The organism is Arthrobacter sp. B2a2-09 (assembly GCF_027587375.1).
Lineage (GTDB): Bacteria > Actinomycetota > Actinomycetes > Actinomycetales > Micrococcaceae > Arthrobacter.
This window is the reverse complement of the sequence record NZ_JAMXIC010000031.1, coordinates 1-48,673: the sequence shown is the minus strand read 5'-3', so window position 1 is coordinate 48,673 and position 48,673 is coordinate 1. Positions and strand designations below refer to the sequence as shown.

Sequence of the window (48,673 nt, the reverse complement as noted above, 5' to 3'; positions counted from 1 at the left end):
AGCCACCACCACCACGTCATCCACAAAGAACAATGGACCATCACCACGGACTCCGGCGTGCCATGGTTCAAACCCCCACCCCACGTCGACCCCCGCCAAACACCCCGACGCAACCACCACTTCAGACCCACCCGGACATAAATCCGCCCAGACATGAGCCCGTCCAGGGATAAAGTCCGCCCAAATCCGTTGACATGTGACCAAATGGTCACCTATTCTGTATCCATGGACGCCGTCTTCAAGGCACTCTCCGACCCCACCCGCAGGGATCTGCTCGATGAGCTCTTCCGCGAGGATGGGCAGACGCTCAGCGCGCTTGAAGCACGGTTCGACATGACCCGTTTCGGGATCATGAAGCACCTCAAGATTCTTGAGGTGGCCGGGCTGGTTGTGACCCGCCGTCGTGGTCGCGAAAAGCTCCATTACCTGAATCCGGTACCCATCAGGCTCGTCCATGACCGCTGGGTGAGCAAATATGCAGAACCATGGGCCGCTGCGTTGAGCGACCTCAAAACCAGATTGGAAAGTCCCGTGGAAAAGATCTTCGAAATCTACATCAAGACCACTCCTGAGCGGCTTTGGGAAGCCATCACGGACAGCGATACCCGCAGCAAGTACCAGTTCGGCAACACCCACTCTGCGGACTGGACACCGGGCGGGCACTACGAGATGCACAACCCCAAGGCCAACGGAGCGGTCCTCGGCGAAGGCGAAAACGTGGAGGTCGATCCCCCGCGCCGGCTCGTCCAGACCATGCGCGCGCTCTGGGGCGAGGACGTCAAAGCCGAGGGCACATCGCGCGTCACCTGGGAGATCGAACCGGTGGGCGACTCCTGCCACCTGACCGTCACCCACAGCGACCTTCGCGAAGGCGGCAACGACCAGATCTACGGCGGTTGGCCGATGATCCTCTCTGGCCTCAAGACCTGGCTGGAAACCGGCGAGGTCCTCACGACTCCGGGTTCGCTGATGTATTTGTGAGGGTCGACGGCGGCGCGCCCGCCGCTTTTAAGACCTGCCCGCCGCTTTTAGGCGCTGGCGGCCGGAACAAGGGCCGCGTTGAGATACTCCAAGTGCGCCAGTGTCGGGGCAGTCGCGTTCGCCGCGTATTCCGGGTGCTTGGTGAGGAACTTCTTGATGAAAGGGCACACCGGCACGACCCCGAGTCCCTCGCTCACTGTCTCCTTCAGCGCCACTGCGGCGAGCCTGCCCGCCAGCCCCTGTCCGCCGAACTCCTCGTTGATCACGGTGTGGTAGAAGATCCGCTGCGGGGACCCGCCGTCGTCGTACGCTTTGTACGCGGCCTTCCCGATCACGTGGCCATCAGCGAGCACTTCAAATCGCTCGCGGTCAACGTTGTGGCGGAAGGTGGCATCGGTCATCGCTAGCTCCTTGGTTGGGTCCTCTTGACCTGCCTAACCTCGGAGCCTGGGCTCTTTGTTCCCAAGTCTTCTCCAAGTCCACATTTGGACTTGGAGAAAACTTGGAGAATGGCTAAGCCGTGACGATGTCGCGCGTGGCGTGGTCGTACGTGAAGGTGACCTTGCCGCCGTCGTGCTTTAGCTCGTGGTTGGCACCATCACGCGCGCCGAACGCGCCGTAGTTCTCGTCCCACGAGCGGTTCAGCGCGATCTTGTAGGTGTAGAAACCGGCAGGCAGCGTGGCGGCGAGGGTCCAAACCTTACGACGGGAGTTGAACTTCATCTGTACCTCGTCGTACTGCGGCGCCCAATCCTCCGGGGCTCCGAGAATCGTGTTGAAGTCACCAGCGATCGCGACGGCGGACGGCTGCTCGAGCTTCTCGACGGCGGCAGCCGCCTTGGGTGCGGCAGCTTTCTTGGACGCTGTCTTGGCGGCCGACGCCTTCGTTGCGACGGCTTTGGCGGCCGGCGCCTTCTCTACGGCAGGCGCCTTTTCAGCGGCGGGTGCCTTTTCCACGGCCGGCGCCTTCTTGGCCGCGGGCTTCCTGGCAGCGGCCTTCTTGACGGGGGCCGTCGGAAGCGGCGTGTCTGCCGGGACGGGGGTGCCATCAGTCAGCGCTGTGACGAACTCGTCGGGCTTGGCGAAAGCGACGGTGGCGCGAAGGCCGTCGTCGGTGATGGTCCAGCCCGAACGGCCCTTGACCAGCCAGCCGGCCTTGACCAGCTTCGCGGTCTCCGTCGTCAGGTTCTTGTGGCCGCGCGGAATTCCTCCGCTGAGCAGCTCGCTCTCTCGCGCGTCCAGTGGGACGCGGACAATCGCCTCAGCCAGGATCTCGCCGGCATTCAACGACTGCTCGGACCATGTTCCCTCAGCCAAGACGTCCAGGACGGTCTTGAGACGGACACTGCTTTTTTCGACGGTGGACATAGCCACTGGGTCTCCTTCAACGGCGGACATTCCTTCAGCAGTCTGCCAATGTTCTGTAAATTCTGGCGACTGTTCTAGGTAAACACCGTGTGTCGTGACCCACTATTACGTCCAAACAGCCGCAAGTGATGGAGGGGTCTCGGATACCCGTCGGTAGCTAACGGTTGGAGTACCCTCAATGGTCCCTGGAGCCAGGGAAGCGAGCGGCCCCGCCGGCGGCTCAGCTTCAGTTAGGGACGTCCGGGTCCTCGGGCGGTATGAAAATGGCCTCGATGGGTTGGGCGAATAGCCGGGAGATGCGGAAGGCCAGGGGCAACGCGGGGTCGTAGCGGCCTGTTTCCAGCGCGTTTACTGTCTGTCGTGAAACGCCCAGCTGGTCAGCGAGTGCGCCTTGAGTCCAGCCCCTGCCCTCCCGCAGTGTCTTGAGATTGTTTTTCATCGACGTCCAACAACGGTTCCGGTGATAATCCAACCAAGCATTCCCGCGCCGTAGATGATCCATCCGACTCCAGGGACCCTGAACCCCGCAATCTCCAGGAATGCCATTGTCACTGACGCGATCATCGACACGGCGAATCCGCCCCCGAGGCCCTGCAGCAGGAGGAGTCGCTGATATTCGTCGATCCGCCGCACATGGCGCAGGACGGCCCGCACAATCCAGAGCGCGGGAATAACCGGGAGGACAGCCCAGACGAATCGCCATGGGCTGTTGCCGTCCAGACCTCCCCAGAGCAACACGCCGGTCAGCACCACCGCGTAGGCGGCCATCCCCGGCCAGAATTCCAGTTGATATGCGCGGGAGACAGCACGGTCTCCGTCGCTACGATCCTTGCTGTCAAGCTTCCTTGTCATAGCTCCTATTTTGAGCCGGCTTCCCCGTGGCTGTCAAGGACGCTTGTCATGCCAGTGTCGCGCACTTATAGTGCTTTGTGCCTTTCTGCTGTCGCGCGAGAATCTGAGTTACGCGTTCTGACGACAAGTGCGGCGATCGCCAGGGCGGCACCGACGAAGAGGACGATCGTGAACAAGGTGACGAGCGGACTCGGTCGCACGATCGACTCACCGGACAGCGCTTGGCCGGTGACGACGGCGAGTACTCCGACGTAGAGCGCAATGACCACCCAGATGATCCCGCGGCGGGTGGTCGGCCGCCGGAGGACGCGGGATTTTCTCGCAAGGATTTCCAGTGCGATCTCGACGAGCGGGATGATCTGGAGGGCGTGCATGCCTATGAAGTGGGGAATACGCAGATCTCCGGCGACCGTGCTCCATCCCAGGATAGGGAGGCCAGGTCCGCCATCGGGAATCCCGACCGTGTGGGCGCCGGCGATTCCTTGGAAGTCGCTCAGCTGCTGAGGCGTCGGACTCGTCATCAGGAACGCCAGCGCCATCCCGATGAGCGCGACGACAAAGCCTGCCCGGATTGCGAGGGATCGGGCGATATCGCCGAGGTCTTGGCGGAAGAGCATGACGACTACGGGGAGCGCGGCTGCCCACACAATCACGATCGAGACTGCCATCACGCCCCAGATCGCAGCGTGGAACGGTGTCGAGACGTTGAAGTGGCTTGTCGTTCCGGCGATCACGGCACCAACGATGACCACAATTTCTACGAGGAGGAAGACGGCTGCTACGGTACCGGCCCACCAAGCGAAGCGTTGCCCGCGTTTCAGGAGCCCGATCAACCAGGACAGGGTGAGTGTGTAAACGCAGATCGAGATCGCGAACTTGAGCGGTTTCGCCCAGATCGGAGCGCCGGTCAGGATGCGCGAATCTACGAAAAGGCCGACCACGCTGACGATTGCGAGAGCGGCCATGGCGATTGACAGCCAGAGCAGCGGTCTGTGCCAGCCGACCGCTCGGAGGGGAGGGTTCGTCTCTACTTCCGGTTGGGATTGTGGTTTTGTCATGATCGGTCCTCGACTGTTTCCGCGGAGTTTTCGGGGGTGAGCGGCGTACTGAAGCGAAGTGACGAGACGTGCTCTTGGGCCGCGCGCCGCAGGGCGGCGAAAAGCGCATCGCCTAGGACGGTTCCGATGACCACGGTCTCCGCCTGTGCCTCGCGGCCGTGTCGCGTCTCGAGCTCATCGACGTCGGCTTCCGCGGCCAGGAGTGCCGCTTCGGCATAGCGTTTGAACCAACCGCGCTCGTCATGCTGCCCGACCGCTTCGAACGCCGTCAGAACGCGTGCGGCGGCGAGGCGGCCCGGGTTCGTGGAGTGGTAGTGCCATCCAGAGAGGAGCTCGTCGATGCGGGAGAGAGCAGCGGGATCAAGACTCGATTGGTCCAGTTCATCGGATACGGTCTGCTGCGCGATCTCGAACGTCTCTGCTAGCGGCTTATCGGAGTCAATGGCTTCGATAACGCGCTGGCTCGCTGCAACGGTGAGGCCACCGACCTCAATGAGTCCGCGGATGAGACGCAGCCGTTGTACATGGGCGTCGCCGTAGTCGGCCTGGTTGGGTAGCGAACGTTCGCCGCCCTGCAGTAGTCCAGCGCGAATGTAGAACTTGATCGTTGCAACCGGCACCCCGGTTGCCTCGCTGAGTTTGGCCATCTTCATACGGATAGCCTAACTCTCGGATAGTGTTAATATCCATAATTTGAAGAGAGATTTATGGCCTGTTCTGCGGGGCAGATCCCAAGCAGCCCGGAGCGCCTACTCCCCCGAGGCTTTCTCCCACTCCGAAACCTCGGCCAACAGCTCAGCCTTCCGAGCCTCGTCCGCGAACGATGAACGCACCGAGTTCGCGGCCAGGCGGGCCCGGTCCCCAACAGACAAGCCGTGCACGGCGACAAGTTGCGCGAAGTTGTCCTCCACGTAGCCGCCAAAGTAGGCGGGATCGTCCGAGTTCACGCTGACATTCAGCCCAGCGGCCAACATCGCAGGCAAAGGGTGATCGGCCAGGGTATCAACGGCACGCAGCCGGACGTTGGACAGGGGGCACACGGTCAACGGAACCTGCTCAGCCACCAACCGTTCCACCAGGGCCGCATCTTCCATGCAGCGGATGCCGTGGTCAATCCTCTCGGCACCGAGCAGGTCAAGGGCCTCGTAAATATACGAAGCGGGGCCTTCCTCGCCGGCGTGCGCGATCCGTCGCAGGCCGGCTTCCGCCGCGCGGCGGTAGAGGCGTTCGAACTTCGACGGCGGATTGCCCACCTCTGCCGAATCCAGGCCAATGCCGGCGATCGGCGCCTTCATGGCAATGAGCTCCTCCAGAACCTCCAGCGCAGATTCCTCGGACAAGTCCCTCAGGAAGGCGGCAATCAGGAGCGTCGAGACGCCGAACTCCTCCACCGACGTCGCGAGTGCGGATGCCACACCGTTCACGCACGTCTCCAGGGAGACCCCACGGGAGATGTGCGCCTGCGGATCCATCATGACCTCCACGTGCCGCACGCCACCGGCCGCGGCGCGTGCCAAGTAAGCCCTGGTCATGTCCGCAAAATCCTGCTCGGTGCGCAATACGGCCATGTTCGCGTAGTACAGATCCAGGAACGACTGCAGATCCGTGAACTCGTACCGTGCGCGCAGCTCGTCCAAATCCACGTACGGAAGCTCAATCCCGTTCCGTTCCGCGAGCGCGAAAATCAGCTCGGGCTGAAGCGTCCCCTCGATGTGCAGGTGCAGTTCGGCAACCGGAGGTGCCGCCGTCGTCGTCGATTCGCCAAAAGTTTCCACTCGACAAGAGTAGGACGAATACCCGATGCACCCCATCTGAACGCCCGCCAAGCGGGGTTCAGGGCAGAAAGCGATTGATTCTGCGCAGGAGGGGCCCGAATACCGGATGGCGTTGCCAACGACGGGCCATCACTGCGTTCCGAGTGCGGTCAACCATCCCCAGAACCGCACTGGCGGGCCAGTTTCCGGCACGGGTCTCCCGCCGACGCGCGGCGCTCCGGAGCGAAACTGTGCATGACAGGCATACCCCCGCCTCCGGATGTGCTCCAAGGCGGACGAGTTGCGCCTCAGGGTACTCCGAGCCGCAGCACCAGCACGCAAAACCGCGCTGTCCTTCATCACCGAATTCCGGCGGGGCTTCCATGGGACAAGTATCACTTGCCTGGGTGACACCGGCGCATACTGATCTTATGACCGGCTCCTTTGTCACGGCATGGCTCTTCGCGCTGGTCTTGGTCGTGTGCCTCGGCATCTGGGCATACAGCGTGGTGGACTTTGGCGAGACAGACGAACGGGACATGCGTACCTTTACCAAAGAGGTGTGGGGCGTCATCCTGATTTTCGGATGCGTCTTCGGCGGAATTGCCTGGCTCGTGGGCGGAAGGCCCCACCCGCCGGGCGTCCGACGGCGATCTTCAGGGCACCGATAGCACCGCCGAGGGGAAGACCACACCGCGTCAACTTGGATCTGCGCCCTTCGGCCCCCAAACTGAAAGGATGCAGACCTTCCTCCCGTTCCCCGATTTCAAGCAAAGTGCTGCCGTCTTGGACACCGCAAGGCTAGGCAAGCAGCGTGTCGAAGCACTGCAGATCCTCCGCGCACTGGTGATCCCCGAGTTCGGCCGGCCTTCCCACCCCGCTATCCGCATGTGGATGGGCTACGTTCCCGCGCTCACTCTCTACGGCCTGGCCATGGTGGACGAATGGGTCGCCCGAGGCAATCCGGACAACACCCGCGCCAGCATCACCGAGTTCGCACCCCAGGCAGCCCACCCGGACTATGCCTCCAAAATTCCGATGCCGCCATGGCTGGGCGACGCCGATTTCCACCTGAGCCACCGCTCCAAGTTGCTCCAGAAAGAGCCCCGCTTCTACGCCGATCTCTTCCCGGACACTCCGAACGACCTCGAGTACCTTTGGCCCGAGCCCCGGCACGAGTTCATTCCCGAAGACCCCTACGACGACTTCATCTGGGTGCTTCGTGCCCCGGTGGGCGACGTTGAACCCGAGAAGATCGACAAGGTAGGGATGCCGGCAGCAGGCAAGGCCAAGGCCGCCAACAGCGATGGCGACGGCTACCAGTTCGTCTATGCTTCGGAAACGTCCCGCCGCCCGGGCAAGACCGCCCGCAAGGCCCCGAAGCAACTGGTGAAGAAACCCACCCGCAACCGCCAGCGCCAGGACGAGGCCTTCCGCACGCTCCCCGGCAACACGCCTGTCCTCGTCCCCATCGAGGGCGGCGCCAAGTTTGCCTTGGGCAAGATCCACGGACGCCCGATCACCCTGGAAGACGGCCGTTTCGGTCGCAACTTCGAGGTCGACAAGGTCATCGACCGCACGGACTTCGACTACCCGGCCCTGTTGCAGGATCCGCGGGCGTTCTTCCCGATCCCGGCGCTGTAGCGTCAAGCTAAACGCGAACGACGGCGGCGCTTCGGTTCCTGACAAAAGGAACCGAAGCGCCGCCGTCGTTTAACCGTTCCCGGCTACTTGTCCTGCCGGCGGACAAGCGCCCGGATAACCAAGATCTCGTAGGCCACCAAGGCGACGACCCAAATGTAGTCAAACCAGCGGGCGTCGAATCGAACGAGCAGGGCCAGCAGCCCAAGTGCTGCACCCAGCTGGGTCGTGATGATGGCCAACCACGGCGTGGTTTTCACCTTATCCATTTCTCTCCCCTTTGAGTTGTGGCAAGTGAGTGACCATCGTAAGTGCATTTGTTAGAGGAAAGTTGCGACTAGGTGCTAATTGTGCAGAATTGAGTGTTGTTCTGCGGCAAAATGAGTGCCGGCGCAGGCCGTCCCTAACGCAACTAACTCGCAGTAGGTGTCGTTCTCAGGCCTCAAAACGACACCTACTGCGAGTCAGTTGGGCACCTCGCCCCACAGCGCCCAATCCTCCGGCCGCACCGAAGGCCGCCCCAGCAGGTAGCCCTGGCCGGCCGTCATCCCGAGCCTGGCGACGGCGGTCAACTCAGCTTCAGTTTCTATCCCCTCTGCGATCAAGACTGCGCCGATCTCCTTGGCGAAGCCGACCATGGCAGCTCCCAAGGCGCGCTGGCCTGGATCCGTGTCGATGCCGGCGATGATGTCCCTGTCGAGCTTGATCACATCGGGCTTGAGCAAAAGAACGTGGCGCATGGAGGCGAAGCCGGCGCCCGCGTCATCAACGGCGACCCTCAGGCCGCCGCGACGCAACGGCGCAAGCGCGGCTGCGAGGGGACCGTAATCGACGACGGGGTGGCGTTCTGTCACTTCAAGCACGATCCGGCCGAACGAAATGCCGGAGTCCGTGAGGATATCGGGCAGCCTCGCGTCAAGGCATACCCTCGGTGAGAGATTTACCGAAATAGACAATGTGGGTGGCAGCCGGACCGCGGCCGCGAGTGCGGTCTCGAGTGCAAGGATCTCAAGCTCACCATCCAGCCCGACCGCGGCGGACTCAACGAACCACGCCTCCGGCGAAATGCCGGGGAAGCTCGGGAAGCGGGTCAAGGCTTCGGCTCCAATGACCGAGCCTGATTCCAAGAAACGGACCGGCTGGAACGCAGTCAGCAAGGAACGGGCAGCCAGCATCGCCTCGATACGGCGCTTGATCTCCCCGGCAGCGAGCCTGTCCGCCGTCCCGGGTTCAAGGGGCCTGCTGGTTCCCTCGAAACCGCAGGGTCGCCCGGCGGCATCGCGGAGCGACCTTCCCGACACGTCAACCACGAACCTGCTGCCGTCCTTGTGGCGGCACACAGCGCGGAGCCCGGCCCAGCCGGCGGCTGCGTCCTGGCTGGGCGTCATTGCTTGCAGGGCGTCCGCCAGATCGTCAGGATCGATGATCAAGCTGAAATGCCTGCCCAGCAGTTCGGAAGGCTCGTACCCGGTGAGTTCCACTCCTGCCGGGCTGGAGAAGGTGAATCGCCCGTCAGGTCCTAGGGCCCACAACCACTCTCGGCTGGTGGTCAGCACCGTATCCATCAAGCGGGTGGTCCGGGACGCGTCAGCCCGCTCCCGGAGCTGCTGACGCACCAAAGAGAACGACGCATAGACCACAACGGGAATCACCAGCAAGGAAAGAACATCCGGAATCCAGACCGGCCAGCCCCATGCTTCCCAAGGTTCATCGCGAAGAACGAAGGGAAGGCCGACCGCCAAGGCAACGCTGGCCTCCATGACGATGATGACAAACAGCCACCATCTGGTCTTGGACGCCCGAATGCTCTCCCTCGGCCCGCGCGTTCGAAACATGGCCCCCCCTGGCACAAGCTAACGCTGCTGATCTCCTACATGATGCCACTCATGCTTGGAGAACTGGCAGCATTATTTCGAAATCATCAACCGTCGAGTGCTCGCGCCAGGCTCGCTGGGGCTTTGATTATTTCCCTAGCCCGGCCCGGCGGAGCGCTTCCGCCATGGCCGTGTTGACCGGCGCCTGAGGAGCCGCCTTCGCAGGAACCGCCTTGCGACCAGGCACCGCTTTCGCGCCCTGTCCAGCCTGCGGCGCCGGGCGCCGCTCGCCTCGCTCGCCGCCACGCCCCTCGCCGCCACGCCCCTCGCCGCGCTCGCCCCCACGCGAGCCGCGGTCACGCCCGCCGCCCCGCGAACCGGACCCGCCCGTGGTGCCGGGTTCGTCGTCGAGCCTTAGGGTGAGCGAAATCCGCTTCCGCTCCGGATCCGCCTCCAGGACCTTCACGCGCACCACTTGCCCGGATTTCACGATCTCCCGGGGATCGGACACGAACTTGTTGGACAGCGCGGACACGTGGACCAGGCCGTCCTGGTGCACTCCGACATCCACGAACGCCCCGAACGCCGCCACATTGGTGACGGTGCCTTCCAAGATCATGCCGGGCTTGAGGTCGGAAATCTTCTCGATACCCTCGGAGAACGTCGCTGCGGCGAATGCCGGGCGGGGGTCGCGGCCGGGCTTTTCGAGCTCGGACATGATGTCGCGCACGGTGGGCAGGCCGAACGTCCCATCCACGAAAGCCTGCGGGTCGAGCGAAGACACAGCAGCTCCATGCGCAGCAGCCACGATCTTCCTCGCCACGGAATACGCTTCCGGGTGGACGCTGGACGCGTCGAGCGGTTCCGCTCCCCCGGTGATCCGCAGGAAGCCAGCGCACTGCTCAAACGCCTTCGCGCCCAGCCGCGGCACCTTCTTGAGGTCGGCTCGCCTGGCGAACGGCCCGTTCTCGTTGCGGTACGCCACAATGTTCTCGCTCAGGAGCGGCCCAACGCCGGCCACCCGGGCCAGCAGCGCGGGCGACGCCGTGTTCACGTCCACGCCCACCGCATTCACGCAGTCTTCGACGACGGCGTCCAGCGAACGGTCCAGCTTCGCCGCCGTGACATCGTGCTGGTACTGCCCCACGCCGATCGACTTCGGTTCGATCTTCACCAATTCTGCCAACGGATCCTGCAAGCGTCGGGCGATCGAAACGGCTCCGCGCAAGGAAACGTCCATACCGGGCAGTTCCGCGGACGCAAGCGCAGACGCCGAATACACGGAGGCACCGGCCTCGGACACCACGAGTTTCTGCAACGTCGGACCACCGGATGCTGCCAGCGACTTGATGAGCTGAACGGCGAGCTTGTCCGTTTCGCGCGACGCCGTGCCGTTGCCGATCGCGACGAGCTCGACGCCGTGCTTCCGCGCCAAACGCTCCAACGTCACCAACGCCTCGTCCCACTTCTTTGCTGGGGCGTGGGGATAGACGGTATCGGTGGCGACGACTTTGCCAGTGCCATCGACGACGGCCACTTTCACGCCCGTGCGCAGTCCCGGGTCCAGGCCCAGCGTGGCGCGGTTTCCGGCAGGGGCTGAAAGAAGGACATCGCGCAGGTTGGCGGCGAAAACGCGAACGGCCTCGTCCTCGGCCTGCGCGAACATCCGGCCACGGAGGTCGTTGCTCAGGCGGTCCAGGATGCGCGAGCGCCAAGCGATCTGTGCGGTCTGGACGAGCCACGAATCGGCGGGCCGGCCGCGCTCGGCGACCCCGAGGCACTTGGCCACAGCATTCTCGTACCGGCCGCGCGCGGCGGCCAGCGCGTCGTCGTCGGCTGGTTCTGCCTCGGCGAGATCAAGCTCAAGGACGCCGTCGTTCTCGCCGCGCAAGAGCGCGAGCACGCGGTGGCCGGGCATGCCGGAAGGCACTTGGGTGAACTCGAAATAGTCCTTGAACTTCTGCCCCTCGACTTCCTGGCCCTTCTTCACGCGTGAAACCATCCGCCCTTGCGTCCACAACCGCTCGCGCAGCGTTTCGGCGAGATCGGGGTCCTGGGAGACCCGCTCCACGAGGATCGAGCGGGCGCCGGCGAGCGCAGCGGAAGCATCGTCAATGGAGTGCTCGGCGTTGAGGTATTTGGCGGCCTCACGCTCAGGATCGAGCTGCGGGTTCGCGAGAAGCGCCTCGGCGAGCGGCTCAAGGCCGGCTTCGCGGGCGATCTGCGCTTTGGTGCGGCGCTTGGACTTGAAGGGCAGGTAAATGTCTTCGAGCCGGGACTTGGTATCGGCGCCGACGACGGCGGCCTCCAGTTCCGGAGTCAGCTTGCCTTGCGCGGCAATCGCCTCAAGGACCGTTCGACGGCGGTCCTCCAGGTCCCGCAGGTACCGGAGCCGTTCCTCGAGCTCGCGCAACTGGGTGTCATCGAGCGTCCCGGTGACTTCCTTGCGGTACCGGGCGATGAACGGGACGGTGGATCCGGCGTCGAGCAATTCAACCGCGGCCTTGACCTGCCAGGCCTTCACACCGAGCTCTTCGGCGATCAGGGCGTGGATGGCGGCGTCTGCTGACTGGTGCCGTGCTGACTGGTGCTGGGGAAGTTGGGTCACCATGACATTTTGCCTTACGGGTTTGCCCTACCTAAAGACGGCGCCTCGTGCTGTAGTGGAAAGAGTGCTGTAGTGGAAAGAGCCGCCGTTGATCCGGTCAGGAATGCTACTCAAGGAAGAGGCGCATCATGCAAGAACTGCTCATCATCCTGCAGGACGGCTTTGACGCTGATGACGTTGAAGTCACCGTCAACCACAAAGAGGCCCACCACGAGCGCGACGTATCCACCAGGGAGATGCTGGGAATGGCTGCGGAGATCTCCGTGGAGTTGCCTGCGAAGGGATCCACTGTGGGCGTCGAGGTCACCAGCCGTCAGCTCAGCGCAAGCAAGAAGCTCCACGGAAAAGCAAAGAGCCTGCTGGTTTCCATCGAGGATGGGGAACTGGTGATGCGTGAAGGCACCGGGCGGGAAGCGTTTCTCTAGCTGTGTTCTAGGTGACTGACCGCAAGGCTGGGCCGCAAGGCTGGGCCACATGTCTTGGCCCGCGCACGGAAGCGCCACGGCCGGCGGGCCGTGACGCTTATGGGTGCGAAAGTTGCGGTTAGCCCAGTTGCGCCATGGGAGTCTTGGCGGAGATGTGCTCCACCAATTCGCCTACGCGGTCCTCGGCGTAGTTGCGGGCGATGTCGCCCTGGCTGATGATGCCCACCAACTTGTGGTCGGTGATGACCGGAAGGCGCCGGACCTGGTGCTTCTCCATCAGGTCGATGGCGGCGTCAATGCTGGCATCGGCATCGATCCAGATCGGCGTGCCCTGGGCGAGATCCGCCGCGGTCAGCCGGTCAACATCCAATCCCTCGGAAACGCACTTGACCACAATGTCGCGGTCAGTGATGAATCCTTTGAGTTTTCCATCGCTGCCGCAGATCGGCAGGGAACCGACGTCCAGGTCGCGCATCAGGACAGCCGCGTCACGCAGCGACTGGTCTTCCTTGACGCACTGGGCATTGGTGGTCATGAATTCGCGCACAACACTCATGAGTCCTCCTTGATCGATTGGGTATCGACGCGGACCCCCCGGCACCGACGCCGATGCTGTCAGCCTACGCTTGGGGTTTGGCTGTGGCCAGATGCTGTTTGCTCCCGCTGGATTACTCGGCGATGTCCTCGGCCCACAGTTCCGGATTCTCTTCCTGGAAGGTGCGCATCATGTCCACGCACCGCTGGTCATCGAGGACCACCACCTCCACGCCCCGGGACCGCAGCAGCTCGAATTCGCCGCCGAACGTGCGGGCCTCACCCACCACCACGCGCGGGATCTTGAACTGGATGATGGTGCCCGTGCACATGGCACACGGCGCGAGGGTCGTATAGAGGGTTGTGTCCCGGTAGCTCTTCTGCCGGCCGGCTGCGCGGAGGGCCGACATTTCCCCGTGCGCGATGGGATCGCCGTTCTGGACGCGTTCGTTGTGCCCACTCGCGATCACCACCCCACCACGGGCGAGCGATGCGCCGATGGGAATTCCGCCTTCGCTGAGGCTCTTCCGGGCTGCCTGGTACGCGGCTTCGAAGGCGGGATCTAGTGAGGCTTGGACGTCAGACTGGGTCATTCGGAGCCTGCTTTCCGGGAGGTGGGGATCTTCCGCTACTTGTTCTATAACTTATATAATAAAGACGGAGGTGGAAGAGATGATCCTCAACGTAGACCTGGCCAGCGACGTGCCGATCTACCAGCAGCTTCGGGACCAGATCGTGGAGGCGATCGCCGACGGCGTGCTGGCCGAAGGCAGCTCGTTGCCGGCCACCAGGACCCTCGCTGCGGACTTCGGGATCAATTTCCACACCGTGAACAAAGCCTACGACCTGTTGCGCCAGCAGGGCCTGATCCAGCTCAACCGCAAGACCGGCGCGGTGGTGACCCCGACGGTCGCGGACCCGCCGTTCGGCGCGGAGTGGGCCGCGAGGGCACGCACCCTGCTGGCCGAGGCCGTCGCCAGGGGACTACCGGCCGACGAGGTTCTCAAGTCCTGCCGGTCGATACTCGATTCATTTGGAACCACGCAACCAGAGGACATGCCATGATCGTTGCCATCGTCGTGAGCTCCGCGTTGTCAGCACTGGTGCTCGCCATCGCCCTGGTGCTGCCCTCGATCAACAGCCCGACCGTGCCTTTCGGGGTCCGGGTACCGGCCGAGCGTGCCGACGACCCGGCTGTGGTCAGGCAGACCCGCATCTACCGATGGAGGGTTCTCCTCAGCGGGATCGTAGCCGCCGTGCTCGGCAGCGTCACCTATGGCGTGACCGGGGAAACGTTGCTATTGCCGCTCGCGGTGGTGGTGCTCGTCGGCGTCTGGTACGGCTGCTTCTTCCTCGCCAATCACGAGATCCGGACCGCCAAGGCCGCCGGGGGCTGGTACAAGGGCGTGCACCAAGGCATCGCGGTGGATACCGAACTGCGGACCGACCCACCGCGGTTTCCCTGGCTCTGGCTGGCGCCGGCGTTGATCATCACGCTCGCCACGGTGGTGATCGGCGTGATCATCTACCCGTCGATGCCCGAGGTGCTCAACGTGCACTACACCGCGAAGGGCATGCCCAACCGCTTGGCCGCCAAATCGGTCGGAACCGCCTTCTCACTGGTGTTCGTGCAGATCGGAGTGACCGCCCTGCTCGTGGGTATCGCGGCCGCCATTGTCTTCCGCAGCCGGCCCGACATCGACCCCGCGCACCCCGTAGGTTCCGCGCGCTGGCACCGCCGGTATATGTCATTGGGCGCCAAGGCATTGCTCGGACTGGTCGCGATGATCGACCTGGGGATGCTGGGATCCTCGCTGCTGATGTGGACCGGCACGGTCACACCGTGGGCGCCGATGGTGGTGGTGCTCCCGATCCTGGCCGCCGTCGCGGTAGCCGTCGTTGTCTTGGCCAGGAACAACCGCGAGCGGGACCTGGGCGAGGAGGACACCGGTCTGACCCATCGGGAGGACGACAAATACTGGCGGGGCGGCTTGTTCTACATCAACCGCGAAGACCACGCGCTGATGGTTCCGCGCCGCTTCGGTCTGGGATGGGCCCTCAACTTCGGCAATCCCCGGGCAGCGATGCTCCTGGCCGGCATAGTCGCGCTGATCGGCCTGCTGATCACCCTCCGTTTCGGCGGCTGACTCCCCATCGCGCTGACCCCACTGCCAGGCTGCCTTACTGTCGGACCGCACTGATAGCTTGGCATCATCAGCTCAACGGTCTGGGGGCACGGTGTTTTTTCTCGATTCAGTCGATCTCGATTCAATAGATACAGGGCAAGCGCAGGACTTGGTGTTTTCCGCCAGCGACCTCGTGACGGCCTCCACCTGCGAGTACCAGTTGCTGCGCAAGTTGGACGAGAAGCTGGGCCGCTCACAGAAGCCGGCCTTCGACGTCGACGAAATGCTGGAACGGACCGCCGCTCTGGGCGACGTTCACGAGCATAGGGTGCTGGACCGATTCGTGGCCGAGTTCGGGTGGTGGAACCCCTCCGCGGGCACGGGAGTGTACGACGTCGTTCCCGCCCAAGCGATGGACCGCACCACCCTGCAAGCCAAGCATGCGGAATCCATCGAGGCGTTGCGATCCGGCGCGGATGTGGTCTTCCAGGCAGCATTCTTCGACGGTCAGTTCCACGGACGGTCCGATTTCCTGGTCAAGCAGCCGGACGGCAGCTACGCGGTTTACGACACCAAGCTCGCCCGCCACGCCAAGGTCACGGCGCTACTGCAACTGGCGGCCTATGGCGAGCAGCTACTCAAGGCGGGAATTACCCCGGCCCCGGATCTGACACTTGTCCTTGGGGCTACCATTCAGCGGGACGCTGGCGGTTTCGACTACGTGCATAGCGACCACCGGCTCGCCGATGTCCTGCCGGTGTTCCGTGAACGCCGGGACCGCTTCCTCGCCTTGACGGAAGTGCACCAATCGCGGACGGAGCCTATCCAATGGGGCGCGCCCGGAGTCACCGCATGCGGTCGCTGCGACTACTGCAAAGAACAAGTACGCCTCCACCGGGATCTGCTGATGGTGGCGGGGATGAGAATCACCCGGCGCAAGAAGCTCAGGGAAAACGGCATTCTCACCATCGACGCCCTCGCCGAGATGCCCGACGCCGCGGATTCCGCCACACGGCGCCTGCAGGAACAAGCCCGACTGCAAACTGGAACAGCCACACCCGATGGCAGCGTCGACTACACCGACAAGACCGGCACGGCGAAGAGCATCAGCTACTCCGTTCTGGAGTTCAACTCCTTGGCCTGGCTCCCCCGTCCCGACGCTGGAGACATCTTCTTTGACTTCGAGGGAGACCCCCTGTGGCAGGACCCGGTAACCGGCCGCTGGGGATTGGAGTACTTGTTCGGGGTTGTCGAAAATCCGACGGAGCCAGGCGGATCTCCCGTGTTCAAGCCGTTCTGGGCACACTCCCGGGCTGAGGAACGGCAGGCGTTCATCGATTTCCTCGACTACGTGGAAGAACGCCGGATGAAGTATCCGGACATGCGGATCTACCACTACGCCGCCTACGAGAAAACCGCGCTGCGCAATCTGTCGGTCATCCACACCGTGGGCGAAGCCGCCGTGGACAACCTCCTGCGCGAAGGCGTGCTGGTGGACCTCTACGACACCGTGCGGCACAGCATCCGCATCTCGGAAGACTCCTACAGCATCAAGAAACTCGAACCCCTGTATATGGGAAAGCACTTGCGTTCGGGCGAGGTGACCGACGCCGGAGCCTCCGTAGTTGCCTACGCCAACTACTGCACTGCCCGGGACGCAGACCGCGAGGATGAAGCGGCAGCAATCCTGGCTGGAATCTCCGACTACAACGAATACGACTGCCTCTCCACCCTGGAACTGCGGAATTGGCTGCTGGGTCTGGCAGCGGAGCGCTCCATTGACCCCGGTCTTCCGGCTGCTTCGGGACCCGAGCTACCCGCGGAGACCGAGCCGGACAAGTACCAGGCCGCGCCCGAGGAAACAGCCCTCCTCGACTACCTTGAGGAATTGCCGGACGATTCCCTCCGATCCGATGACAACCGGGCTGTGGCCTTGGTGGCGGCCGCTGTCGGCTTTCACCGGCGCGAGGATAAGCAATTCTGGTGGGGACACTTCGACCGCCTGGACCGGCCAGTCTCCGAGTGGGAGGACACCAGGGACTGCTTCATCGTGGAAGGCGGCGAAGTGCTGGAGGACTGGGCCAAGCCGACTCCCCGCAGCAACCCGGCACGGAAGGTCCGGCTGTTTGGCCACGCTGCCGACGGCTCCGGATTCGCGCCCGGTAAAAAGTACTTCCGGATGTACGAGCCTCCGCTCCCTGATGCTTTCCTTGGCAAGAACGAAAGCACTCTCGGCAGATCGGGAATGTCCGGCACGGAGGTGATCGAGGTTGGTGATCCCGACGACCTTGATGATGGAAGCACGCTTTCGGGACCCGACCACGCCGTCTCAGACGTCGTGACCATTTCGGAGCGATTGCCCAGAGGTGCCGACGAATACCCGCAGCTTCCCATGGCCTTGACGCCCGATGCTCCAGTCAACACGGACGGGCAAAGGAAGGCCTTGAGCGAACTGGCCATCAAGGTGCATTCCAGTCTGCCGTCGTGGCCCAAGGATCCGGCGTTGGACCTGTTGCGCCGCGTCCCTCCGAGGCTGGCCACGCTTCCGGAACTGCCCGCCGTCGGGTCCGGCGACGATGCATATGTGGACGCCATCACCGCCGCCGTGTCGGATCTGGACCAGTCATACCTAGCTGTCCAAGGTCCGCCGGGAACGGGCAAGACTTATGTTGGCTCGCACGTTGTCGCGCGGCTGGTGCGTGCGGGCTGGAAGGTAGGGGTTGTTGCGCAGTCCCATGCCGTCGTGGAGAACATGCTCCACGCCGCGGTGAAGGCCGGCGTGGACACGGATGTCATTGCCAAGGAAATGAAGCACGATGACCCCGTCCCGTGGAACCAGCAGACGAAGGACGACATTGCCCTCCTCTTGGGATCCCCCGGCGGCTGCTTGATCGGCGGGACGGCGTGGACCATGACGGGCCGGACCGTTCCTTCGGGATCCCTGGACTTGCTGGTTATTGACGAAGCCGGTCAGTTCTCGCTCGCCAACACCCTCGCCGTGAGCCGGGCAACGAGGAGGCTGCTGCTCCTCGGCGATCCGCAGCAACTTCCCCAAGTCACCCAGGGCAAGCACCCGGAACCGGTCGACGAGTCTGCACTCGGCTGGCTGGCCCACGGCCTGCATACGCTGCCCGCGGAGCTCGGCTACTTCCTGGCGACCTCGTGGCGCATGCACCCGGATTTGTGCGCCGCGGTGTCGGAATTGTCCTACGATGGTCGGCTGCATTCAGCACCAGCTGCTTCCAGGCGACGGCTCTCCGGAGTTCCGGCCGGCGTCGAATGCGTTTACGTGCCGCACGGCGGTAATTCCACGCAGTCTCCCGAAGAAGCGGTGGAGGTAGTCCGGCAGGTCAGGTCGCACCTTGGCCTGGCTTGGCTGGACCCTCGGGAGTTGCCTGAGTCATCGGCCGAGCGGCCGCTGACCGAAAAGGACATCCTGGTGGTGGCGGCCTATAACGCCCAAGTCCAGCTCATCCAGCACGAACTGAGGGCGGCCGGACTTCGCGGCGTGCGGGTCGGGACCGTGGACAAGTTCCAAGGCCAGGAAGCTCCCGTGGTGATCGTCTCCATGGCCGCGTCCGCTGCCGCCGAGGTACCGCGCGGCATGGAGTTTCTGCTCTCGCGCAACCGGATCAATGTGGCGGTGTCGCGCGGTCAGTGGCGGGCCGTCGTCGTGCGCTCACCGGAGCTGACCAACTACCTGCCTACCCAACCGGAAGGGCTGGCGCAGTTGGGCGGTTTTGTGGGACTGTGCCAGCGCAGCGCCCCCAACTGACTCGCATTTAATGTCGTTATGAGGGCTGAAAACGACAACTACTGCGAGTCAGTTGGGCAACCCGAGCGCCTCGTCCAGGACTGCCCCGAAGTTCGCGGGGTCGTGGGCGAAGCGGCCTAGGAAAAGTCCGGACACGCCCCGCAGTTCAGGCAGGAGCCCCGGTTTGGCCGAGCCGCCGTAAATGATCGGCAGCTCGGCGAGGCCATGTTCGGCGAGGGAGGCCCGCAGCTGGGATACGACGTCGGACACGTAAGCTGCGCCGGCCGGCTCGGCCGCGCCGATGGCCCACACCGGTTCGTAGGCAATAACCATGCGGGCCGCCGTCGCCCAGTCGCCTCGGACGGCGGCCGAGATCTGCCGGAACACGAACGACGCCGACACCGTCGGATCGGCGACGGCCTCCTCTCCGACGCACAGCAGCGGGGTCAACCCTGCATCCACCGCGGCCCGGACCTTCAATGCGACCACGGCGTCGTCCTCGGCGAAGTGCCGGCGTCGTTCCGCGTGTCCTATCTCCACGAGCCGCACACCAAGCTCCGCCAGCAACGACGGGGACACTTCGCCCGTCCACGGGCCGTCAGCCCAACCGCAGTTCTGCGCGCCAAGGAGCATCGTAGAACCTTCCAGTATCCGGGCCGCTGCGGGCAGCATAGGGAAGGACGGGATCACAAACGGGACCACCCGCCCGGCCACAAGGGCCGGACGGGCGTCCACTTCATTTCGCAGTTGCTCCAGCCAAGACATGCTCTGCTGGTAGCCCAGGTACATCTTGGTGCTGACCCCGATGTACATGGGCTACTTGCCCAGGAGATCGTCGGCCTTGTTCCTGAATGCCCGGGTGCCATACATCATGGCGGCCGCCAGGAAGGGAAGGACGCCCAGCGCATAGACCCCGGCCGATCCGGTGGGGTCTGCCGTGGCGCTGTTGACTGCGGTCCGCAGGATCGGAGCTACGAAACCGCCCAGGTTGCCCAGCGAGTTGATCAGGCCGATGCCCGCCGCGGCTGCGGAACCGGCAAGGAACGCCGTGGGGTAGGCCCAGACAACCGGCCCGACGGCGAGGAAGCTGCATACCGCGAGGGTGATGAAGATGAGCCCGAGCACCGGCTGATGGTTGGTGCCGGCCCACGCCGAACCGAGGATGCACACACCCGTGGACAGGAACAGCACCGTCCCGAACATGCGACGCTTGGCGACAGTGTTGGCCGCCCGGCCGATCAGGTAGCAGGAGAAGATGCCGAAGAACCACGGAACCGCAATCAGCAGGCCGACGGCGAGGCCCACCTTCTGTCCGGTCAGCGACGAAACTTGCTGCGGGAGGAAGAAGGTGACGCCGTAAACGGCGATCTGCAGGCAGAAGTAGATCAGGGTGAAGTACCAGACACGGCCGTTGCGCATCGCTGCGAACACACCCCGCGGACCAGTTTCATCCTTGACTGTGTCTTCCTGCGCCATGATCTCCTGGAGCGCGAACTTCTCGTCGACGTTGAGGAACTTGGCCTTCTCCGGGCCGTTGATCAGGAAGAAGAAGGCAGCAACACCAGCGAGGACGGCCAGGATGCCCTCGGTGAAGAACATGACCTGCCAGCCGCTGACGCCGGGAATCTGGTCGCCGATGTTGATGAGCCAGCCCGAGAGCGGGTTGCCGATCATCTGGGAGAACGGCTGGGCGAGGTAGAAAATCGCGAACATCTGCACGCGCACCTTGTTCGGGAACCACTCGGCCAGGTACATGATGACGCCCGGGAACAGGCCCGCCTCGGTCACGCCGAGCAGGAACCGCAGGATCACGAAGGACGTCTCACCTTGCACGAAGGCAAAGCAAGCGGAGACGATGCCCCAAGTGATCGCGATGCGGGCAAGCCAGATCTTGGCGCCGACCTTCTTGAGCAGCAGGTTGCTGGGGATTTCAAAGATCGCGTAACCGATGAAGAAAATGCCGGCACCGAGCGCGAACGCCCCGGCCGAGACGCCTTTGTCCGCGCCGAGGGCGGCTTCAGCGAAACCGACGTTGGTGCGGTCGAGGAAGGAGACCACATAGAGGATGACCAGCATCGGCATGAGCCGGGTGGCAGCCTTCCGGATCGCCGATTTCAGGACCGGCGAATCCAGCATCTCCTTCGTGGATGAAGTGGCAAGGGACATCGAAACTCCTCGTTGAGTAACCAGGGTTGAGTAATCAGGGTTGAGCAATCAGTGTTGAGTAGTCAGGTTTCAGGTATTCCGGATTAGTGCATGTACAAGCCGCCGTCGACATTCAGCGTCTGGCCCGAGATGTAGCCGGAGTCCTCGCTGATGAGGAAGGCGATGGCGGCGGCGATGTCCCGGGTGGAGCCCACGCGGTTCACCACGAGGTCCTTGGTGAGTTCGTCCTTGCGTTCCTGGCTGAGGGTCCCGCCCATGATGTCTGTGTCGATGGGACCGGGAGAAATGGCGTTGACGGTGATGTCGTATTCCCCCAGTTCGCGGGCGGTGGCGCGGGTCAGCCCGATGACCCCGGCCTTGGCCACCGAGTACGGAGTCTTGGAGAACGTGCCGCCGCCGCGCTGTGCGGAAACCGAGGAGATGTTCACGATGCGTCCGATCCGGTTCTTGACCATGGATTCGGCCACGCGACGGGTGGCGTAGTGGACGCCGTTGAGGTTGATGTTCAGGACGCGGTTCCATTCGGCGGGCTCGAGTTCCAGGTACGGAATCGGTGAGCTGACGCCGGCAACGTTGGCCAGGGCGACGATCTGCGGCAACTCGGATTCAAGTATGTCGATCGCCGAGCGAACGGATGCTTCATCGGCCACGTTTGCGCCGACGCCGTGCGCTTGGACTCCGAACCGCTCGGCGATTTCCTTGGCGGCCGCCTTGCAGAGGGCATCGTCGAGGTCGATGATGCCGATGTTCCAGCCCTGGGCGGCCAGGTAATTGACGGTTGCCCGGCCGATGCCGCGCTCGGAAACGGCGCCGGTGACGATCGCGGTGCGTTCTGCGGGGAAGGTGCTCATGGGGATTCTCCTGTGAAAGATGGGGCTAGTTGATGGGTGCCGGGCCAAGCTCATCAATGAGTTTCTGCATGGCCACGTAGGCCTTGTTTCGGTAGGCGATGAGTTCGGGCGTGCGTTCCGCCGGGACGTTGAGGAAGCCTGCGCCGGTCTTGGTCCCGAGCTTTCCCGCCGCCACGAGGTCGCTCAGGATCTTCGGCGTCGCGAAGCGCTCCGGGAAACCGGTCTGCAGGGACTTGTAGCAGAAGTTGTAGACGTCCAGTCCTGCCATGTCCGCGATCGCGAATGGACCAAAGAACGGCAAGCGGAAGCCGAAGGTCGTACGGACCAGGGTGTCGACGTCGTCGGCTGTTGCGATCCCCTGCTCCACCAGCTGCGCGGCCTCGTGAAAAAGCGCGTACTGCAGCCGGTTGAGCACGAACCCGGTGACGTCCTTGACGACGGCGGTTTGCTTGCCGGCCGCGTGGACCAGTTCGCGGGACGCAGCCACGGTCTCGGCAGTGGTGCCAGCGTGGGGAATGATCTCGACGCCGGGAATGAACGGGGACGGGTTGGAGAAGTGCACGCCGAGGAATCGCTCCGGGCCAACGACCGCCTCGGCGAGATCGCCGATGGAGATGGTTGAGGTGTTGGAGCCGATCAGGGCGTCAGGACGTGCGGCGGCGCTGATGCGGGCCAGGGTCTGGTGCTTGATATCGAGGACCTCGGGGACGGCTTCTTCGATGAAATCGGCGTCAGCCACCGCCTCTTCGATGTCCTTCGCGGCCCACAGATTGGCCTTCAGGATTGCCGTGGACCCTTCCGGGAAGAGCCCCGCGGCCACGAATTCGTCGGACTCGACGAGCAGGCGGTCGTAGTTCTTCTGCGCGATTTCCGCGGATACATCCGCCAACGCCACGCGCGCCCCGCCGAGGGCCAGGACCTGCGCGATCCCGCCGCCCATATAGCCGGAGCCGACGACGGCGATCTTCCGGGCCGCCGTCGTGCCCGCGGGGGTCTTCTGGGTTTCAGTCATGTCACACTGCCTTTGTGTAATCGGGCTCGTAGGAGCAAATGGCGTCCACCTTGGCGGCGGAAGAAGATGTTTCGTCGAAGTGGTGGCCCAGCCATTCGCCCACCAGCTTCTTGGCCAGTTCCAAGCCAATCACCCGCTGGCCCATCGTCAGGACCTGGGCGTTGTTGCTCAGGACCGATCGCTCCACTGAGTAGCTGTCGTGCGCGGTGACGGCCCGGATCCCGGGGACTTTGTTGGCCGCGATGGCCACTCCCAGGCCCGTGCCGCAGATCAACAGGGCACGATCCGCTTCGCCCCCGGCGACTTTCCGCGCCGCCTCCACGGCAACGTGCGGGTAGGCCGTGGAGTCGTTGGTCCCGACGCCAACGTCGGTTACGGACGCCACCCGGGGATCGGCTTCAAGCAGCGCCATAAGCGCCTGCTTGTATTCGACGCCGGCTTCGTCATTGCCGACGACAATCCGCCAGCCCTCTGAGGTAGTCATGCTTGAACTCCGTTTCGTGCCGGGGGCGCCAGCTGTGAACCGCCCAGTTGTGAATCGATATGTTGTGAGATCCTCGCCGTGATCAGCCCGAAGGAGACCGCGCCAGGATCAGGGTGGCCCAGGCTCTTCTCCGCGAGCGGACGGGCCCGGCCCTTGAGCGGACGCAAACGCGCCGTCTCAGCCGCCGCGGACTCGGCCGCCGCAGCAGCTGCCGCCAGCGCCCGATCAACCGGAGCTCCGGCGTCGAACTCTGTGAGGAACGCATCCCGGAACGGCAGCAGCGCGTCCACCATGGTCTTGTCGCCAGGTTCGGCTTTGCCGAGCTCCGTGATCGCGTCCACAAAGCCAGTGACAGCGCCCGCCGCGTCCTCGCCCGAGTAGCCCGCCTTGTTGCCGAGCGCCTGTCCGGCTGCGATGATCGCCGAGCCCCACAGAGCGCCCGAGGTACCGCCGGCGCGTTCGCTCCAGGCCTCCCCCGCCGCGGTCAGGATCCGCCCCACCGAGGCTCCGCTTTCCGTCTCGGCGGCGGCGAAGGCCGCTTCAACGCCGCGTCGCATGCCGATGCCATGGTCGCCGTCGCCGGCAATCGCATCCAGCTTGCCGAGTTCTTCTTCATGCTCGACGACCACGTCCCGCACCTGGGCGAGCACTGCCACGGCCTGCCGGCCAAGTTCGGCAGCAGCCTCGGTGGGCTGCTCGACGTCGGACTCGTCCACTGCAGTGACGCTCGCTTGGTTGCGAGGCGGGCGGGGCGCAAGGTTGCCTTTGCGGTACGCCGGGGTGTCCGCGGGTGCCGCCCAATACTGCTCGAGTTCGTCGTCCAACCACAGCAGCGTGAGCGAAAGACCGGACATGTCCAGGCTTGTCACGAGCTCGCCGCACTCGGGTTCGACGACGGTAAGGCCCGCTCCGCTGAGGAGCTTCTCGATCTTGCCGAAGAGCAGGAAGAGTTCGTCGTACTTGACCGTGCCGAGGCCGTTGACGATGGCCACCACGCGGTTCCCGGCGTCGTCGGGTTTGTCCTTGAGGAGCTTGGAAACGAGCAGTTCGGCGAGCTCGGAAGCGGTGGGCATTTTGTGCTCGGAGATGCCAGGCTCGCCGTGGATGCCCAGGCCGAGGGACATTTGGCCGGCCGGAACGTGGAACAGCGGATCCGAGGCGCCCGGGAGGGTGCAACCGTCGAAGGCCACCCCCAGCGAGCGCGTGCGGTAGTTCGTCTTGATGGCCAAGCGCTCGACGGCGTCAAGGTCCAGTCCCGCTTCGGCCGCGGCGCCGGCGATCTTGAAGACCGTGAGGTCCCCCGCGATTCCGCGCCGCTTCTCGATCTGGTCCAGGGGTGCGCTGGCGATGTCGTCGGTAACGGTCACTGTGCGGGTCTCGATGCCTTCGGCGTTGAGCCGCAACTGGGCCTGGCCGAAGTGCAGCACGTCGCCGGCGTAGTTGCCATAGCTGAGCAAGACTCCGCCGCCGGCGTTGGCTGCCTTGGCCACGCGGTAGACCTGGCCGGCAGCCGGGGAGGCGAACATGTTGCCGCACGCCGAGGCGGTTGCCAGTCCGGGACCGACCAGTCCGGCGAAAGCAGGGTAGTGTCCCGAGCCGCCGCCCACCACGAGGGCGACCTGTCCGGCGGGGACTTCGGTGGACCGGACCACTCCGCCGTCCACGCGGGCTACGTATCCGCGGTTCGCGGCGACGAATCCGTCCAGTGCATCGTCCGCGAAGTCCGCGGGGTTGTCGAAAATCCTTGTCATGGTCCTAGACGCCAGCCAGCTGGGAGGCGTGCTCGGTCCGGCTGGAAGGCTGCTGCCGACCCTGGGCAACCTGGCTCTGTCCCAGGGTGTAGTTCTCGGTCTTTGGAAGGACCTGTCGCCGGAGGTATTCCTGGTTGCTCGCCGTGACGCTGAGCCCGTCTCCGCCGTAGTGCTCGGTGCACAGGATGCCCTGGAAGCCTACCGACAGCGCGAGTTTGAAGGCTTCGCGGTAATTGATGAGGCCGCTCTCCATAGGTGCAGGCATGGTGATGTAGCTGTTGCGAGCCACGTCTTCGTCGCGGATGTAGTTCTTCATGTGCCAGTAGTTCGAGTACGGCAGCGTCTTGGCCACCATCTCGCGCCAGTCCTCGATGGGACGGTGGAGGCGGATCAGGTTACCGATGTCCGGGTTGAGGCCCACGTTGTCCAGCCCAATGTCCTGGACCAGCTGGACCGAGGAATCGGCGGTGCCGAGGTAAGTGTCCTCGTACATTTCGAGGGACAGGAGAATACCGACTTCCGCGGCGTGCTCACCGAGTTCCCGCAAGCGTGCGACGGCGTTGCCCCAGGCTTCCTTGTCCCCCACCGGGTCTTTGTAGCCCTCCACCGTCCAGAACCACAGCTGCTTTTGCTGCTCGGCGGTGATGGCCTGATGGAGTCCGAAGGAGACAACCTCGCAGCCCAATTCGGCTGCGGCGTCGATGGTTCGGTGGCTGTACGCCAGGTTCTCGGCCCAGTCACGGGTGTGAATGATGCTGCGGCGGATGGCCGAGATGACCGGGATGCCAATGCCAACGTGCTCAGCGGTCTGTTTGAACTCGGCGAGGCGTTCCTTGCTGAGGTCACCAGGGCGGACCCAGCTGTCCGTGAGGTCGGCGTTGGCAAAGCCTGCGTCTTTGACTTCCTGCAGTACCTCGGCCCAAGCGGAAGCATCGGCGTCGTTGATGTGCTGTCCCGTGGCGTCTGTGCCGGGGAACTGCAGCAGGGCCGCGGTGATGGGCCAGGTTTCGGCGGTGTAAGCCATAGTTTCACTCCTTCGTGGAATCCTGTTTCCTATAGGATTTACTATCTAAGCAAGGCTGTCAACATATTTATTTGGACTTCCGCAGGCTGGCCCCGACTTTCCCGCGTCATCGAAGATCCTATATGTCATACATATGTTTGTGAAGTGAGTCACGGATCTGGCGCAAGATTGAGTGACGGGGCGACCCTAAACCTCGTGCCTGCCCGGAAGTTCTGTGAACTCATACTTTCCGCCGCGCAGGGCCGAAGCAAAGGCGGCCACCAGACACGCGGCAATGGCAAAGGCGAACGCCACGGCCAACCCTTCGGCGAACGGCCCGGAAATCAGGCTCGGGAAGAAGGAGCGGCCGGTGAGGAAGGCCGCGTCCTTGGCAGGGAGGGCGCCCAGCACCTTGGGCCCGAGCAGGGTCTGCACGGGGTTGTAGCCCAACAGGGAGGAGAACAGCACAGACACCGGGGGCAATTGGGCGACCTTGGCGGCGTCCGCGGCCGCCACTCCGTGCGCCGTCAGGCCTGAAGTCAGTGTCTGCGGCAGCGTCCTGGCCAGCCCGGTGATCATGAGCGAAAAGAAGATACCGATGGAGAGCACCATGGCCGAGTTTTGGAAGGTGGTGCTCATGCCCGCGCCCACGCCGCGGCGGTTGGGCGGCAGCGCGTTCATGATGCCGGCCCGGTTGGGTGCGGCGAACAGCCCCATGCCCAGGCCGTTGACCAACAATGCCAGCGAGAAGGGCAAGTAGGTGAAGTTCACTGGCAGCACCAGCAGCCACAGGAAGCTGGCCGCTGCCACCACCATGCCCAAGGTGGCCAGCAGTCTGGCCCCGTGCCGGTCGGATAGCCAGCCCGAAAGCGGGCCTGCGATCAGGAACCCCGCGGTAAGGGGCAGCATGTAGATCCCGGCCCAGAGCGGCGTGGTTTCAAAGCTGTAACCGTGCTGGGGCAGCCAGATCCCTTGCAGCCAGATGATCAGGAGGAACATCAGGCCGCCCCGGCCGATGCCGGACATCAGGGAGGCTAGGTTTCCGGCGGTGAAGGCACGGATGCGGAACAGTGCCACATGGAACATGGGCTCCTCCACCCGCATCTCCACCCAGCAGAACACCACCAGCACCGCGGCGCCCCCTATCAGCGCGGTAAGCACCCATGGGTTGGTCCAGCCCATGGTGTTGCCGCCATACGGCTGGATGCCATAGGTGATGCCTACCAGCACGGCGACCAGCCCCACCGCGAAGGTTGCGTTGCCCCACCAGTCCAGTTTGGCCGGCTGCCGGATCCCCGTGTCATGCAGGCTCCGGTAAGCCCAGACGGTGCCCGCCAGCCCCACTGGCACGGAGACAAGGAACACCAACCGCCAGTCCAGCGGACCCAGCAGCCCGCCGATGATGAGGCCCAGGAAGGCCCCTGCGATGCTGGCCACCTGGTTCAGGCCCAATGCCAGGCCGCGCTGGTCGACCTCGAAGACGTCGGTGATGATGGCCGTGGAGTTGGCCATCAGCATGGCGCCGCCGACGCCCTGCAGGACGCGCATGATGATCAGCCAAAGGACGCCCGAGGTGCCGGAGAGCCACGTCAGGGACAGCAGCACGGAGATCACGGTGAAGATGGCGAAGCCGGCGTTGTACATTTTCACCCTGCCGTACATGTCGCCCAGCCGGCCAAAGGTAACCACCAGCACCGCCGTGACCACCATGTAGCCCATGACCAGCCACAGCAGCAAGCTGGTGTTGCCGGGAGTCAGCGGGTCGACCTGGATGCCACGGAAAATATCGGGCAGGGCGATCAGCATGATGGAGGAATTGATGGTCGCCATCAGCACACCCAGCGTGGCGTTGATCAGGACTGTCCACTTGTAGTGCGGGCTGGCAATCGCGTGCTCGATGCGGGCCTGGCGATTGCCCCTGACGATCTGGGTCTTCGTTGCCATCACAACCACCCCTTCCCGGCCGGGGCCGCTTCGGGATTGTTACTTCACTAAAAACCTTAAACCCGGAGGCGGCACTGCGAACCTCCCAGGGGCGACTACTTTGCCCTTGGTTTTGTTCCTCCCGAGCCGTCGGGCGCCAGATGGCGGTTAGCTAGTCAGCGGGCGCGTCGGCAATAGCCCGGGCCCGGACCTTGTGCACGTGGTCGGCCATGGCGGCTGCGGCCTGTTCCGGGTCACCGCTCGCCAGCGCCTCGAACACGGCTTGGTGTTCAGCAATAGCCTGTTCGGCGTCGGTGATGCCCACTCCCCCGAACAGCCGGAACCGCTGGACCTGGCCGCCCAGCGCGTTGTAGGCGGCAAGCATGAATTGGTTGCCGGACTGCTCGGCGATCAGCTTATGGAAGCGCTCATCGGCCTCGAGATAGTCCCGGAATTCCACGAACGACGGGCCTCTAGGAGCCGTCTCCAGGTCCTTCACGGCCCCGCGCAGATCCGCCAAGCCCTCGGGAGTGAGCCGGCGGCACGCCAAGCGGGCATTCACTGGCTCAATCGCGAGCCGGGCCTCCATGAGTTCGGCAAAATCCTCGCGCGTGAAAACCGGGGCCACCCTGTAGCCCTTAAGGGCAACTCGTCGGACCATGCCTGTGTGCTCCAGCCTCGCCAGCGCCTCCCGCACAGGAGTCGGGGAAACGTCCAATTCCCGTGCCGTGCCGTCGATGCTGACCGCGGCTCCTGGTTCGAGCCGGCCGTCCATGAGCCACGCAAGAAGTTCCTCGTAGACATGGTCGGCGAGAACCTGGCGGCTGACGGGTCGGCCCGGGGCGCGGTCCCGTGAGGAAGCGAGTTTCATAGACAAATCCTATAGGAATGGTCTCTTTGTGGCGGCTTCGGACGCTCTGGACAAGCACTGGAGCCTCGCGCGAAATCCGGCAGGACGGCAGCCGAGGGGCCTTAAACCGCGACGGCGGCACCTTTCGCAGGTGCCGCCGTCGGGGTTCGGGTGTTCTAGTTGGCGTAGAACGGGTAGTCGGTGTATCCCTTTGCGCCTTCGCCGTAGAACGTGGACGGATCCGGCTCGTTGAGCGGGAGGCCCTCACGCCACCGGCGCGCAAGGTCCGGGTTGGCGATGGCTGGGCGGCCAACCACCACGGCGTCGGCGTGACCGTTGGCCACGAGTGCCAGGGCTTCATCCCGTGTGGTCACTTCGCCGAAGCCGGTGTTCACCAGGAATGTGCCGTTGAAACGCTCGCGCAGGTCCTGCACGAGTTCACCCTTGGGATCGTGGTGGAGGATGCTGAGGTAGGCGAGGTTGAGCGAGGCGATGGTGTCCACCAGGACTTCATAGGTGGCGCGGACATCGGCGGGGTCGGTCTCGGCGATCCCCTGGACCGAGTGCTCCGGGGAAATCCGGATGCCGACCCGGTTGGCGCCCAAGGCTTCAACCACCGCGTTGACGGTCTCGATCACGAAGCGTGCACGGTTTTCCGGCGAGCCGCCGTAGCTGTCAGTGCGGACGTTGGTGTTGGGAGCCAGGAATTCGTGCAGCAGGTAGCCATTCGCCGAGTGGAGTTCAACGCCGTCGAATCCTGCCTCGACGGCGTTCCGGGATGCCGTGACGATTTCCTGGATCACCGAGGGAAGTTCATCAGTGCTTAGTTCGCGGGGCACCGGGTACGGCTTCTTGCCGTTCGGGGTGCGGACGTCGCCGTCGATGGCCACGGCACTGGGTGCCACGATCTCGTGACCGCCGGTGATGTCCGAGTGGGAAACGCGGCCGCCGTGCATGACCTGGGCGAAAATCCGGCCACCCTCGGCATGGACTGCATCCGTCACCTTCTTCCAGCCCGCGATCTGTTCCTCCGTGACGAGGCCGGGCTGCCCCTGGTAGGACTGCCCTGCAGGCGTGGGGTAGGTGCCCTCACTGACGATCAGCCCGAGGGAAGCACGCTGCCGGTAGTGTTCCGCGACCAGCGGGCCGGGAACGCCTTCGACGCCCGAACGGAGGCGGGTCAACGGCGCCATGACCAAGCGGTTGGCAAGTTCAATCTCGCCGAGAGTCAAAGGGGAAAACAACATGGGCAGTGCCTTTCAAACGGGAACAGGTCCAGTGGCGGCAACTGCCGCGCGCCTGCAACTATTCCTGTTGAGACGGGGATCACACGACGACGGCGGTGCCCTGCCTTCCGCAGAAAGGCAGGTGCCGCCGTCGAACGCTGCGGAAACTAGGGGTGCACGATGATCTTCACAGCGGTGTCGTTGTGGTTGATCAGTGTGTCGAAGCCCTTGTCCACCAGGTCTTCCAGCGCGATGCGTCCCGTGATGAACGGCTTGAGGTCCACCTTGCCATCTTGCACGAGTTGGATCGCGGCGGCATGATCTCCGCGGTAGGCGATGGTTCCCCGAAGGTCGATCTCCTTGAGCACGATCTTCTGCATATCCACAGTGGCCGGCCTGCCCCAGATGGACACGTTGACCACCACCCCGGCAGGCCTCACGACATCCAGCATCGTATCCAGCACGGCGTTAACGCCCGCACATTCGAAGGCGGCGTCCGCACCGGCCCCGTCCGTCAGTTCCAGTACCCGCGCTTTGACGTCCTCTTCGCCCGGATCAATAAGATAGTCGGCAACGCCCGAGGACAGCGCTTTGTCCTTCCGGGCGGCGGAGAGTTCCGTGACGATCGTGGTGACGTCGAGTCCCTTCAGGACCGCTGCGGTGAGCAGTCCGATGGGTCCGGCACCCCCGACGACGGCCACCGCACCCGCCGTGAGGTCCGCTCGCGAGACGGCGTGATAGGCCACCGACAAAGGTTCGATGAGTGCGGCTTCGTCCAGCGGGATGTCGCCCACGGGGTGGACCCAGCGTGCGTCCACGACGATCTTCTCGCTGAGCCCGCCGCCTCCTCCTGCGAGGCCGATGAATCCCATCCGGGTGCACAGGTTGTAGTTCCCGGCCTTGCACGGGCCACACTCATCGCACACGAAGTACGGTTCCACCACGACCCCGTCCCCCACCGCGAGGCCAACTACACCGTCGCCCAACTCTTCGACCGTGCCGGAGAACTCGTGCCCCATGGTCACGGGCAAGTCCTCGCCTGCCAGCGGGTGCGGGTGTCCCGCGTGCGGAATGAAGATCGGGCCTTCCAGGAATTCGTGCAGGTCTGTTCCGCAGATACCGCACCAGGCAATCGCGATTTTTACCGCGCCGGCCCGGAGGGTGGGTTCGGGAATGTCTTCCACCCGTAGGTCCTTTTGACCGTGGAATCGTGCAGCTTTCATGGAATACCGCCTTTCAGCGTGTGTGGTGCGATGGCTGGAGCTCGTACACCGGGGTCGGCAGGCCTTCCGCCCGGGCCTTGAGCTGGAGGGCCAGATAGTTGGAGTAGTGCCTGCTTTGGTGCAGGTTTCCGCCGTGGATCCAGAGGTTCTGCACGTTGGTGGGCTTCCACATGTTGCGCAGCTCCCCTTCCCAGGGGCCCGGGTCCTTGGGTGTGTCGGAACCGAATCCCCAGCATTTCCCGACGGCGTCCGCCACCTCGGGCGAGACGAGGTCGGCGAGCCAGCCGTTCATGGAGCCGTAGCCGGTGGCGTAGATGATGACGTCGGCTTCGAGTTCTGTGCCGTTGTCCATCACGACGGCGTTGCCCGTGATCTTGCTGACTTGGCCGTTCGCGAGTTTCACGCGTCCGTCAATGATCAGTTGGGACGCGCCGACGTCGATGTAGTAGCCGGAGCCGCGTCGCAAGTACTTGAGGAAGAGGCCCGAGCCGTCCACTCCAAAGTCGAGATCGAAACCGGCCGCCTCAAGCTGGGAGTAGAACCCGGCGTCGCGCTCTGCCATCTGCTGGTAGACCGGGATCTGGGCCTCTGGCAGGATCCGGTACGGCAAGGAAGCGAAGAGAAGGTCGGCTTTCTCGGTGGTGACACCGTTGGCGAGTGCCTTTTCCGAGTAGAGATCGCCGAGCGCCAGGTCCATCAGGGATTCGCTCCGGGCGATGTGCGTGGACGAGCGCTGGACCATGGTGACGTCGGCGCCGTGTTCCCAGAGGTCCGCGCAGATATCGTGGGCCGAGTTGTTCGAGCCGATCACTACGGCCTTTTTGCCGGTCCAGTCCCCGCCGCCCGGGTGCATGGAGGAATGGTACTGCCGCCCCAGGAAGCTCTCGGCGCCGTCGAACACGGGGACGTTCGGGTAGCCGGAGACGCCCAAGGCGAACACCAGCTGCTTCGGACGCAAGATGACCGGTTCGCCGTCGCGCACTACGCTGACTTCCCACTCGCCGCGCTCCTCGTCCCACCGGGCGTTGGTGCACTCGGTCTTGGACCAGTAGTTCAGCTCCATGATCCGGGTGTAGTGCTCCAGCCAATCGCCGATCTTGTCCTTGGCGGCGAAGACGGGCCAGTCGTCCGGGAACTTCATGTAGGGCAGGTGGTCGTACCAGACGGGGTCGTGCAGGTGCAGCGACTTATAGCGATTGCGCCAAGAGTCGCCCGGGCGCTCGTTCTTCTCGACGATGATGGTGGAGACGCCGAGCCTGCGCAACCGCGCTCCAAGGCCGATCCCACCCTGGCCGCCGCCGATGATGACAGTGTTGGGCTGCTCCTCGTAGCCCAGCTTCGCTTCCTGCTCCTCCTTGAGTTCGAGCCAGGATTTGCGGCCCTTGCTGATGTGGTGGGCCACTCCTTGCTCCCGGTTCGAGCCCTTCTTTTCCTCGAAACCCTTGAGTTCCTGCATGGTGGTGAGCAGTGTCCAGCACTTGCCGTTACGCAGGCGAAGATGCGCGTGGCCACGGGCTTGTGCAGTTTCAAAATCGACCCAGGCCTCGGTGTTGGCTGCATCGCCGGTGGCATCTTCGGCGAGTTTCCAGTTGCTTGGCTGCACGGTCGGGAGCGTGGTGTCCAGCATGCGCATGATCTCGGGCTTGCCCTCGAGGGTCTTCAAGTTCCACGTGAAGGAGACGAAGTCGCGCCAATACGATTCGTCCTCGAACAGTTCCAGTGCAGCCTCGGTGTTGTTGCTGCGCAGCGCCTCATCGAACTGCGCCAGCCAAGCCTCGGCTATGCCGTTTGCGGTCTCAGGCATTTCTCCTCTTTCCATCGCTGACGATGAGCCAATTCCCGGCTCCATGGCAGCTGTCCGGCGAGTGACTCGCATCACAAGTAGACTCCGCGGGGGGTTACAATCGGGTGACACGGGCTCCCTTCCCCTGTTCCTGCGGGTTTTAGGCGGTTCGATTCAGCGATCCAATGGCGAGTTGGGAGTTTGCACATGCGTCACGGCCCGAGCGCGCTGGTCCCTGATCCGGGACTGCGTTTCTCTTCGCCGTTGGAGTACGCAAAGTCGCTCCGCACCGCCCACGAAGCTACATTGTCCGGCGCCCCGCACCCCCTCCTGCCTGCGTCCCTCGTAGAGTCCTGGCAGCGGTCCATCGCACTGGGCATCAACCCCGATAGGCACAGCCCGGCCCACCGCCACGAAGTTGCCGAAGCCCGTTCGCTCGGGGCAGGACACCGCTTGGCCAGCGTGGTTCCGGCGCTTTCGCAGTTGCTTGCCGATGAGTCTGCCGCGGGCCGGCACCTGCTGATCGTCACCGACCACTATGGCGAGGTGCTCTGGAGAATCGGCAGCGGTTCCGCGCTGCGGCAGGCCGATTCCCTCGAATTCGTAGAGGGCGCCGATTGGTCCGAGGCGGGAGTCGGCACCAACGCCATCAGCGAGGCCCTCATCTCCGGGAACGCCGCCCAACTCTTCTCCGCCGAGCACCTCGTCCGGACCCACCACGATTGGGCGTGCACCGCAGCGCCTATCCGCGACCCCTTCACCGGGGAGATTGTCGGGATCCTGGATGTTTCGGGCCCCATCGATTCGGTGACGCCAGACAGCCTGCGGATGGTGCGTTGCGGGGTCCGGCTCGCGGAGGAACTGCTGCGTTCGGAAGGCGCGACGTCGGACTCGAGTCAGCGCGCCGCCGTCGGACATGCCCGTCCCGGTTCTGTTTCGACGCTGTTCTTACGGCTGCTCGGAGACAAGCCGACAGCAGCGCTCGACGGCGGCGGCCCCCTTCCGGTGACGCTGCGCCGTGCGGAAATCCTGGCGTTGCTCGCGTCCCGGACGCAGGGGTGGAGCGCCGACGAGCTCGCGTATAACTTGCACGGCGAAGATGGTGCCGCCACCGCCATCCGGACGGAGATGCATCGGATCCGTACGTTGCTCGGCAATGTGGTGGAGGCGAATCCGTACCGTTTTGCTGCGGGCGTGACAGTGGTGACCGACGCCGGGCTGGTCGCCGAGCATTTGCGGGCCGGACGGGTGCACGATGCCGTGGCTATGTACTCCGGGCGCATCCTGAACCGTTCAGCGACCATGGCCGTAGAGCTGATGCGCGACGAGTTGGATCAGGCTGTCGCCGCGTCGGTTCGGGCAAGCGGCGATGCGGAGCTGATCAGCCGTTGGTGTTCTACGGACATGGGTTCGGACGATTCCGAAGCCGCGATGACCTTGGCGAGGCTCATGGCTCCCGGCGATTCACGGTTCCAGCTGGCGCGGGCACGAATTGACAGGATCGACAGGGAACTTCGGGCGTAGGCGCTCTTGTTACTTGGGCGGAGCTCCCGGGCAGCCCTCGCCCTGCGGATTCACGATGCAGTTGTCGGCGTAGTTGCGCGTGATCGACCTCCAGACGCTCACTTTCTGTGACGGCGACGCAAACTGTCCTGTGCCAGGAATCGGCATGTTCGGACCACCGTTCACGGAGTAGGTGCCGCGGAAGGTGGTGGTCACGGACAACTGAAAGTCACCGGTCTGTTGATACACGTAGCTTGTTCTCGTCTTCTGGCCCCACTGTTCCTCTGGGACCGGCCCGCCAGCAAAGGGGGTCGGCCCGAGACTGTTGCCGTCCCCGTAGGCATAGGTGTACTCCACGGGGGTTGCGACTATGTGGACACGCTGACCGAGGATCGTCACATCGAATTGCTGCTCAAGCGCATCGGCGAAGATGTTGGTTTCGGCGCCCTTGAGCGTGTGCGGGCTTGGCTGCGCGGTCAGGTCCGCCGGTTTGATCGGAAGGTTGCGGAAGTCGCTCTCAATTCTTGCCGCAATTCTCGGCAAGACATCCTCCGGTTTTTGGTCGTAGAGGCAGGACGGACCACTGTTACCCGACTTCCAGTCAGTCCAGGTTGGATTCGGAATCTCCTTAGGCGCGACCTTCCAGATAACCGGAGTTCCGGGTTTCCCACCAGGCTCGCGTGGCGGGCATTGCGCCTGGCCTGGTAGGCACTTCTTGTCCAAGGCATTGTCGTCAACCTGGCATTGAAGATCTGCCTTGTATTGATTGGGGTCGTCGCTGACGTGGTTAGGTGGGGCCGGGATAAACTCGCCCGATTGAGGGTCGCGAATCCACCTGGCCGTGACTTCGATTCCTCTTTTTTGAAATCCTGCGGATACAGGATCATCCTGCGTGGCGGCCGCGTCTTCGACCGGGGCGACCAAGCTGACCGCAAGTACCAAAACCGGCACTGCCCAATATCTCGGTTTCATTCGGCTCTACCGAATCAGTCCGAGGTCTGAGACCTTCCAAGAGCCTGATTCGAAAACTGCAATCATGACTGTTGCAGAGTTAGATGGAGGTGTTGGAGGCTGGCTAATACTTCCATCGGCTTCGAAGTAGTCGATTCGATCCTGGATCGTTTGAATCTCCACCTGCTGGGAAGGTGCCTCCGGTTTGTATAGCGCCCTAATTGATGGTGTCGTCATCTTGCCGCCGACAAGCCATCTTCCTTTGGAGTATCCGGAATCCAGCCCATTTTTGAGACTTACACAGAAGACACATTGAGAAGCGGTCTTCGGCGACCAGTGTTCAGTGTCTCCAGTCTCGTAAGCATACGAAAGGGCCTGGAACCAGTACCTCGCAAACGCCTCCACACCTTCCTTGCTGTTCGCCTTCGCGGCCTCCGGCAGCACCGGGATCGGCACGTTCTCGGCTTTCCCCTCGGCGTCCGCGGGTTTGTAGGCAGCCGTCGGGGTCGGGCTGGGCGTGGCCGTGGCGCTGGCAGAAACAGTGGGTGACCCAGATAGTTCGGCCTGCGGCTGGGCGCTATTGACGCAGGCGGTCAGTGTCGACGCCGCTGCAAGAGTGGCCACGACGAAGAGGCGGGTGCGGGCGAACTTGGAAGTGCGTGGAGTCATGGTTTGCTATCCCCAAATAGTTTTCAAGACTAAACGTTTCCCAAAAGGGTATCCCAATTGCCCGTCTTGGCGGGAAAGTTATCCACAGGCTCCGGTTCACCACCTGCATCGCTTCACCAGCGCGGCGCAGCACAACAAGGACAAACCAAAGGCCTCGACGACGGGACCGCGGCCAGGCCGCCCATCCGTCGTCGAGGCCCATGGGGCCTTTACCTTCGCGCCTACCTTTGAGCCGGCAGGACCAACTCCCCCGATTTGTCCGTCGATAAGGCGAGCGAAGAGATGAACTGCGGCTCGCCGTCGGGACCGTCCTGGGCGGAACGGACCATGTCCGGCCGCTCGAACTCCAGTCCCGTCACGTGGCACAAAAGCTTGGCGTCGCTCGGGTTGCCGTCGGCGTCGAACATGGGCAAATCAATTCCGTCGTCGGAGCGGCGCAGGTAGTACTTCCCACGGGTCAACACGGCCAGCGCGGGCGGCAGCACGAGCGCCAGCCCGACGGCGAAGATCGGCGAGTATGGCTGCACGGCCGAACCGAAAGCACCGAAGAACACCGCAATCGAAACAACGGCCGAAACCAGCATCGAGATAAAGCCGACCGGGTTGACGGCGTAAAGCATGCCTCGGCGGAACTCGGGAACCTTGGGCGAAATCTTGAGTAGGTATTTGTTGATGGCGATATCGGACGCGACGGTGACAACCCATGCCATGGCGCAATTCGCGTAGAAACCAAGGATGGTGTTGAGGAATTCAAACATGTTGGCTTCCATCAGCACTAGCGCAATCACCAAGTTGACCACCACAAACACCAGGCGCCCCGGGTAGCTCTTGGTGATACGCGTGAAGCTGTTGGTCCACGCGAGCGAGCCGGAGTAGGCGTTGGTCACATTGATCTTGATTTGCGAAATGACCACGAGCACCACGGCCAAGGTCATCGCAAGCCATGCCGGCATCATTTCCTGGTAGACGCCAAGGAATTGGTGCACGGGCTCGTTCGCGTGGACGGAGGCCGCCGGATCCAACGTGGCAATCAGGTAGATGGCAATGAACATGCCCACGATCTGTTTGATCGCTCCGAAGATCACCCAGCCCGGACCGGCCAGGATCACGGCACGCCACCAGGCACCGCGGTTTTCGGCGGTCTTGGGCGGCATGAATCGCAAGTAGTCAATCTGTTCCGCGATCTGCGCCATGAGCGACAGGCAGACACCTGCGGCCAGCATCACCGAGGCCAGGTTGCTGCCTTCAGCGCCGGATTTGCCGGTGAACGCGAAGAATTCCCCCATGCTGTCCGGGTGCGAAATCACCAAATACCCCACGGGAACCACCATGAGCAGGAGCCACAACGGAGTGGTCCACACCTGCAATTTAGACAAGGCTTTCATCCCGTAAATCACCAAGGGAATGACAATGAGCGTAGACGCCGCATAGCCGAGCCACTGTGGAATGCCCAGGCCAAGTTCGAGCCCTTGCGCCATGATGGAACCCTCGAGCGCGAAGAAGATGAACGTGAAGGTTGCGAAAATAACGTTGGTGACCACCGACCCGTAATAGCCGAATCCGGATCCCCTGGTGATGAGGTCAAGGTCGATGTTGTATCGGGCGGCATAATAGGCCAAGGGAAATCCGGTGGCGAAAATGACGACGGCCGCCACAACAATTCCTAAAATAGCGTTCACGGTGCCATACGAAATACCGATGTTCGCGCCGATGGAAAAATCAGCCAAATAGGCGATTCCACCGAGCGCACTCGTCGCCACTACGCCGGCACCCCACTTGCGATAGGACCGTGGCGCGAACCTGAGGGTGTAGTCCTCCAGGCTCTCCTTTGCTGCGCTCATCGCATCGGCATTGCCCGCCGTGCGGCTCCCGGCGACTAGCGCCTCGGAAGGTTCGACGACGGCTATCCCCTCCGGGGAGCGGCCCGCCGTCGGGGGTTCAAGCACTTGCGTTGTCTTCGAATCGTCAGTCATCCCCGCAACTTTCCTCGTCTGGACATGTTTCCCCCTCGGGACATGGCCTCGACGCTATCGACCGGAAGGATCCACGGAGTCACCACGGTGTTTCCGCGCTGTTACTTATCCAGCGAGCCGGCCGCCAAGATTGCAGCTTCGGGTTTGTGGACGTCCAACAAAATGACGACCTCACAGGCCCACTACCGTCATGAAGGAACGCGCCATCCCCGCAAGTAACGGCCGAGGAGCACCATGACCACCCAGCCAAACCCACGCAATGCGTCCAAGTATCCGATTTTGGAAACAGCCCGGGAGCAAGTCCTCGCCAGAGGCGAAGGCCTCAGCGAATCCCAGCTGCTCGAGATCCTGGAGCTTCCGGACGAGGCCATCCCCGAAGCCCTGCAGCTTGCCCACGAAGTTCGCCTGGAGCACTGCGGCGAGGACGTGGAAGTAGAGGGAATCATCTCCATCAAGACCGGAGGATGCCCGGAGGACTGCCACTTCTGCAGCCAGTCGGGCCTGTTTGACAGTCCGGTCCGGGGCGTCTGGCTCGACATCCCCGAGCTCGTGAAGGCCGCCAAGGAAACCGCAGCCACTGGGGCCACGGAGTTCTGCATCGTCGCAGCTGTCCGCGGCCCGGACATCAAGCTCATGAACCAGATCAAGTTCGCGATCGACCGCATCAACGCGGAAGTGGACATCAATATCGCCTGTTCCTTGGGCATGCTCACCCAGCGCCAAGTGGACCAGCTCGCCGAGTGGGGCGTCCACCGCTACAACCACAACCTCGAAACCGCGCGCAGCTACTTCCCCGAAGTCGTCACCACGCACAGCTACGAGGAACGCCTGGAAACCTGCAACATGGTCAAGGCGGCCGGTATGGAACTTTGCTGCGGCGCCCTCATCGGTATGGGTGAAACCACCGCCCAGCGAGCCGAACTCGCCAGCCAGCTCGCAGCCCTCGAACCCCACGAAGTCCCGCTGAACTTCCTCAATCCGCGCCCCGGAACGCCCCTCGAAAACCAAGGAATCATGGACGGCAAGGACGCCCTCCGCGCGATCGCGGCGTTCCGCCTCGCCATGCCACGGACAGTGCTTCGTTACGCCGGCGGCCGGGAACTGACCCTGGGCGACCTCGGCACGCGCGAAGGCCTCATGGGCGGCATCAACGCGGTGATCGTCGGCAACTACCTCACCACACTCGGCCGACCCGCCGACGCGGACCTCAACCTCCTCGTCGAGCTGAACATGCCCATCAAGGAACTTCAGAAGTCGCTGTGAACGCCACAGATACAGCCAGCTTTTGCGGGCACTGCGGCGAGCCCGCCGCGCAAGGCGGCCAGGTCGCGGAAGGTGAGCGCCCGACGTCGGACGCTCACCAGGGCTGCCAGCAGCGCCTCGCGATGGAGCCTCCCCGCTATTGCCCCCAATGCCGGCGCCGCATGAAAGTCCAGGTCACGCCGCTCGGCTGGACCGCTGAATGCTCGCGCCACGGACGGGTCACGCCATGAGCGTCATCCAGGGTGACATCATCCAGCGAGATAGGGCAAGCCTCTGGCATCCCTACGCTCCGGCGTCGGGGACGCTGCCGTTATGGGAAGTCGAAGACGCCGACGGCGTGACGCTGCGGCTTCGCGACGAAACCGGCCGACGCCATGAGGTGCTCGATGCCATGTCCTCCTGGTGGGCAGTCATCCACGGCTACCGGAACCCCGTCTTGGACGCCGCGGCGAAGTGCCAACTAGACACATTCAGCCATGTGATGTTCGGCGGCCTCACTCACGAGCCCGCCGTCGAACTGGCGGAACGGCTCGTGGCCATGGCCCCTTCCGCGGCAGATCGGCCACGGTTGGAGCGGGTCTTCCTGGCGGATTCGGGGTCGGTGTCCGTAGAGGTGGCACTCAAGCTGGCGGTGCAGTTCCAGACCGCTTCGGGGTTCCCCAAGAGGCAACGCTTCCTCAGCATCCGCGGCGGTTATCACGGCGACACCTTCGCGGCGATGGGAGTCTGCGACCCCGTGGACGGCATGCATTCGGCGTTCCCCGGGCTGCTGGCTGCCAATGTGTTCGCCGCGAGACCGCCCGCCGCGGGCGCGCCACCCGAGGAGATTGCGGAGTGGCAGGCGCACACCGAAGCCCTCGCCCGAGAACACGCCAGCGAACTGGCCGCAATCATCGTGGAGCCCGTGCTTCAAGGCGCCGGCGGCATGTTCGTTTACGCCGCCGAATGCCTGCGCATCCTCCGCGACATCGCCGATCGACACGGGATCCTCCTGATCCTCGACGAGATCGCCACAGGCTTCGGCCGTACTGGCGAGCTATTCGCCGCGGAACATGCCGACGTGGTCCCGGACATCATGTGCGTGGGCAAAGCCCTCACCGGCGGATACCTCACGCTTGCAGCCATGCTCTGCACGGGCGAGGTGGCGGCGCGCGTTTCGCGCGGACGTGCGGGTGCCTTGCTGCACGGACCCACCTTCATGGGCAATCCGCTCGCGTGTTCCGTGGCCAATGCGAGTTTGGGAATCCTCGACGACGGTGCGTGGCGCGCCGATGTTGCCCGGATCGGCTCGGGCCTCGCGGCTGGCCTCGAACCCGCCAACGCGTTCGACGCCGTCAAGGAGGTCCGCACGATTGGCGCCGTGGGCGTCATCGAGTTGAACACGAAAGTCGATGTCGCCGCAGTGACGAGTGCCGCCGTCGGGCACGGAGTTTGGGTGCGCCCGTTCCGGAATCTCGTTTACGCGATGCCGCCATATGTCAGCTCCGCGGAGGAGGTCCGGCGGATGGCCGAAGGCATGGTGGCGGCCGTGGCCGAGGTGCACGGCCCATGAGCAGGTCCATGACCGCGTGGTTGGAAGAGCAAGCCGCGGTCCGCGAGCGTCGGGGCCTTGTCCGCACGCCCATGACGCGCCTCGGTGCAGACACCGCGGTGGATCTGGCGAGCAACGACTATCTTGGCCTCGCAACGGACCCGAGGGTGGCAGATGCTGCCCGGGAAGCGATCGGCCGTTGGGGAACCAGTGCCACGTCCTCGCGACTGGTTGCCGGTACCACGGCGCTGCACTTGGAGCTCGAATCCGAGCTCGCGGACCTGACCGGCATGGAGTCCGCGTTGGTCTTCTCTTCCGGGTACTTGGCCAATCTGGGCGTCACTACCGCGCTCGGCGGCCCCGGGACCCTCATCGTGGCCGACGAACATTGTCACGCTTCGCTGATTGACGGTTTCCGCTTGAGCCGTTCGAGGGTGGAAACGGTCCCACACAACGATCTCGGCGCGATCGAACACTGTCTGCGGAACCGTGCGGAACCGAGGGCCCTGATCGCGGTGGAGTCCATCTACAGCGTCTTCGGCGACGCCGCCCCGCTCCCCCAGCTGTTGGCAATGGCCGAAGAGCACGACGCGATGCTCCTCGTGGATGAAGCCCACAGCCTCGGTGTTGCGGGCCGCGGCGCGTTTGAGGGACACGGCGCGGTGGCTGGAACGGACCTTTCGGGCCACCCCAACGTGGTGTTGACGGCAACGCTTTCCAAGTCGCTCGGCAGCCAAGGTGGTGCCGTCCTTGGCAGCGCCCTGCTCCGCGAACACCTCGTCAACAGGGCCCGCAGTTTCATCTTCGACACCGGGCTCGCGCCGTCGTCGGCTGGCGCTGCACTTGCCGCAGTCGGAATCATCCGCGCGGAACCGTGGCGCGCGGCGGCTGTCCATCGGAACGCTGCCAGCCTCACGGCGGGACTGGCGCCCGCGCTACACGCCCCAACACTACAGCGGCGGGGTGCCGCCGTCGGGCCCGTTGGCGAGCCCCTTCAGTCCGCTGGCGCCGTGCAATCCATCCCGATGCCCTCTGCCGCTGCCGCGCTTGCCGCGAGCCAGGCGGCACACCGGGCGGGTGTCCGCGTCGGCTGCTTCCGCCCGCCATCGGTTCCCGACGGCGTCTCGCGTCTCCGGCTGACGGCCCGCGCCACCCTGACGCCCCACGACATCGACTACGCGTGCGCAACGTTGCGCCGCATCCTGGAGGAAACCACATGAAACTGCCACACATAGTGCTGGTCACCGGAACGGACACCGGCGTCGGCAAGACTGTCACGACGGCGGCGCTTGCGTCCGCACTGCAGGCGGACGGCCGCTCGGTGGCGGTGTACAAGCCATGCCAGAGCGGCGCCGTGGCGGGCGACTCCGACTGCGCCGAAATCACCCGTTTGGCCGGACCGCTCACGGCCGAGGCCGGCGTCGTCCTTCAAGAACCCCTCGCCCCAGTTCCCGCAGCCGCGCTGGACGGAGTCACATTGCCGCCGCTCGCGGCACATGCCGGGCGCGTCCGCGAACTCGCCAGCACCCATGACCATGTCCTCGTGGAGGGTTCCGGCGGTCTGCTCGTGGAGCTAGACCCCGACGGCGGCACGCTGGCAGATCTGGGCAGTCACCTTGGACCGGACGCCACCTTTGTGGTGGTCGCCCGTCCCGCTTTGGGAACCCTGAACCACATGGCCCTGACGCTTGAGGCCCTGGAACGCAGGGATCTGGCCATCCATGGCGTGGTTCTGGGAACGTGGCCGGACAGCCCGGGTGTGCTGGAACACGGCAACCGGGCGACCCTCGGCGCGTTGCGGCCCCTCCTTGGGGTGCTCCCCGAGCGCGCCGCGGACCTCCCACCGGTGACGTTCAGGGCGGCGAGTGTGCACTGGTTGAGCGGTTTGCACTGCTTGGACGGTTTGAACTGCGTGGACGGGGCCCGGTCATGAACGCCGCTTCTTCCAGCACTCAGACGTGCCCGTATTTGGTGCTGCGGGAGCCCGCCGCAGTGCGGGAGGTCCTGCACCGGCCGGAAGACTTCAGCCCGGCGAACGCCCTCATCGCGGTGACTCCGTTGTCCGGACCGTCCTTGCGCGTCCTGCAGCGTGCCCGCTTCGCACTGCCGCCCGTGCTGGCTAGCAACCACAGCGATTCCCATGCAGGCATCCGCAAGGTGGTGGCCGGGTTCTTTACACCCGCAACGGTGGGTGCTTTCGAGCCACGTATTCGCGGGATCGCGCGTTCTGCCGCGGCCGCCGCGGCAGAACTGCTGGAAACGGACGGGCAGGTGGATCTGGTGCAGGCCGTAGCCGCCTATCCGCCGGCGATCGTGATGTTGGAGCTTCTGGGTCTCCCCGTGCGCGATCTTCCGGAGCTGAAAGCCTGGAGCTTGGACTCCCTGGAACTCTTCTGGGGCTGGCCGGATCCCGAGCGGCAACTGGAACTGGCTCACAGCGCGGCCGAGTTCTACGGCTGGCTGCGGGAACTCGTCCTCGAGGCCGTGGCCTCGCCTGGGCGGAATCTCTTCAGTTCCTTGGCGGAGCACGGTCTCAGCACTCCCGAGATCTGTTCCCTCGGCTACTTCCTGCTTATCGCTGGGCAGGAAACCACCACCCAGCTCATCAGCACGGCACTTTTCCGGCTCGCCGAGGGGTCAGCAGGCTTTGCCTGGAAGGACGCAATCTCCGGCACCACTGCCCGGGACCTCATCCGGCACGTTTTGGCCACGGAATCTTCCGTTCCTACGTGGCGCCGGGTTGCCGCAGAGGACACAGTGCTCGACGGCGAGCACATCCCGGCCGGCGCCGAAATCCTCTTGGAACTGACGGGGAACCACGAGTCGTCGGAACAGGGCCCTACGGCCTACGGGCTGGCCTTCGGCTCAGGCATTCACCGCTGCCTTGGTGCGAAGCTCGCGGAACTGGAGGCCGCCGTCGTCGTGCAGGAAACTGCGGCAGCGCTGCAAGGCGTTCGCTTGGCAGAGCCGAACCCCGAGTGGCTCCGTTTGCTGTCCTTCCAAGCACCGCGGACGGTCAGCGTCGAGATTTGAGGAAGTCGGTGGCTTCGTTCACAGCGGGAGCATCGGGGTGGATGCTGCGGGTTTCCGATCGCTGATTTCGGGTGCGAACCCAATCGCCGGGGTGCACTTTCGGCAAGATTTTGGCGATGGCCAACGCGCCATACATCAAAGTATTAATCGCAACGAAGGTCGCCAAAACGGCAAACCAATCGGAATGCAGAATTCCCTCGGGAAACAAAATCCCGGTGGGAAGGGAGGCGGAAATAGCCATGATTACTGTGCCTTCGAGGATTCGCCGGTCTGTGAATGGTTGAGGTGTTTCCATTTGGCTTGCCGGCCAAGGGAGATGTCGATGATTCCCTTGACATAAACCACGTTGAGGAACATATCGAAAAACAACTCCGGAAAGAGCGTGACAGCCAAGAGGCGTGCCCGCCAGCCGCCCTTCCACGCCGTGACAACCCGCTCAATCGAGAAGACGATCCCAATTCCCAGCCAGAACGGGAACCAGACCCAGTTATCCAGCGACAAAACCATCAAGAGGATCAGCAGGAGGTAGGCGCTGAGGGCAATCACTCCATAGCCAATGCCGAACTGCTGCGCCCAGTATCGAAGCGTCTGGGGCGTGGCTCCGTATGCCCCAAGGTTTTCCAGGGCACCCCGCTGCCAACGGAGTCGCTGTGCCCACAACGTGCGGAAATTCGGCATCAATTCGGTGACCACGGTGCACTGCATGGGGGAAATCATGAGGCCGCCGAGGGATTTCAAGGCAATCGTGAGCTCATTGTCCTCGGTCAACGATGCGGTGTCATAAACGTCTCCCTGAATTCCGGGGATCGATTCACCGCGGCTCTGGGCAACGGTGCGCAATGCACGGGGACGGAAGAGCGAGGCCGTACCGGTCAGCACAAAAACGCGACCACGCCGTCGTCCGATTTCACGGGAATACCGAATATATTCGTTGCGCTGGAACTGGCCGACAATTCCGTGTCCCTCTTCCCCATAAAAGAGACCCCCAACGGCCATCAAGGCCCGGTCGTTGCTCAGTCGCGCAACCGCGACCTCCAGGAATCCATCGTCAAGGCTGGTGTCGGCGTCCATCACCATGACGACGTCGTTATCCCCTTGGCCAGGGAGCAGCCACTTCAGCGCTTGGTTGAGTGCGCCGGCCTTCTTCTTCGTGTTGTTCACCGATTCGAAGACTTCAACCCCGGCCTCGCGGGCAAGGGTGACAGTTGCATCCGTGCAGTTGTCGGCAACCACAATCACGCGTTCCGGGCGGTGCGATTGGGACAAAAGAGAAGCAATGGTGGCCGGTAACGAAGCTTCTTCGTTGTGTGCAGGAATCAAGACGGTCACCGTGACCGGGCCCGCGTACACACCGCGGGTTTCCGCCATGACGATCTTTGGCGCCAGCGGTGTCCGGGGATTGGCGGAGCGACGTGATCTGTTGGCAATGCGCCGCTCCAGCAAAGCCACGCCAGCGGAAAGCAGAAGTGCAAAGGCGATGGCCGTCAGAATCACGCGGGGTTGCGGCGCCACCGAATCGTAGAGGATCCTCCAAACGCCAAGGACAATGCCCTCAGCCCGCGACTCGACCGCTGAATTCCCAGTCGAGGCAATAGCGAACCACAGCAGGGCCGCCGCACCGCCGACCGTTACGGCGATCACAATGCCAACCAAACGCTGAAATATCCCTCGACCCACCGGCGAATGCTATCAGTCGTTCGCCGCGTGAGAAATTCATATTTCTGCCGGAGCCAGCCGATAGCCCACGCCGCGCACTGTTTGCAGCCAGCGCGGGTTCTGCGCGTCGTCGCCGAGCTTTCGGCGAAGATTGCCAAGGTGGACCTCCACGGACCGTTCGTCGGCGTCGCTCGTGTGGATCCCGACGTCGTAAGGTTCGTTCCGGAGCCGGCGCACAAGGTCCGCCTTGCTCAAGACCGTGCGGCCTGCCTCAAGCAAGGAGTACAGGAGGTCGAACTCCGTGGGGGTCAGCCGCACATCCTGGCCGTCGATGGAAACGGTCCGCGTCGCGTAACTGAATACCAGCCCGTTGTGCCGGAAAGTCCGCTGGGAAAGCGGTGCCCCTCCTCGATGGATTGCCGCTGCTCCTGAGCGCGGGCGTCGCATCATGGCGGCCACCCTGGCGCGAAGCTCGCGGGGCCGGAAAGGCTTAGTCAAATAGTCGTCAGCTCCGGATTCCAAGCCCAGGAGGATATCCAGCTCGTCTGCCTTGGCCGTCAACATGACGATGTATGCATCGGAAAAGTTCCGGACCTGGCGTGCTACCTCGAAGCCATCAATATCCGGCAAGCCCAAGTCCAGGGTAATGACATGTGGCCGCAAATCACGCGCTGCCCGGATACCGGCCGCCCCGCTCGTCGCCATGTGAACCTCGAAGCCAGCCTGGCTGAGGACAACGCGGACCAACTCCCGGATATCGTGATCGTCTTCTATGACAAGCCCAACCCGTAACTCAGTCATTGCAGCCTCCCAAGCCCGCTACGAATGGAAGTATATAGGGCTGCCGGTATCCTTTCTGGCATGCGACATGAGCTTGAACAAATGCGAATTTCGGCCTGATGAAACGTCCGTTTGAATGGGATGCCAAAAGCGGCCGGGTGATGTTCTTTCAGCACGCCTTCCATGAGTACTCACTCAAGGATCGCGTTGCACTCAGCCAATTGCCGCTGACCGTGACAGTGTGCCTCACTGCGGTCCTGGTTGCCCTCTACTTCCCTGCAACCCTCGGCAATCCGCTCTTCGTCATTTTCCTGGCTACCCAAGCTGCTGCCTGGGTCCTCTGCTACGCAGTTCCGTGGGACAGGCTCCCCTTTCCGACATTCCTGGCCATCCCGCTCCTGGACACGGTGTCCATCGGGCTGGGCCGTGAAGGGGGACAAGACAGCCCCATCGGAATCAGCCTCCTGACCGTCTTTCCCGTCATTTGGCTCTGTGCCTCGGGGTTGTATCGACGTTCTGCCATGGTTGTTTCCTTCCTGGCGCCGCTCGCCATGATTTGGACGCCGCAATTCATCCATGGAACGAACACGCCGCAGGATCTGCTGCGCGGATTGCTGCTGCCCATCATGATGCTCGGCATCGGTGTTTCCATCAGCGTGATGACCCTGAGCATGGTCATGCAGCAAAAGCGCCTCGAGGACAGGGACGCCGCGCTGCTCCTGGCCCTGGCGGACAGCCAGCAAAAGGAACGCTTGCTCAATACAGTTCTTGAAACCGTCCACCTTGGCGTCGTGGCTATTGATACCGACGGCCGCGAAATGATGGCGAACCGCAAACAACGGGAAAACCAGGTGCTTGCGGCTTCCGGAGACACCGATCGTCACGGCGAACCGCGGTTTTTGGTTTTCGACGCGGACCGGGTGACCCCGACGGCGGCGGATCGCCGGCCAATGCGCCGTGCTGCGTTGAGGCAGGAGTTCACGGATTACCTCGTCTGGGTCGGGACGGGCAGGGAGCAACGCGCCTTCACCAGCAGCGCCCGGTCCATGAAGGACTGCGACGGCAACTACTTGGGTTCAGTGATCGTTTTCGGCGATGTCACGGCCTTGGTGAACGCGCTCGCCGCGAAAGACGACTTCGTCTCGAACGTTTCCCATGAGTTTCGCACCCCGCTGACGTCCATCACAGGGTACGTGGATCTTGTGCTGGAGGAGGCTGAAAACCTCCCGACCTGGGTGGTGCACCAACTTGAGGTTGTGCAACGAAACGCGGACCGGCTCCTCTCCCTGGTCTCCGACTTGTTGGCGGTCCGTTCTGGGCACATGATCGTCCAGCCACACGCGGTGGACGTATCCGATCTGGTCAAGTCGAGCGTTACCTCGGCCGCGCCGAAAGCGAACGACGGCGGGGTGCGGCTTTACGTCGACGCCCCGGAACGCCTGGAGGCGCATGTGGATGCCAACCGGATTTCCCAGGTGCTGGACAACCTGATCTCCAACGCCATCAAATACTCCCCCGACGGCGGCGACGTCCGCGTCACGCTGTTGCAGGAGGAAAACGCGGTGGTGTGCCACGTCAAGGACACCGGTACGGGCATGGACAAGCAGGACCAAGCCGATGCCTTCACCCGGTACTTCAGGGCCGGGAGCGTACGCAATACGGCGATTCACGGCGTCGGTCTGGGGCTTTCCATTTGCAAGGCAATCGTCGACGCCCACGGCGGGACCATCGGCCTTGAGAGCGTCCCGGGCGAAGGAACAACCTTCACGTTCCGCGTCCCAGCCTGACCCTCGCTCACATATAGACCCTTTCCGGCCAACCCTCGCTCACATATAGACCCATTCCGGCCAACCCTCGCTCACATATAGACCCATTCCGGCCAACCCTCGCTCACATATAGACCCATTCCAGCCAACCCTCCTCGCTCACATATAGGCCCATTCCAGCCAACCCTCGCTCACATATAGACCCATTCCAGCCAACCCTCGCTCACAAGACGTGAGCGAGCGTTGGTGAAAAAGGCGCCAGACGTGAGCGAGCGTCGGGCCAACCCTGTGTGTCAGGCTCTTGTGTGACAGGTTTTTCTGTTGGCCGGAGTCCGGCGTGTGGGGTGGGGAAGGTCCATGA

Annotated in this window: 45 protein-coding genes and 1 pseudogene; 16 read left to right on the top strand and 30 right to left on the bottom strand. The window is 63.6% G+C overall.

Translation table 11 applies throughout. The features are described 5' to 3' along the window. Positions 1 to 141 (top strand): annotated as a pseudogene (locus NFJ07_RS22845) (DUF222 domain-containing protein); the annotation flags it as partial. Positions 142 to 225: 84 nt separating this feature from the next. After that, positions 226 to 981, top strand: coding sequence for an ArsR/SmtB family transcription factor (locus NFJ07_RS22840; protein ID WP_269998073.1), 756 nt, complete (start codon positions 226 to 228; stop codon positions 979 to 981). A gap of 47 nt (positions 982 to 1,028) precedes the next feature. Here NFJ07_RS22840 and NFJ07_RS22835 read toward each other — a convergent pair whose 3' ends face one another. The 7 genes from NFJ07_RS22835 to NFJ07_RS22805 all read right to left on the bottom strand — a co-directional run bounded on the left by NFJ07_RS22835 (position 1,029) and on the right by NFJ07_RS22805 (position 6,034). After that, complete coding sequence (locus tag NFJ07_RS22835) at positions 1,029 to 1,382, bottom strand: GNAT family N-acetyltransferase (protein ID WP_269998072.1); 354 nt, start codon at positions 1,380 to 1,382, stop codon at positions 1,029 to 1,031. A 112-nt stretch (positions 1,383 to 1,494) separates the two neighbouring features. Then, positions 1,495 to 2,355, bottom strand: coding sequence for a pullulanase X25 domain-containing protein (locus NFJ07_RS22830; protein WP_269998070.1), 861 nt, complete (start codon positions 2,353 to 2,355; stop codon positions 1,495 to 1,497). A 220-nt stretch (positions 2,356 to 2,575) separates the two neighbouring features. Then, the gene (locus NFJ07_RS22825; protein ID WP_269998069.1) at positions 2,576 to 2,788 is read right to left on the bottom strand and encodes a helix-turn-helix transcriptional regulator; all 213 of its coding nucleotides are present in this window, start codon (positions 2,786 to 2,788) and stop codon (positions 2,576 to 2,578) included. Next, positions 2,785 to 3,201, bottom strand: coding sequence for a hypothetical protein (locus tag NFJ07_RS22820; RefSeq protein ID WP_269998067.1), 417 nt, complete (start codon positions 3,199 to 3,201; stop codon positions 2,785 to 2,787). Before NFJ07_RS22820 ends, NFJ07_RS22825 begins: the two co-directional genes overlap by 4 nt. A gap of 65 nt (positions 3,202 to 3,266) precedes the next feature. Next, a complete protein-coding gene (locus tag NFJ07_RS22815) occupies positions 3,267 to 4,259 on the bottom strand; it encodes a hypothetical protein (RefSeq protein ID WP_269998065.1) in 993 nt (330 codons plus the stop codon). Continuing rightward, complete coding sequence (locus tag NFJ07_RS22810) at positions 4,256 to 4,912, bottom strand: MerR family transcriptional regulator (protein WP_269998063.1); 657 nt, start codon at positions 4,910 to 4,912, stop codon at positions 4,256 to 4,258. Before NFJ07_RS22810 ends, NFJ07_RS22815 begins: the two co-directional genes overlap by 4 nt. A 96-nt stretch (positions 4,913 to 5,008) precedes the next feature. Then, the gene (locus NFJ07_RS22805; protein ID WP_269998062.1) at positions 5,009 to 6,034 is read right to left on the bottom strand and encodes an adenosine deaminase; all 1,026 of its coding nucleotides are present in this window, start codon (positions 6,032 to 6,034) and stop codon (positions 5,009 to 5,011) included. 410 nt (positions 6,035 to 6,444) lie between these two features. Here NFJ07_RS22805 and NFJ07_RS22800 point away from each other — a divergent pair, with 410 nt between their 5' ends. Both NFJ07_RS22800 and NFJ07_RS22795 read left to right on the top strand, forming a co-directional pair. Next, on the top strand, positions 6,445 to 6,684 hold the full coding sequence (locus tag NFJ07_RS22800; RefSeq protein ID WP_269998061.1) for a hypothetical protein: 240 nt from the start codon (positions 6,445 to 6,447) through the stop codon (positions 6,682 to 6,684). 67 nt (positions 6,685 to 6,751) lie between these two features. Then, the gene (locus NFJ07_RS22795) at positions 6,752 to 7,657 is read left to right on the top strand and encodes an MSMEG_6728 family protein (RefSeq protein WP_269998059.1); all 906 of its coding nucleotides are present in this window, start codon (positions 6,752 to 6,754) and stop codon (positions 7,655 to 7,657) included. Between the two features lie 83 nt (positions 7,658 to 7,740). Here the strand turns inward: NFJ07_RS22795 and NFJ07_RS22790 are convergent, their stop codons facing one another. The 3 genes from NFJ07_RS22790 to NFJ07_RS22780 all read right to left on the bottom strand — a co-directional run bounded on the left by NFJ07_RS22790 (position 7,741) and on the right by NFJ07_RS22780 (position 12,079). Further along, positions 7,741 to 7,923, bottom strand: a complete 183-nt coding sequence (locus tag NFJ07_RS22790) for a hypothetical protein (RefSeq protein WP_269998057.1) — start codon at positions 7,921 to 7,923, stop codon at positions 7,741 to 7,743. A 195-nt stretch (positions 7,924 to 8,118) separates the two neighbouring features. Further along, complete coding sequence (locus NFJ07_RS22785) at positions 8,119 to 9,489, bottom strand: sensor domain-containing phosphodiesterase (RefSeq protein ID WP_269998055.1); 1,371 nt, start codon at positions 9,487 to 9,489, stop codon at positions 8,119 to 8,121. 127 nt (positions 9,490 to 9,616) lie between these two features. Then, positions 9,617 to 12,079, bottom strand: coding sequence for a Tex family protein (locus NFJ07_RS22780; RefSeq protein WP_269998053.1), 2,463 nt, complete (start codon positions 12,077 to 12,079; stop codon positions 9,617 to 9,619). 125 nt (positions 12,080 to 12,204) lie between these two features. Between NFJ07_RS22780 and NFJ07_RS22775 the strand changes: the two genes are divergently transcribed. Beyond that, a complete protein-coding gene (locus NFJ07_RS22775; RefSeq protein ID WP_269998052.1) occupies positions 12,205 to 12,501 on the top strand; it encodes a hypothetical protein in 297 nt (98 codons plus the stop codon). A 118-nt stretch (positions 12,502 to 12,619) separates the two neighbouring features. Here the strand turns inward: NFJ07_RS22775 and NFJ07_RS22770 are convergent, their stop codons facing one another. Together NFJ07_RS22770 and NFJ07_RS22765 are read right to left on the bottom strand one after the other, a co-directional pair. Next, complete coding sequence (locus NFJ07_RS22770) at positions 12,620 to 13,057, bottom strand: CBS domain-containing protein (protein ID WP_269998051.1); 438 nt, start codon at positions 13,055 to 13,057, stop codon at positions 12,620 to 12,622. Between the two features lie 112 nt (positions 13,058 to 13,169). Continuing rightward, positions 13,170 to 13,628: a nucleoside deaminase gene (locus tag NFJ07_RS22765; protein ID WP_269998050.1), complete on the bottom strand. Its 459-nt coding sequence runs from the start codon at positions 13,626 to 13,628 to the stop codon at positions 13,170 to 13,172. A gap of 79 nt (positions 13,629 to 13,707) precedes the next feature. Between NFJ07_RS22765 and NFJ07_RS22760 the strand changes: the two genes are divergently transcribed. The 3 genes from NFJ07_RS22760 (at position 13,708) to NFJ07_RS22750 (ending at position 18,936) form a co-directional block, all read left to right on the top strand. Next, a complete protein-coding gene (locus NFJ07_RS22760; protein WP_269998049.1) occupies positions 13,708 to 14,100 on the top strand; it encodes a GntR family transcriptional regulator in 393 nt (130 codons plus the stop codon). Further along, positions 14,097 to 15,182 carry a DUF1648 domain-containing protein gene (locus tag NFJ07_RS22755; protein ID WP_269998047.1) on the top strand — a complete coding sequence of 362 codons (1,086 nt, stop codon included), beginning with the start codon at positions 14,097 to 14,099 and terminating at the stop codon, positions 15,180 to 15,182. The genes NFJ07_RS22760 and NFJ07_RS22755 overlap by 4 nt, the downstream gene beginning before the upstream one ends. Positions 15,183 to 15,273: 91 nt before the next feature. Beyond that, positions 15,274 to 18,936, top strand: a complete 3,663-nt coding sequence (locus tag NFJ07_RS22750; RefSeq protein WP_442865386.1) for a TM0106 family RecB-like putative nuclease — start codon at positions 15,274 to 15,276, stop codon at positions 18,934 to 18,936. Positions 18,937 to 18,984: 48 nt separating this feature from the next. Here NFJ07_RS22750 and NFJ07_RS22745 read toward each other — a convergent pair whose 3' ends face one another. From NFJ07_RS22745 to NFJ07_RS22690, 12 genes are all read right to left on the bottom strand, one after another. Beyond that, positions 18,985 to 19,728, bottom strand: a complete 744-nt coding sequence (locus NFJ07_RS22745) for a triose-phosphate isomerase family protein (RefSeq protein ID WP_269998045.1) — start codon at positions 19,726 to 19,728, stop codon at positions 18,985 to 18,987. 3 nt (positions 19,729 to 19,731) lie between these two features. Beyond that, on the bottom strand, positions 19,732 to 21,081 hold the full coding sequence (locus tag NFJ07_RS22740; RefSeq protein WP_269998044.1) for an MFS transporter: 1,350 nt from the start codon (positions 21,079 to 21,081) through the stop codon (positions 19,732 to 19,734). An 83-nt stretch (positions 21,082 to 21,164) separates the two neighbouring features. Continuing rightward, positions 21,165 to 21,932, bottom strand: a complete 768-nt coding sequence (locus NFJ07_RS22735) for an SDR family NAD(P)-dependent oxidoreductase (RefSeq protein ID WP_269998043.1) — start codon at positions 21,930 to 21,932, stop codon at positions 21,165 to 21,167. A gap of 25 nt (positions 21,933 to 21,957) precedes the next feature. Beyond that, a complete protein-coding gene (locus NFJ07_RS22730; protein ID WP_269998041.1) occupies positions 21,958 to 22,944 on the bottom strand; it encodes a 3-hydroxyacyl-CoA dehydrogenase family protein in 987 nt (328 codons plus the stop codon). 1 nt (position 22,945) lies between these two features. Continuing rightward, on the bottom strand, positions 22,946 to 23,428 hold the full coding sequence (locus tag NFJ07_RS22725) for a ribose-5-phosphate isomerase (protein WP_269998039.1): 483 nt from the start codon (positions 23,426 to 23,428) through the stop codon (positions 22,946 to 22,948). Then, a complete protein-coding gene (dhaL, locus tag NFJ07_RS22720) occupies positions 23,425 to 25,179 on the bottom strand; it encodes a dihydroxyacetone kinase subunit DhaL (protein WP_269998037.1) in 1,755 nt (584 codons plus the stop codon). Before dhaL ends, NFJ07_RS22725 begins: the two co-directional genes overlap by 4 nt. Before the next feature lie 4 nt (positions 25,180 to 25,183). Further along, on the bottom strand, positions 25,184 to 26,203 hold the full coding sequence (locus tag NFJ07_RS22715) for a sugar phosphate isomerase/epimerase family protein (protein WP_269998034.1): 1,020 nt from the start codon (positions 26,201 to 26,203) through the stop codon (positions 25,184 to 25,186). A gap of 186 nt (positions 26,204 to 26,389) precedes the next feature. Then, the gene (locus NFJ07_RS22710; RefSeq protein WP_269998033.1) at positions 26,390 to 28,126 is read right to left on the bottom strand and encodes an MFS transporter; all 1,737 of its coding nucleotides are present in this window, start codon (positions 28,124 to 28,126) and stop codon (positions 26,390 to 26,392) included. Positions 28,127 to 28,277: 151 nt separating this feature from the next. Next, a complete protein-coding gene (locus NFJ07_RS22705; protein ID WP_269998030.1) occupies positions 28,278 to 28,976 on the bottom strand; it encodes a GntR family transcriptional regulator in 699 nt (232 codons plus the stop codon). A 155-nt stretch (positions 28,977 to 29,131) separates the two neighbouring features. Next, the gene (locus NFJ07_RS22700; RefSeq protein ID WP_269998028.1) at positions 29,132 to 30,202 is read right to left on the bottom strand and encodes an alkene reductase; all 1,071 of its coding nucleotides are present in this window, start codon (positions 30,200 to 30,202) and stop codon (positions 29,132 to 29,134) included. A gap of 146 nt (positions 30,203 to 30,348) precedes the next feature. After that, positions 30,349 to 31,404 (bottom strand): 2,3-butanediol dehydrogenase, encoded by a 1,056-nt coding sequence (locus NFJ07_RS22695; RefSeq protein WP_269998026.1) that lies wholly within the window; start codon positions 31,402 to 31,404, stop codon positions 30,349 to 30,351. A gap of 13 nt (positions 31,405 to 31,417) precedes the next feature. Next, positions 31,418 to 33,208 (bottom strand): flavin-containing monooxygenase, encoded by a 1,791-nt coding sequence (locus NFJ07_RS22690; RefSeq protein ID WP_269998024.1) that lies wholly within the window; start codon positions 33,206 to 33,208, stop codon positions 31,418 to 31,420. Between the two features lie 186 nt (positions 33,209 to 33,394). Here NFJ07_RS22690 and NFJ07_RS22685 point away from each other — a divergent pair, with 186 nt between their 5' ends. After that, on the top strand, positions 33,395 to 34,711 hold the full coding sequence (locus tag NFJ07_RS22685; RefSeq protein ID WP_269998021.1) for a GAF domain-containing protein: 1,317 nt from the start codon (positions 33,395 to 33,397) through the stop codon (positions 34,709 to 34,711). A gap of 9 nt (positions 34,712 to 34,720) precedes the next feature. On the opposite strand, the gene NFJ07_RS22680 is transcribed toward NFJ07_RS22685, so the two are convergent. From NFJ07_RS22680 to NFJ07_RS22670, 3 genes are all read right to left on the bottom strand, one after another. Further along, positions 34,721 to 35,641: a hypothetical protein gene (locus NFJ07_RS22680; protein ID WP_269998019.1), complete on the bottom strand. Its 921-nt coding sequence runs from the start codon at positions 35,639 to 35,641 to the stop codon at positions 34,721 to 34,723. Positions 35,642 to 35,668: 27 nt separating this feature from the next. Beyond that, positions 35,669 to 36,310 carry a DUF6318 family protein gene (locus NFJ07_RS22675; RefSeq protein WP_269998017.1) on the bottom strand — a complete coding sequence of 214 codons (642 nt, stop codon included), beginning with the start codon at positions 36,308 to 36,310 and terminating at the stop codon, positions 35,669 to 35,671. 221 nt (positions 36,311 to 36,531) lie between these two features. Continuing rightward, a complete protein-coding gene (locus NFJ07_RS22670) occupies positions 36,532 to 38,283 on the bottom strand; it encodes a purine-cytosine permease family protein (protein WP_269998016.1) in 1,752 nt (583 codons plus the stop codon). A 234-nt stretch (positions 38,284 to 38,517) separates the two neighbouring features. Between NFJ07_RS22670 and bioB the strand changes: the two genes are divergently transcribed. From bioB to NFJ07_RS22645, 6 genes are read left to right on the top strand one after another with little or no spacing between them, the layout of a single operon-like run. Further along, positions 38,518 to 39,546, top strand: coding sequence for a biotin synthase BioB (gene bioB / locus NFJ07_RS22665; RefSeq protein WP_269998014.1), 1,029 nt, complete (start codon positions 38,518 to 38,520; stop codon positions 39,544 to 39,546). Further along, positions 39,543 to 39,776 carry a biotin synthase auxiliary protein BsaP gene (gene bsaP / locus NFJ07_RS26090; RefSeq protein ID WP_442865385.1) on the top strand — a complete coding sequence of 78 codons (234 nt, stop codon included), beginning with the start codon at positions 39,543 to 39,545 and terminating at the stop codon, positions 39,774 to 39,776. The genes bioB and bsaP overlap by 4 nt, the downstream gene beginning before the upstream one ends. Further along, positions 39,773 to 41,098 (top strand): adenosylmethionine--8-amino-7-oxononanoate transaminase, encoded by a 1,326-nt coding sequence (locus NFJ07_RS22660; RefSeq protein WP_269998012.1) that lies wholly within the window; start codon positions 39,773 to 39,775, stop codon positions 41,096 to 41,098. Before bsaP ends, NFJ07_RS22660 begins: the two co-directional genes overlap by 4 nt. A gap of 8 nt (positions 41,099 to 41,106) precedes the next feature. After that, the gene (locus tag NFJ07_RS22655) at positions 41,107 to 42,297 is read left to right on the top strand and encodes an 8-amino-7-oxononanoate synthase (RefSeq protein ID WP_442865387.1); all 1,191 of its coding nucleotides are present in this window, start codon (positions 41,107 to 41,109) and stop codon (positions 42,295 to 42,297) included. After that, the gene (bioD, locus tag NFJ07_RS22650; protein ID WP_269998008.1) at positions 42,294 to 43,010 is read left to right on the top strand and encodes a dethiobiotin synthase; all 717 of its coding nucleotides are present in this window, start codon (positions 42,294 to 42,296) and stop codon (positions 43,008 to 43,010) included. The genes NFJ07_RS22655 and bioD overlap by 4 nt, the downstream gene beginning before the upstream one ends. Further along, positions 43,007 to 44,110, top strand: coding sequence for a cytochrome P450 (locus NFJ07_RS22645; protein WP_269998006.1), 1,104 nt, complete (start codon positions 43,007 to 43,009; stop codon positions 44,108 to 44,110). Before bioD ends, NFJ07_RS22645 begins: the two co-directional genes overlap by 4 nt. Here the strand turns inward: NFJ07_RS22645 and NFJ07_RS22640 are convergent. The 3 genes from NFJ07_RS22640 to NFJ07_RS22630 all read right to left on the bottom strand — a co-directional run bounded on the left by NFJ07_RS22640 (position 44,094) and on the right by NFJ07_RS22630 (position 46,567). Continuing rightward, the gene (locus NFJ07_RS22640; RefSeq protein WP_269998004.1) at positions 44,094 to 44,351 is read right to left on the bottom strand and encodes a hypothetical protein; all 258 of its coding nucleotides are present in this window, start codon (positions 44,349 to 44,351) and stop codon (positions 44,094 to 44,096) included. The genes NFJ07_RS22645 and NFJ07_RS22640 overlap by 17 nt on opposite strands. A gap of 2 nt (positions 44,352 to 44,353) precedes the next feature. Further along, positions 44,354 to 45,751, bottom strand: coding sequence for a glycosyltransferase family 2 protein (locus NFJ07_RS22635; protein WP_269998002.1), 1,398 nt, complete (start codon positions 45,749 to 45,751; stop codon positions 44,354 to 44,356). Positions 45,752 to 45,823: 72 nt separating this feature from the next. After that, positions 45,824 to 46,567 (bottom strand): response regulator transcription factor, encoded by a 744-nt coding sequence (locus tag NFJ07_RS22630; RefSeq protein ID WP_269998000.1) that lies wholly within the window; start codon positions 46,565 to 46,567, stop codon positions 45,824 to 45,826. A gap of 98 nt (positions 46,568 to 46,665) precedes the next feature. Between NFJ07_RS22630 and NFJ07_RS22625 the strand changes: the two genes are divergently transcribed. Continuing rightward, entirely contained in the window at positions 46,666 to 48,333 is a 1,668-nt protein-coding gene (locus NFJ07_RS22625; RefSeq protein WP_269997998.1) for a sensor histidine kinase, read from the top strand. The last annotated feature ends 340 nt before the right edge of the window (positions 48,334 to 48,673 follow it).

Bases quoted from the DNA above. Each gene is read 5' to 3' on its own strand.
- NFJ07_RS22815 (WP_269998065.1), bottom strand. From the start codon at position 4,259: ATGACAAAACCACAATCCCAACCGGAAGTAGAGACGAACCCTCCCCTC.
- NFJ07_RS22820 (WP_269998067.1), bottom strand. From the start codon at position 3,201: ATGACAAGGAAGCTTGACAGCAAGGATCGTAGCGACGGAGACCGTGCT.
- NFJ07_RS22655 (WP_442865387.1), top strand. From the start codon at position 41,107: ATGACCGCGTGGTTGGAAGAGCAAGCCGCGGTCCGCGAGCGTCGGGGC.
- NFJ07_RS22710 (WP_269998033.1), bottom strand. From the start codon at position 28,126: ATGGCAACGAAGACCCAGATCGTCAGGGGCAATCGCCAGGCCCGCATC.
- NFJ07_RS22690 (WP_269998024.1), bottom strand. From the start codon at position 33,208: ATGCCTGAGACCGCAAACGGCATAGCCGAGGCTTGGCTGGCGCAGTTC.
- NFJ07_RS22670 (WP_269998016.1), bottom strand. From the start codon at position 38,283: ATGACTGACGATTCGAAGACAACGCAAGTGCTTGAACCCCCGACGGCG.
- NFJ07_RS22740 (WP_269998044.1), bottom strand. From the start codon at position 21,081: ATGTCCCTTGCCACTTCATCCACGAAGGAGATGCTGGATTCGCCGGTC.
- NFJ07_RS22840 (WP_269998073.1), top strand. From the start codon at position 226: ATGGACGCCGTCTTCAAGGCACTCTCCGACCCCACCCGCAGGGATCTG.
- NFJ07_RS22775 (WP_269998052.1), top strand. From the start codon at position 12,205: ATGCAAGAACTGCTCATCATCCTGCAGGACGGCTTTGACGCTGATGAC.
- NFJ07_RS22625 (WP_269997998.1), top strand. From the start codon at position 46,666: ATGAAACGTCCGTTTGAATGGGATGCCAAAAGCGGCCGGGTGATGTTC.
- NFJ07_RS22795 (WP_269998059.1), top strand. From the start codon at position 6,752: ATGCAGACCTTCCTCCCGTTCCCCGATTTCAAGCAAAGTGCTGCCGTC.
- NFJ07_RS22695 (WP_269998026.1), bottom strand. From the start codon at position 31,404: ATGAAAGCTGCACGATTCCACGGTCAAAAGGACCTACGGGTGGAAGAC.
- NFJ07_RS22755 (WP_269998047.1), top strand. From the start codon at position 14,097: ATGATCGTTGCCATCGTCGTGAGCTCCGCGTTGTCAGCACTGGTGCTC.
- NFJ07_RS22725 (WP_269998039.1), bottom strand. From the start codon at position 23,428: ATGACTACCTCAGAGGGCTGGCGGATTGTCGTCGGCAATGACGAAGCC.
- NFJ07_RS22780 (WP_269998053.1), bottom strand. From the start codon at position 12,079: ATGGTGACCCAACTTCCCCAGCACCAGTCAGCACGGCACCAGTCAGCA.
- NFJ07_RS22640 (WP_269998004.1), bottom strand. From the start codon at position 44,351: ATGGCTATTTCCGCCTCCCTTCCCACCGGGATTTTGTTTCCCGAGGGA.
- NFJ07_RS22785 (WP_269998055.1), bottom strand. From the start codon at position 9,489: ATGTTTCGAACGCGCGGGCCGAGGGAGAGCATTCGGGCGTCCAAGACC.
- NFJ07_RS22730 (WP_269998041.1), bottom strand. From the start codon at position 22,944: ATGACTGAAACCCAGAAGACCCCCGCGGGCACGACGGCGGCCCGGAAG.
- NFJ07_RS22790 (WP_269998057.1), bottom strand. From the start codon at position 7,923: ATGGATAAGGTGAAAACCACGCCGTGGTTGGCCATCATCACGACCCAG.
- bioD (WP_269998008.1), top strand. From the start codon at position 42,294: ATGAAACTGCCACACATAGTGCTGGTCACCGGAACGGACACCGGCGTC.
- NFJ07_RS22735 (WP_269998043.1), bottom strand. From the start codon at position 21,932: ATGAGCACCTTCCCCGCAGAACGCACCGCGATCGTCACCGGCGCCGTT.
- NFJ07_RS22685 (WP_269998021.1), top strand. From the start codon at position 33,395: ATGCGTCACGGCCCGAGCGCGCTGGTCCCTGATCCGGGACTGCGTTTC.
- NFJ07_RS22745 (WP_269998045.1), bottom strand. From the start codon at position 19,728: ATGTACATCGGGGTCAGCACCAAGATGTACCTGGGCTACCAGCAGAGC.
- NFJ07_RS22770 (WP_269998051.1), bottom strand. From the start codon at position 13,057: ATGAGTGTTGTGCGCGAATTCATGACCACCAATGCCCAGTGCGTCAAG.
- NFJ07_RS22645 (WP_269998006.1), top strand. From the start codon at position 43,007: ATGAACGCCGCTTCTTCCAGCACTCAGACGTGCCCGTATTTGGTGCTG.
- NFJ07_RS22765 (WP_269998050.1), bottom strand. From the start codon at position 13,628: ATGACCCAGTCTGACGTCCAAGCCTCACTAGATCCCGCCTTCGAAGCC.
- NFJ07_RS22835 (WP_269998072.1), bottom strand. From the start codon at position 1,382: ATGACCGATGCCACCTTCCGCCACAACGTTGACCGCGAGCGATTTGAA.
- NFJ07_RS22630 (WP_269998000.1), bottom strand. From the start codon at position 46,567: ATGACTGAGTTACGGGTTGGGCTTGTCATAGAAGACGATCACGATATC.
- bioB (WP_269998014.1), top strand. From the start codon at position 38,518: ATGACCACCCAGCCAAACCCACGCAATGCGTCCAAGTATCCGATTTTG.
- NFJ07_RS22760 (WP_269998049.1), top strand. From the start codon at position 13,708: ATGATCCTCAACGTAGACCTGGCCAGCGACGTGCCGATCTACCAGCAG.
- NFJ07_RS22660 (WP_269998012.1), top strand. From the start codon at position 39,773: ATGAGCGTCATCCAGGGTGACATCATCCAGCGAGATAGGGCAAGCCTC.
- dhaL (WP_269998037.1), bottom strand. From the start codon at position 25,179: ATGACAAGGATTTTCGACAACCCCGCGGACTTCGCGGACGATGCACTG.
- NFJ07_RS22810 (WP_269998063.1), bottom strand. From the start codon at position 4,912: ATGAAGATGGCCAAACTCAGCGAGGCAACCGGGGTGCCGGTTGCAACG.
- NFJ07_RS22700 (WP_269998028.1), bottom strand. From the start codon at position 30,202: ATGTTGTTTTCCCCTTTGACTCTCGGCGAGATTGAACTTGCCAACCGC.
- NFJ07_RS22715 (WP_269998034.1), bottom strand. From the start codon at position 26,203: ATGGCTTACACCGCCGAAACCTGGCCCATCACCGCGGCCCTGCTGCAG.
- NFJ07_RS22705 (WP_269998030.1), bottom strand. From the start codon at position 28,976: ATGAAACTCGCTTCCTCACGGGACCGCGCCCCGGGCCGACCCGTCAGC.
- NFJ07_RS22800 (WP_269998061.1), top strand. From the start codon at position 6,445: ATGACCGGCTCCTTTGTCACGGCATGGCTCTTCGCGCTGGTCTTGGTC.
- NFJ07_RS22675 (WP_269998017.1), bottom strand. From the start codon at position 36,310: ATGACTCCACGCACTTCCAAGTTCGCCCGCACCCGCCTCTTCGTCGTG.
- NFJ07_RS22825 (WP_269998069.1), bottom strand. From the start codon at position 2,788: ATGAAAAACAATCTCAAGACACTGCGGGAGGGCAGGGGCTGGACTCAA.